54 protein-coding genes and 2 tRNA genes are annotated in these 55277 nt (G+C 68.2%); 28 read left to right on the top strand and 28 right to left on the bottom strand.

The window, feature by feature from the left end:
- Positions 1–415 precede the first annotated feature (415 nt).
- The 6 genes from NHG85_RS01625 (at position 416) to NHG85_RS01600 (ending at position 7412) form a co-directional block, all read left to right on the top strand.
- Positions 416–1300, top strand: a complete 885-nt coding sequence (locus tag NHG85_RS01625) for a LysR family transcriptional regulator (RefSeq protein WP_253329172.1) — start codon at positions 416–418, stop codon at positions 1298–1300.
- A 93-nt stretch (positions 1301–1393) separates the two neighbouring features.
- A complete protein-coding gene (locus NHG85_RS01620) occupies positions 1394–1873 on the top strand; it encodes a formate dehydrogenase subunit gamma (protein WP_253329171.1) in 480 nt (159 codons plus the stop codon).
- Complete coding sequence (locus NHG85_RS01615) at positions 1870–3411, top strand: formate dehydrogenase beta subunit (RefSeq protein ID WP_253329169.1); 1542 nt, start codon at positions 1870–1872, stop codon at positions 3409–3411. The genes NHG85_RS01620 and NHG85_RS01615 overlap by 4 nt, the downstream gene beginning before the upstream one ends.
- The gene (gene fdhF / locus NHG85_RS01610; RefSeq protein WP_253329167.1) at positions 3408–6359 is read left to right on the top strand and encodes a formate dehydrogenase subunit alpha; all 2952 of its coding nucleotides are present in this window, start codon (positions 3408–3410) and stop codon (positions 6357–6359) included. The genes NHG85_RS01615 and fdhF overlap by 4 nt, the downstream gene beginning before the upstream one ends.
- Positions 6356–7162 (top strand): formate dehydrogenase accessory sulfurtransferase FdhD, encoded by an 807-nt coding sequence (fdhD, locus tag NHG85_RS01605; protein ID WP_253329164.1) that lies wholly within the window; start codon positions 6356–6358, stop codon positions 7160–7162. Before fdhF ends, fdhD begins: the two co-directional genes overlap by 4 nt.
- Positions 7152–7412 carry a formate dehydrogenase subunit delta gene (locus NHG85_RS01600; RefSeq protein WP_253329162.1) on the top strand — a complete coding sequence of 87 codons (261 nt, stop codon included), beginning with the start codon at positions 7152–7154 and terminating at the stop codon, positions 7410–7412. The genes fdhD and NHG85_RS01600 overlap by 11 nt, the downstream gene beginning before the upstream one ends.
- 138 nt (positions 7413–7550) lie before the next feature.
- Here NHG85_RS01600 and NHG85_RS01595 read toward each other — a convergent pair whose 3' ends face one another.
- Entirely contained in the window at positions 7551–7784 is a 234-nt protein-coding gene (locus NHG85_RS01595) for a DUF8831 family protein (RefSeq protein WP_253329160.1), read from the bottom strand.
- A 153-nt stretch (positions 7785–7937) separates the two neighbouring features.
- On the opposite strand from NHG85_RS01595, the gene NHG85_RS01590 reads away from it, so the two are divergent.
- Positions 7938–8714, top strand: coding sequence for a M48 family metallopeptidase (locus tag NHG85_RS01590; RefSeq protein WP_253329158.1), 777 nt, complete (start codon positions 7938–7940; stop codon positions 8712–8714).
- Positions 8715–8744: 30 nt separating this feature from the next.
- On the opposite strand, the gene trhA is transcribed toward NHG85_RS01590, so the two are convergent.
- A complete protein-coding gene (trhA, locus tag NHG85_RS01585; RefSeq protein ID WP_253329156.1) occupies positions 8745–9401 on the bottom strand; it encodes a PAQR family membrane homeostasis protein TrhA in 657 nt (218 codons plus the stop codon).
- Positions 9402–9539: 138 nt separating this feature from the next.
- Here trhA and NHG85_RS01580 point away from each other — a divergent pair, with 138 nt between their 5' ends.
- Positions 9540–9899 (top strand): diacylglycerol kinase, encoded by a 360-nt coding sequence (locus tag NHG85_RS01580; RefSeq protein WP_253329154.1) that lies wholly within the window; start codon positions 9540–9542, stop codon positions 9897–9899.
- Between the two features lie 80 nt (positions 9900–9979).
- On the opposite strand, the gene aspS is transcribed toward NHG85_RS01580, so the two are convergent.
- From aspS to NHG85_RS01565, 3 genes are all read right to left on the bottom strand, one after another.
- Positions 9980–11755 (bottom strand): aspartate--tRNA ligase, encoded by a 1776-nt coding sequence (gene aspS, locus NHG85_RS01575; protein ID WP_253329152.1) that lies wholly within the window; start codon positions 11753–11755, stop codon positions 9980–9982.
- A gap of 74 nt (positions 11756–11829) precedes the next feature.
- Positions 11830–12435, bottom strand: a complete 606-nt coding sequence (locus NHG85_RS01570; protein WP_253329150.1) for an aminotransferase class IV family protein — start codon at positions 12433–12435, stop codon at positions 11830–11832.
- 38 nt (positions 12436–12473) lie between these two features.
- Positions 12474–13586: an aminodeoxychorismate synthase component I gene (locus NHG85_RS01565; protein WP_253329178.1), complete on the bottom strand. Its 1113-nt coding sequence runs from the start codon at positions 13584–13586 to the stop codon at positions 12474–12476.
- A 180-nt stretch (positions 13587–13766) separates the two neighbouring features.
- On the opposite strand from NHG85_RS01565, the gene carB reads away from it, so the two are divergent.
- The 3 genes from carB to NHG85_RS01550 all read left to right on the top strand — a co-directional run bounded on the left by carB (position 13767) and on the right by NHG85_RS01550 (position 18910).
- The gene (gene carB / locus NHG85_RS01560; protein ID WP_253329148.1) at positions 13767–17096 is read left to right on the top strand and encodes a carbamoyl-phosphate synthase large subunit; all 3330 of its coding nucleotides are present in this window, start codon (positions 13767–13769) and stop codon (positions 17094–17096) included.
- 565 nt (positions 17097–17661) lie between these two features.
- Positions 17662–18246 carry an HPF/RaiA family ribosome-associated protein gene (locus tag NHG85_RS01555; RefSeq protein ID WP_253329146.1) on the top strand — a complete coding sequence of 195 codons (585 nt, stop codon included), beginning with the start codon at positions 17662–17664 and terminating at the stop codon, positions 18244–18246.
- Positions 18247–18325: 79 nt separating this feature from the next.
- Positions 18326–18910, top strand: a complete 585-nt coding sequence (locus NHG85_RS01550) for a thymidine kinase (RefSeq protein ID WP_253329144.1) — start codon at positions 18326–18328, stop codon at positions 18908–18910.
- A 3-nt stretch (positions 18911–18913) separates the two neighbouring features.
- Here NHG85_RS01550 and NHG85_RS01545 read toward each other — a convergent pair whose 3' ends face one another.
- From NHG85_RS01545 to irr, 4 genes are all read right to left on the bottom strand, one after another.
- On the bottom strand, positions 18914–19876 hold the full coding sequence (locus tag NHG85_RS01545) for a 2-hydroxyacid dehydrogenase (RefSeq protein ID WP_253329142.1): 963 nt from the start codon (positions 19874–19876) through the stop codon (positions 18914–18916).
- Positions 19873–20226, bottom strand: coding sequence for a tRNA-binding protein (locus NHG85_RS01540; protein WP_253329140.1), 354 nt, complete (start codon positions 20224–20226; stop codon positions 19873–19875). Before NHG85_RS01540 ends, NHG85_RS01545 begins: the two co-directional genes overlap by 4 nt.
- Positions 20219–21034 (bottom strand): pyrroline-5-carboxylate reductase, encoded by an 816-nt coding sequence (gene proC / locus NHG85_RS01535; RefSeq protein ID WP_253329138.1) that lies wholly within the window; start codon positions 21032–21034, stop codon positions 20219–20221. The genes NHG85_RS01540 and proC overlap by 8 nt, the downstream gene beginning before the upstream one ends.
- 154 nt (positions 21035–21188) lie before the next feature.
- Complete coding sequence (gene irr / locus NHG85_RS01530) at positions 21189–21614, bottom strand: Fur family transcriptional regulator Irr (RefSeq protein ID WP_253329136.1); 426 nt, start codon at positions 21612–21614, stop codon at positions 21189–21191.
- 139 nt (positions 21615–21753) lie between these two features.
- Here irr and fabA point away from each other — a divergent pair, with 139 nt between their 5' ends.
- Genes fabA through NHG85_RS01515 form a run of 3 tightly spaced genes read left to right on the top strand, consistent with a single transcriptional unit; the run spans position 21754 to position 24323 of the window.
- Positions 21754–22263: a bifunctional 3-hydroxydecanoyl-ACP dehydratase/trans-2-decenoyl-ACP isomerase gene (gene fabA / locus NHG85_RS01525; RefSeq protein WP_253329134.1), complete on the top strand. Its 510-nt coding sequence runs from the start codon at positions 21754–21756 to the stop codon at positions 22261–22263.
- Positions 22264–22285: 22 nt separating this feature from the next.
- The gene (fabB, locus tag NHG85_RS01520) at positions 22286–23515 is read left to right on the top strand and encodes a beta-ketoacyl-ACP synthase I (protein ID WP_253329132.1); all 1230 of its coding nucleotides are present in this window, start codon (positions 22286–22288) and stop codon (positions 23513–23515) included.
- 22 nt (positions 23516–23537) lie between these two features.
- Positions 23538–24323 (top strand): enoyl-ACP reductase FabI, encoded by a 786-nt coding sequence (locus tag NHG85_RS01515; protein ID WP_253329130.1) that lies wholly within the window; start codon positions 23538–23540, stop codon positions 24321–24323.
- Between the two features lie 12 nt (positions 24324–24335).
- Here the strand turns inward: NHG85_RS01515 and NHG85_RS01510 are convergent, their stop codons facing one another.
- Positions 24336–24659, bottom strand: a complete 324-nt coding sequence (locus NHG85_RS01510) for a YnfA family protein (protein WP_253329128.1) — start codon at positions 24657–24659, stop codon at positions 24336–24338.
- A gap of 95 nt (positions 24660–24754) precedes the next feature.
- Positions 24755–25189 (bottom strand): FKBP-type peptidyl-prolyl cis-trans isomerase, encoded by a 435-nt coding sequence (locus tag NHG85_RS01505; RefSeq protein WP_253329126.1) that lies wholly within the window; start codon positions 25187–25189, stop codon positions 24755–24757.
- Between the two features lie 177 nt (positions 25190–25366).
- Between NHG85_RS01505 and NHG85_RS01500 the strand changes: the two genes are divergently transcribed.
- The 4 genes from NHG85_RS01500 to pcaD are packed head-to-tail and all read left to right on the top strand — an operon-like array spanning position 25367 to position 28651.
- Positions 25367–26044 (top strand): haloacid dehalogenase type II, encoded by a 678-nt coding sequence (locus NHG85_RS01500; protein WP_253329124.1) that lies wholly within the window; start codon positions 25367–25369, stop codon positions 26042–26044.
- The gene (locus NHG85_RS01495) at positions 26044–26886 is read left to right on the top strand and encodes an alpha/beta fold hydrolase (RefSeq protein WP_253329122.1); all 843 of its coding nucleotides are present in this window, start codon (positions 26044–26046) and stop codon (positions 26884–26886) included. Before NHG85_RS01500 ends, NHG85_RS01495 begins: the two co-directional genes overlap by 1 nt.
- The gene (locus NHG85_RS01490) at positions 26883–27857 is read left to right on the top strand and encodes a threonine ammonia-lyase (RefSeq protein ID WP_253329120.1); all 975 of its coding nucleotides are present in this window, start codon (positions 26883–26885) and stop codon (positions 27855–27857) included. The genes NHG85_RS01495 and NHG85_RS01490 overlap by 4 nt, the downstream gene beginning before the upstream one ends.
- Entirely contained in the window at positions 27854–28651 is a 798-nt protein-coding gene (gene pcaD / locus NHG85_RS01485) for a 3-oxoadipate enol-lactonase (RefSeq protein WP_253329118.1), read from the top strand. The genes NHG85_RS01490 and pcaD overlap by 4 nt, the downstream gene beginning before the upstream one ends.
- Here pcaD and NHG85_RS01480 read toward each other — a convergent pair.
- Complete coding sequence (locus NHG85_RS01480) at positions 28648–29385, bottom strand: hypothetical protein (RefSeq protein WP_253329116.1); 738 nt, start codon at positions 29383–29385, stop codon at positions 28648–28650. The genes pcaD and NHG85_RS01480 overlap by 4 nt on opposite strands.
- 232 nt (positions 29386–29617) lie before the next feature.
- On the opposite strand from NHG85_RS01480, the gene NHG85_RS01475 reads away from it, so the two are divergent.
- On the top strand, positions 29618–29833 hold the full coding sequence (locus tag NHG85_RS01475; protein ID WP_253329114.1) for a hypothetical protein: 216 nt from the start codon (positions 29618–29620) through the stop codon (positions 29831–29833).
- Between the two features lie 98 nt (positions 29834–29931).
- Here the strand turns inward: NHG85_RS01475 and NHG85_RS01470 are convergent.
- Positions 29932–30008: transfer RNA gene (locus NHG85_RS01470), tRNA-Arg, on the bottom strand.
- Between the two features lie 210 nt (positions 30009–30218).
- Between NHG85_RS01470 and NHG85_RS01465 the strand changes: the two genes are divergently transcribed.
- Positions 30219–30497 (top strand): hypothetical protein, encoded by a 279-nt coding sequence (locus tag NHG85_RS01465; RefSeq protein ID WP_253329113.1) that lies wholly within the window; start codon positions 30219–30221, stop codon positions 30495–30497.
- A 103-nt stretch (positions 30498–30600) separates the two neighbouring features.
- On the opposite strand, the gene xylA is transcribed toward NHG85_RS01465, so the two are convergent.
- The 3 genes from xylA to NHG85_RS01450 form a co-directional block, all read right to left on the bottom strand.
- Positions 30601–31902 (bottom strand): xylose isomerase, encoded by a 1302-nt coding sequence (xylA, locus tag NHG85_RS01460; RefSeq protein ID WP_253329111.1) that lies wholly within the window; start codon positions 31900–31902, stop codon positions 30601–30603.
- Between the two features lie 162 nt (positions 31903–32064).
- Entirely contained in the window at positions 32065–33093 is a 1029-nt protein-coding gene (locus tag NHG85_RS01455; RefSeq protein WP_253329109.1) for a LacI family DNA-binding transcriptional regulator, read from the bottom strand.
- A 193-nt stretch (positions 33094–33286) separates the two neighbouring features.
- Complete coding sequence (locus NHG85_RS01450; protein WP_253329107.1) at positions 33287–35044, bottom strand: purine-cytosine permease family protein; 1758 nt, start codon at positions 35042–35044, stop codon at positions 33287–33289.
- A gap of 267 nt (positions 35045–35311) precedes the next feature.
- On the opposite strand from NHG85_RS01450, the gene NHG85_RS19645 reads away from it, so the two are divergent.
- The 3 genes from NHG85_RS19645 (at position 35312) to NHG85_RS01440 (ending at position 37370) form a co-directional block, all read left to right on the top strand.
- Positions 35312–35440, top strand: a complete 129-nt coding sequence (locus NHG85_RS19645; RefSeq protein ID WP_256500047.1) for a hypothetical protein — start codon at positions 35312–35314, stop codon at positions 35438–35440.
- The gene (locus NHG85_RS01445; protein WP_253329105.1) at positions 35437–36711 is read left to right on the top strand and encodes an amidase family protein; all 1275 of its coding nucleotides are present in this window, start codon (positions 35437–35439) and stop codon (positions 36709–36711) included. Before NHG85_RS19645 ends, NHG85_RS01445 begins: the two co-directional genes overlap by 4 nt.
- 269 nt (positions 36712–36980) lie before the next feature.
- Positions 36981–37370: a septal ring lytic transglycosylase RlpA family protein gene (locus NHG85_RS01440; RefSeq protein ID WP_253329102.1), complete on the top strand. Its 390-nt coding sequence runs from the start codon at positions 36981–36983 to the stop codon at positions 37368–37370.
- A 63-nt stretch (positions 37371–37433) separates the two neighbouring features.
- Here the strand turns inward: NHG85_RS01440 and NHG85_RS01435 are convergent, their stop codons facing one another.
- The 8 genes from NHG85_RS01435 to NHG85_RS01400 all read right to left on the bottom strand — a co-directional run bounded on the left by NHG85_RS01435 (position 37434) and on the right by NHG85_RS01400 (position 47093).
- Positions 37434–38483, bottom strand: a complete 1050-nt coding sequence (locus NHG85_RS01435; RefSeq protein WP_253329100.1) for a YihY/virulence factor BrkB family protein — start codon at positions 38481–38483, stop codon at positions 37434–37436.
- Between the two features lie 160 nt (positions 38484–38643).
- Positions 38644–41286: a TRAP transporter permease gene (locus NHG85_RS01430; protein WP_253329098.1), complete on the bottom strand. Its 2643-nt coding sequence runs from the start codon at positions 41284–41286 to the stop codon at positions 38644–38646.
- Between the two features lie 111 nt (positions 41287–41397).
- The gene (locus NHG85_RS01425; RefSeq protein WP_253329096.1) at positions 41398–42366 is read right to left on the bottom strand and encodes a TAXI family TRAP transporter solute-binding subunit; all 969 of its coding nucleotides are present in this window, start codon (positions 42364–42366) and stop codon (positions 41398–41400) included.
- A gap of 110 nt (positions 42367–42476) precedes the next feature.
- The gene (locus tag NHG85_RS01420) at positions 42477–43019 is read right to left on the bottom strand and encodes a carboxymuconolactone decarboxylase family protein (protein WP_253329094.1); all 543 of its coding nucleotides are present in this window, start codon (positions 43017–43019) and stop codon (positions 42477–42479) included.
- Positions 43016–44347, bottom strand: a complete 1332-nt coding sequence (locus NHG85_RS01415; RefSeq protein WP_253329092.1) for an aspartate aminotransferase family protein — start codon at positions 44345–44347, stop codon at positions 43016–43018. The genes NHG85_RS01420 and NHG85_RS01415 overlap by 4 nt, the downstream gene beginning before the upstream one ends.
- A gap of 153 nt (positions 44348–44500) precedes the next feature.
- Positions 44501–45265 (bottom strand): DUF2243 domain-containing protein, encoded by a 765-nt coding sequence (locus tag NHG85_RS01410; RefSeq protein ID WP_253329090.1) that lies wholly within the window; start codon positions 45263–45265, stop codon positions 44501–44503.
- Positions 45266–45697: 432 nt separating this feature from the next.
- Complete coding sequence (locus NHG85_RS01405) at positions 45698–46630, bottom strand: MYG1 family protein (protein ID WP_253329088.1); 933 nt, start codon at positions 46628–46630, stop codon at positions 45698–45700.
- Between the two features lie 151 nt (positions 46631–46781).
- Positions 46782–47093, bottom strand: coding sequence for an ETC complex I subunit (locus tag NHG85_RS01400; RefSeq protein ID WP_253329086.1), 312 nt, complete (start codon positions 47091–47093; stop codon positions 46782–46784).
- A 131-nt stretch (positions 47094–47224) separates the two neighbouring features.
- Here NHG85_RS01400 and uvrB point away from each other — a divergent pair, with 131 nt between their 5' ends.
- Positions 47225–49432, top strand: coding sequence for an excinuclease ABC subunit UvrB (gene uvrB / locus NHG85_RS01395; RefSeq protein ID WP_305884590.1), 2208 nt, complete (start codon positions 47225–47227; stop codon positions 49430–49432).
- A 13-nt stretch (positions 49433–49445) separates the two neighbouring features.
- Here uvrB and NHG85_RS01390 read toward each other — a convergent pair whose 3' ends face one another.
- Positions 49446–49718, bottom strand: a complete 273-nt coding sequence (locus tag NHG85_RS01390) for a GlsB/YeaQ/YmgE family stress response membrane protein (RefSeq protein ID WP_253329084.1) — start codon at positions 49716–49718, stop codon at positions 49446–49448.
- 120 nt (positions 49719–49838) lie between these two features.
- Between NHG85_RS01390 and NHG85_RS01385 the strand changes: the two genes are divergently transcribed.
- The 4 genes from NHG85_RS01385 to NHG85_RS01370 all read left to right on the top strand — a co-directional run bounded on the left by NHG85_RS01385 (position 49839) and on the right by NHG85_RS01370 (position 52121).
- Positions 49839–50321, top strand: coding sequence for a YdcF family protein (locus tag NHG85_RS01385; RefSeq protein WP_253329082.1), 483 nt, complete (start codon positions 49839–49841; stop codon positions 50319–50321).
- Between the two features lie 59 nt (positions 50322–50380).
- A complete protein-coding gene (locus NHG85_RS01380) occupies positions 50381–51061 on the top strand; it encodes a hypothetical protein (protein ID WP_253329080.1) in 681 nt (226 codons plus the stop codon).
- 127 nt (positions 51062–51188) lie between these two features.
- Positions 51189–51264, top strand: a tRNA-Ala gene (locus NHG85_RS01375).
- Between the two features lie 155 nt (positions 51265–51419).
- Positions 51420–52121, top strand: coding sequence for a hypothetical protein (locus NHG85_RS01370; RefSeq protein ID WP_253329078.1), 702 nt, complete (start codon positions 51420–51422; stop codon positions 52119–52121).
- Positions 52122–52172: 51 nt separating this feature from the next.
- Here the strand turns inward: NHG85_RS01370 and NHG85_RS01365 are convergent, their stop codons facing one another.
- The 3 genes from NHG85_RS01365 to NHG85_RS01355 form a co-directional block, all read right to left on the bottom strand.
- On the bottom strand, positions 52173–52424 hold the full coding sequence (locus NHG85_RS01365; protein WP_253329076.1) for a hypothetical protein: 252 nt from the start codon (positions 52422–52424) through the stop codon (positions 52173–52175).
- A gap of 94 nt (positions 52425–52518) precedes the next feature.
- Positions 52519–52845, bottom strand: coding sequence for an antifreeze protein (locus NHG85_RS01360; protein WP_253329074.1), 327 nt, complete (start codon positions 52843–52845; stop codon positions 52519–52521).
- 81 nt (positions 52846–52926) lie between these two features.
- Positions 52927–55203 (bottom strand): glycosyl hydrolase family 28-related protein, encoded by a 2277-nt coding sequence (locus NHG85_RS01355; protein ID WP_253329072.1) that lies wholly within the window; start codon positions 55201–55203, stop codon positions 52927–52929.
- Positions 55204–55277: the final 74 nt, after the last annotated feature.

Below are 55277 nucleotides of genomic sequence, written 5' to 3'. Positions count from 1 at the left end.
CGTCCGCCCTTTGCGGGCGTGGTTGTGGCCCGATCCTTTTGCGAGCGGCCGTTATTTGCAAGACTTATCCGCGCATGACCACGCGACAGCGCCGCGGCAGGGCTTCCCTCGGGTCACCCGGCTTTCGCAAGCTTGTGGCGAAACGCGACCGCCCCGCGCAGCAAAGATGCCGGAAGATCGCCTTTCGGCGACACCAAGATGCATCACGCGGGCCCTGCCTCGTGCAAAATCGTGATCGGCAATTCCCCGCCAAGCCGCGCCTCCCCTCGCCAGTCCGGCCCCGAGAAGCTAGTTTCCGGCCAAGGAGACCGAGGATGCCCGACGACCCATACCGCCCCGCGAGGGGATTCACCCCGCCGTGGCAGGACCTCCCCGCCGCCCCCCCCTTCGGCATCGTTCGGTCGGGGCAGAGGCGATGATCGACCGGCTGGAGATGTTCCTCGCGCTCGCCAAGGCGCAGCATTTCGGCCGCGCGGCCGAAGCGGTCGGGGTGACGCAGCCGACGCTTTCGGCGGCGATCCGGCAGCTCGAGGATCAGCTCGGCGTCATGCTGGTGCGGCGCGGCTCGCGGTTCCAGGGGCTGACGCCCGAGGGCGAGCGGGTGCGCGACTGGGCCCGGCGGATCACCGGCGACATGCGCGCCATGAAGGAGGAGCTGCGTGCCGGGCGCGAGGGGCTGACCGGCGTGCTGCGGCTTGCGGTGATCCCCACAGCGCTCGGCGCGGTGACGCAGCTCACCACCCGCTTTGCCAAGGCGCATCCGAAGATGCGCTTTTCGCTGCGCTCGGCGACGACGACGCAGCTGCTGGCGGCACTGGAGGACCACGAGGCGGATGCCGGGATCGGCTATCTCGACAACGAGCCGCTGGGCCGTGTCGTCACCGTGCCGCTCTATTCCGAGCGCTACGTCGCGGTGCTGCGCGCCGATGCGGCGCTGGCCGCGAAGGCGCGGCTGCGCTGGGCCGACTTCGCCGAGGCGGACCTGTGCCTGCTCACCCCGGACATGCAGAACCGCCGGATCATCGCCGGGCATCTGGCGGGCGCGGGCGTCGAGGTGGCACCCAAGGTCGAGACCAACTCGACCATCGTGCTGATCAGCCATGTGCTGAGCTCGGGCTGGGTCACCATCCTGCCCGAGCGCGCGGCGGCGATCTTTCTCGAAGGCCTGCCGCTCGTGGCGCGCCCGATCACCGCGCCCGACGCCGCGCATGAGATCGGGCTGATCGCGCCGTGGCGCGAGCCGCATACGCCGCTTCTCTCCGCGCTCTTGGCGGAGGCCCGGCGCTTCGATCGCGATTGATAGAATTTCTCTATCGCGGCACGGAATTGCGATATTGATTTGCAATGCGGTTCTCGCGTTGTCTGCGCCCGAGAGCCGAGGAGGAGCCAGCCGATGCCGATACCGCCAGCCCCCGCCGATCTGGAGGGCCGCCTGGATGCGATCCTTGCCGATCATGCCGACCTTGAGGGGCCGCTGCTGCCGATCCTGCACGCGGTGCAGGCCGAATGGGGCTACGTGCCGCCGGAGGCGCTGCCGCTGATCGCAAGGGGGCTGAACATCAGCCGCGCTGAGGTGCATGGCGTGGTCAGCTTCTACCATGATTTCCGCGAGGAACCGGCGGGGCGCCACATGCTCAAGATCTGCCGCGCCGAGGCCTGCCAGGCCCGCGGCGGGCTCGGCATCGAAGCCGCCGCCAAGACGCGGCTCGGCGTCGACTGGCACGGCACCAGCAAGGATGGCGGCGTGACGCTGGAGCCGGTCTATTGCCTCGGGCTGTGCGCCACCGGCCCGGCGATGATGCTCGACGGGCGCGTCGTGGCGCGGGTGGACAAGGCCCGGCTCGACGCGCTGCTGGCGGAGGTCGAGGCATGAGCGGGCTCAGGATCTACGTCCCCCGCGACGCCGCCGCCCTTGCGGTCGATGCCGAAAAGGTGGCCGAGGCCGTTCTGGCCGAGGCGAAGATCCGCGGGATCGAGGTCGAGCTCGTGCGCAACGGCTCGCGCGGGATGCTCTGGCTTGAGCCATTGGTCGAGATCGAGAAGGACGGCACCCGCCACGCCTTCGGCCCGGTGACTCCGCATGACGTCGAGGCGCTGTTCGACGCCGATTGGGGCGATCACGCGCTGGCCCTCGGCCCGACCGAGGAGATCGACTGGTTCAAGCGCCAGACCCGCCTGACCTTTGCCCGGGTGGGCGTGATCGATCCGCTGTCGCTCGAGGCTTACGAGGCGCATGGCGGGCTCAAAGGCCTGCGCCGGGCGCTCGGGATGACCGGTGCCGCAATGATCGACGAGATGAAGGAAAGCGGTCTGCGCGGCCGCGGCGGCGCGGGCTTTCCGACGGGGATCAAGTGGGACACGGTGCGGCTCGCCGAGGCGGACCAGAAATACATCGTCGCCAATGCCGACGAGGGCGATTCGGGCACCTTCGCCGACCGGATGCTGATGGAGGGCGATCCTTTCAGCCTGATCGAGGGCATGGCCATCGCGGGCATCTGCGTCGGTGCGACGCGCGGCTACATCTACCTGCGCTCGGAATATCCCGAGGCGATCCACACCATGCGCGAGGCGATCCGCATCGCCCGCGCGCGTGGCGTGCTCGGTGCTTCGGTGCTTGGCTCGGATTTCGCCTACGACATGGAGGTGCGCGTCGGCGCGGGCGCCTATGTCTGCGGCGAGGAGACCTCGCTTCTCAACAGCCTCGAGGGCAAGCGCGGCGTGGTGCGCGCCAAGCCGCCGCTCCCGGCGATCGAGGGTTTCCTCGGCAAGCCCACGGTGGTCAACAACATCATCTCGCTTGGCACCGTGCCGGTGATCTTCGAGCGTGGCGCCGTCCATTACCGCGACTTCGGCCTTGGCCGCTCGCGCGGCACCATCCCGATCCAGATCGCGGGCAACGTGAAGTTCGGCGGGTTGTTCGAGACCGCCTTCGGCACGAGCCTCGGCGCGCTCGTGGACGAGATCGGCGGCGGCACGGCGACGGGCCGCCCGGTCAAGGCGGTGCAGGTCGGCGGGCCGCTGGGGGCCTACTTCCCGCGTTCGAAGTTCGACACGCCCTTCGGCTACGAGGAGTTCGACGGCGAAGGCGGGCTGATCGGTCATGCGGGCGTGGTGGTGTTCGACGACAGTGCCGACATGCTCGGCATGGCGCGCTTTGCCATGGAGTTCTGCGCGGTCGAGAGCTGCGGCAAATGCACGCCCTGCCGGATCGGCGCGGTGCGCGGCGTTGAGACGGTGGACCGGATCGCGCGCGGTGACGTGGACGCCATCCCGCTGCTGACCGATCTTTGTGATACGATGACGGATGGCTCGCTTTGCGCGCTGGGCGGCTTCACCCCCTACCCCGTCATGTCGGCGCTCAGGCATTTCCCGGACGATTTCCATGCCAATGCCAAGGAGGCAGCGGAATGAAGGACTTTCTCATCCCCTTCGACGGTCCCGGCGGCACCGGCCTGCACGACGACACCGACATGGGCACGCCCACCTCGACCTCAACCAGAACCGTCACGCTGAACATCGACGGCTTCGAGGTGACGGTGCCCGAGGGCACGAGCGTCATGCGCGCCTCCGCCGAGCTGGGCATCCAGGTTCCCAAGCTCTGCGCTTCGGACAACATGGAGGCCTTTGGCTCCTGCCGTCTTTGCGTGGTCGAGATCGAGGGGCGGCGCGGCACGCCCGCCTCCTGCACCACGCCCGTGGCCGAGGGCATGGTGGTCCACACCCAGACCTCCAAGATCAAGAAGCTCCGCAAGGGCGTGATGGAGCTCTACATCTCCGACCACCCGCTCGACTGCCTCACTTGCGGCGCCAATGGCGATTGCGAGCTGCAGGACATGGCAGGCGCCGTGGGCCTGCGCGACGTGCGCTACACGCCGGGCGACAACCACTACGACCCGTCCGGCACCGGCGCGCGCTCTCAGGCCGAGGCGCGGCTGCGCGATCCCGTGGGCATCAACAATCCGCAGTTCCTGCCCAAGGACGACAGCAATCCCTATTTCACCTATGACCCCTCCAAATGCATCGTCTGCTCGCGCTGCGTGCGGGCCTGCGACGAGGTGCAGGGCACCTTCGCGCTGACCATCGAAGGGCGCGGCTTCGACAGCCGGGTCTCGGCGGGCATGAAGCTCGACGATTTCATGACCTCGGACTGCGTGTCCTGTGGCGCCTGCGTGCAGGCCTGCCCGACTGCGACGCTGCAGGAGAAATCGGTGATCGAGATCGGCACGCCGGATCGCTCGGTCGTCACCACCTGCGCCTATTGCGGCGTCGGCTGCTCGTTCAAGGCCGAGATGCGCGGCGACGAGCTGGTGCGCATGACCCCCTACAAGCACGGCAAGGCCAACCGCGGGCACTCCTGCGTCAAGGGCCGCTTCGCTTACGGCTATGCCGCGCACAAGGACCGCATCCTCAACCCGATGATCCGCGATTCGATCGAGGAGCCGTGGCGCGAGGTGTCGTGGGAGGAAGCCATCGGCTTCGCCGCCACCAGGATGCGCGGCATTCAGGAGCAGTACGGCAAGAAGTCGATCGGCGTGATCACCTCCTCGCGCTGCACCAACGAGGAGACCTACCTCGTGCAGAAGATGGCCCGCGCCGTCTTTGGCAACAACAACACCGACACCTGCGCCCGCGTCTGCCATTCGCCCACCGGCTATGGATTGGGTCAGACCTACGGCACCTCCGCCGGGACGCAGGATTTCGATTCGGTCGAGGACACGGATGTCGTCGTCGTCATCGGCGCCAACCCGACCGACGGGCACCCGGTCTTCGCCTCGCGTCTCAAGAAGCGTCTGCGCGCGGGCGCAAAACTCATTGTCGTCGATCCTCGCCGGATCGACCTCGTGAAATCGCCGCATATCGAGTCGGCGCATCATCTCGCGCTGCGGCCCGGCACCAATGTCGCCGTGGTCACCGCCATGGCGCATGTGATCGTGACCGAGGGGCTCTACGACGAAGAGTTCATCCGCACGCGCTGCGACTGGGAAGAGTTCCAGGACTACGTCGAGTTCGTGGCCGAAGAGCGCCACGCGCCCGAGGCGGTCGAGATGCTCACCGGCGTTCCGGCGCAGGAGTTGCGCGAAGCCGCGCGGCTTTATGCAACAGGGGGCAATGGCGCGATCTACTACGGTCTCGGCGTGACCGAGCATTCCCAGGGCTCGACCACCGTCATCGGCATCGCCAACCTCGCCATGCTGACCGGTAACATTGGCCGTCGCGGCGTCGGCGTGAACCCGCTGCGCGGGCAGAACAACGTGCAGGGCTCCTGCGACATGGGCTCCTTCCCGCACGAGCTGCCGGGTTACCGCCACGTCTCGGGCTCGGAGGTGCGCGAGGTGTTCGAGAGCCTGTGGAACGTCAAGCTCGATCATGAGCCGGGCCTGCGCATCCCCAACATGCTCGACGCGGCGGTCGATGGCACTTTCAAAGGCCTCTACTGCCAGGGCGAGGACATCCTGCAATCCGATCCCGACACAAAGCATGTCGCGGCGGGTCTGGCGGCGATGGAGTGCGTGATCGTGCAGGACCTGTTCCTCAACGAGACCGCGAACTACGCGCATGTCTTCCTGCCCGGCTCGACCTTCCTCGAAAAAGACGGCACCTTCACCAATGCCGAGCGCCGCATCAACCGCGTGCGCCGCGTCATGGCGCCGAAGAACGGCTATGCCGACTGGGAGGTGACGCAATTGCTGGCGAACGCGATGGGCGGCGGTTGGACCTATACCCACCCGGCGCAGATCATGGCCGAGGTCGCGGCGACGACGCCGAGCTTTGCCAATGTCAGCTATGAGCTTCTGGAGGAGAAGGGTTCGGTGCAGTGGCCCTGCAACGACGCTTCGCCAGAGGGCACGCCGCTGATGCATATCGACGGCTTCGTGCGCGGTCGCGGGCGGTTCATCCGCACCGAATACGTGGCGACGGATGAGAAGACCGGCCCGCGCTTTCCGCTGCTGCTCACCACGGGCCGCATCCTGTCGCAGTACAACGTCGGCGCGCAGACGCGCCGCACGGAGAACTCCCGCTGGCACGAGGAGGACGTGCTGGAGATCCACCCGCATGATGCCGAAGTGCGCGGCGTGCGCGATGGCGACTATGTCCGTCTCGCCTCGCGTTCGGGCGACACCAGCCTGCGCGCGCTGATCACCGACCGGGTCAGCCCCGGCGTGGTCTACACCACCTTCCACCACCCGACGACGCAGGCCAACGTCATCACCACCGACTTCTCGGACTGGGCGACCAACTGCCCCGAGTACAAGGTGACGGCGGTGCAGGTCAGCCCGTCGAACGGGCCGTCGGAGTGGCAGCAGGACTACGAGGCGCAGGCCGAGCAATCGCGCCGCATCCTGCCGGCGGCGGAATGAGCGAGGGGCTGCATCCCTTTCGCCGGGTTGCGGCCCATGACACGGGCGCGGGCTCCGCGCCCGTGTCGCTGCCCGAGGAGACCCCGGTGGCGGTGGTCTACAACGGTTCGACCCAGGCGGTGATGATGGCGACGCCCGCCGACATCGAGGATTTCGCGCGCGGCTTCAGCCTCACCGAGGGCTTCGCCGAGGCGCATGAGATCGGCGAGGTCGAGATCGTCGAGCAGCCGAACGGCATCGAGGCGCGGATCTGGCTGCCCGAGAAGAAGCAGGCCGCGCTCGACGCGCGCCGCCGCGCGCAGGTCGGCCCGGTGGGCTGCGGGCTGTGCGGCATCGACAGCCTCGCGCAGGCGGCGCGCGAGGTGCGCGCCGTGCCCGCCTCGACCCTCGTGCTCGCCCCATCGGAGATCGGGCAGGCGCTCGACGCCCTGCGCGCGCTGCAACCGCTTCATGACGAGACCCGGGCGGTTCACGCGGCGGGATTCTACGTGCCGGGCCGGGGCATCGTGCTCGCCCGCGAGGATGTGGGCCGGCACAACGCGCTCGACAAGCTCGCGGGCGCCATGGCCGCGGCGGGGAGCGATCCCGCCTCTGGCGCGGTGGTGCTGACCTCGCGGCTGAGCCTCGAGATGGTGCAGAAGACGGCGATGATCGGCGCGCCGCTCATGCTTTCGGTCTCGCAACCCACCGCCCATGCCGTGCGCCTCGCCGAGGAGGCCGGGATCGCGCTGGTAACCCACAACCGCCACGGCACCCGCATCTTCACCCATCACGCCCGCATAGGGAGCGCCCATGTCCTCTAGAACCATCGACGAAAAGCTCGTCTACATGGCCAACCAGATCGCCACGTTTTTCGAAAGCCAGGCCGAGGGCACCCGCGCCGAGCGCGTGGCCGAGCACCTGCGCAGTTTTTGGGAGCCGCGCATGCGCGACCGTCTCTTCGCGATGATGGATACGGGCGAGGCAGACGACCTCAAGCCGCTGGCGCGCAAGGGCGCCGAGATCTGGCGCAAGCGCGGCCAGGCCGTCCCGGCGCATTCCGAGGAAGAGTGACGGGCCGAACAAGGCCCCTCCCCTTTCATCTTTCTTAAAATACGCATGACGCGCCGCCGCGGCCCACGCCCGACCTCGCGGCTTTAGGCGTCCCCCTTTAGACGCGTCTTGCCGTAAAGATGAAAGAGGCAGGCCCGCCTAGCCGTCCTTGGCGCGGTAGATCCCCTCGGGCAGGTGCAGCGCCGCGCCCAGCTCGCGCGCCTGATGCAGCGACAGGGTGATGCGCACCACAGCGTCGCGGCGCGGATCGTATTGCTCGACCGTCACGCAATCCTCGAAGGCGCAGACCGTGACGTCCTCCTGCAAATTGGCCCCGCCCTCGTCGACGAGGGTGACCACGGTGGCGTCGAAATCGTGCTCGATGGTGAACATGGTCTCAGCCTAGGGGGCCGCTCGCGGCTTCGCAAGCCATGGGCGGCAGGGCGATGCCGATCGCGTGACAGGCGCCGGGCCGGGGCTGGCCGCGCGCAAAAGCGGCGTCTAGGATCGGGGCAACCCACACCGACGCAGCGGATCCCCTTGCCGATGATTTCCCGCCTTTCCTGCCTTGCCCTTGTCGCCGGTCTCGGACTTTCGGCCTGCGCGCCGCCCGTCGTGGTGACGAGCACCGGGCCGCAGCGCACCACCACCGTGACGCGCCCCGGCACGCCCGCCCCGACCAACGTCACGATATCAAAAGGCCCCGGCCCCGTGGCCGACCCCGCCGCCGCGCGCGCGGCGGCGCGCAACTTCGTCGCCGTGGTCGAGCGGCTGGAGCCGGTGGCCGAGCGGGTCTGCCGCGTCAACGCCCCGCAGCTCGATTGCGATTTCCGCATCGTCGTGGACGACCGCCCCGGCCAGCCCGCCAATGCCTTTCAGACCCGCGACGCGCAGGGCCGCCCGCTGCTGGCCTTTACCGTGGCGCTGCTGGGCGAGGTGCAGAACGCCGACGAGCTGGCCTTCGTGCTCAGCCACGAGGCGGCGCATCATATCGCGGGCCATCTCGACCGCCAGAACCGCAACGCCGCGATCGGCGCCACGGTCTTCGGCCAGCTGGCCAGCGGGCTGGGCGGCGGCAACGAGAGCGTGGTGCGCACCGCCCAGCAGCTCGGCGCGGGCTTTGGCGCGCGCAGCTACTCCAAGGATTTCGAGCTGGAGGCGGATGCGCTGGGTGCCACCATCGCCAGTCGTGCGGGCTATAACGCCATCAAGGGCGCGCAGTTCTTCCTGCGCATTCCCGATCCCGGCGACCGGCTGCTCGGCACTCACCCGCCGAACGCGCAGCGCATGGAGATCGTGCGCCAGACCGTCGCGGGGCTGTAGAGCGCGGCCTGACGAAGGCTTCGGGGGGGCTCAGCCGAGCACCCCCATCGCGATCGCGGCAAAGAAGCAGGCCGAGGCGGCCAGCACGAAGCCATGCCAGATCGCGTTGGAAAAGCGCAGCTTTTCCCACATGAAGAAGATCACTCCGGCCGAGTAGAGCAGCCCGCCGATCACCACCAGCGCGGTCGAGGCGACGGGCAGGGTCAGCGCCAGCGACCAGACCAGCGCCACGCTGAGCCAGCCCAGCAGCAGGTAGAGCGTCGGGCCGAGCCTGCCGGGGCTTTTCCAGAAGAACAGCTTGGCCACCGCCCCGCCCAGCGCCACGATCCAGACGACGGCCAGCACCGCATAGGCGAAGGCCGAGCCGATCAGCACCACCAGCGGCGTATAGGTGCCCGCGATCTTGAGATAGATCGCGGCGTGGTCGATCCGGCGCAGCACCGGGCGCAGCCCGGTCCAGGGCGTCATATGGTAGAAGGCCGAAGCCGAGAAGGTCGCGATCAGCGCGCCGCCATAGATCGCGACGGCAATGATGCGCTCGGCCCGCACCTCCGCCGCCATCGCCGAGAACACGATGAGCAGCACCGCCCCCGACAGGGCGAAGATCACGCCGAGGGCATGGATCACGCCATCGGCGATGCGCTCGGAGCGGGCGTAGGCGGGGTAATCTTCGTGTTGCGGTGTCATGAAACCAATCTAGCGGTCCGGGTCGGGTCTCGGGAGGGAAGCATCGGCATAGGAACGCTCTCGATCGGCAAAGAGTTGCGACCTTGGCATTGCCATGCGCCGAGGTCATCCTGCGGCAGCTATACGCCGGGAGAGCACATGCGCGAACACTACGAACGACTGCGCATCCGCGCGCTGTGGTCCTGGCAGGGGCTCAAGCACATTTGGCGCACCGAAGGCAGCCTGCACCAGTGGATGTGGGCCAATATCGTCTCCGCCGTACTGGCCTTCGCGCTGCCGATCTCGGCGGGCGAGCGGGGGATGCTTCTGATGGGCGGGGTCATGGTGCTGGCCTTCGAATGTCTCAACACCGCGATCGAGCGCGTCGTCGACGACGTGAGCGAGGAGCGCCGCGCGCTGGCCAAGCAGGCCAAGGATTCCGGCTCCGCCGCCGTGGCCGTAGCGGGCGCCGCCGTGGGTCTGGCCTGGCTTTGCGTGCTGGGCGGGCTGGTGCTGTGAGGCGGATGAAACACCGCCCCGCATGAGAAAGGCCGCGCCCCTTCGGGGGGTGCGGCCTTCTTCGATCCGGGCGATGCCGATCAGCTTTCGGGCGGCAGCACCCGCAGGCGCAGCTCGCGCAGCTGCTCGTTCGAGGGCTCCGACGGCGCGTCCATCATCAGGTCTTCGGCGCGCTGGTTCATCGGGAAGAGGATGACCTCGCGGATATTGGCCTCGTCCGCCAGCAGCATCACCACCCGGTCAATGCCCGCGGCACAGCCGCCATGCGGCGGGGCGCCGTACTGGAACGCATTGACCATGCCGCCGAAGCGCTTGCGCACTTCGTCCTCGCCGTAACCGGCCAGCTCGAAGGCCTTGAACATGATCTCCGGCTTGTGGTTCCGGATCGCGCCCGAGATGAGCTCATAGCCGTTGCAGGCGAGGTCGTACTGGTAGCCCAGCACCTCCAAGGGATCGCCCGAGAGCGCCTCCATCCCGCCCTGCGGCATCGAGAAGGGGTTGTGGGAGAAGTCGATCCGGCCCTCGTCGTCCTTTTCGTACATCGGGAAATCGACGATCCAGGCAAAGGCGAAGCGGTCGGTCTCGGTCAGGCCGAGCTCCTCGCCGATCACCACGCGAGCCTTGCCTGCGACGCGCTCGAAGGCCTCGGGCTTGCCGCCGAGGAAGAATGCCGCGTCACCGACGCCCAAGCCCAGCTGCTGGCGGATCGCTTCGGTGCGCTCGGCCCCGATGTTCTTGGCGAGCGGACCCGCGGCCTCCATGCCGTTGCCCTGATCGCGCCAGAAGATATAGCCCATGCCCGGAAGACCTTCCTTCTGGGCGAAGGCGTTCATCCGGTCGCAGAACTTGCGGCTGCCGCCCGTCGGCGCGGGGATGGCGCGGATCTGGGTGCCCTCCTGCTCCAGAAGCTTGGCAAAGATCGCGAAGCCCGAGCCTTTGAAATGCTCGGAGACGTCCTGCATCTTGATCGGGTTGCGCAGGTCGGGCTTGTCGGTGCCATACCACAGCGCTGCGTCCTTGTAGGAGATCAGCGGCCATTCGCTGTCGACCTTGCGGCCGCCGCCGAACTCCTCGAACACGCCCTGCATCACCGGCTGGATCGTGTCGAAGACATCCTGCTGCTCGACGAAGCTCATCTCCATGTCGAGCTGATAGAAGTCCGTGGGCGAGCGGTCGGCGCGCGGATCCTCGTCGCGGAAACACGGCGCGATCTGGAAATACTTGTCGAAGCCCGAGACCATCAGGAGCTGCTTGAACTGCTGCGGCGCCTGCGGCAGCGCGTAGAACTTGCCCGGGTGCAGGCGCGAGGGCACGAGGAAGTCGCGCGCGCCCTCCGGGGAAGAGGCGGTGATGATCGGCGTCTGGTATTCGCGGAACTTCTGGTCCCACATGCGCTGGCGGATCGAGCGCACCACGTCCGAGCGCAGCGTCATGTTGGCCTGCATCGCCTCGCGGCGCAGGTCGAGATAGCGATACTTGAGCCGCGTCTCCTCGGGATATTCCTGATCGCCGAAGACCTGCAGCGGCAGCTCCTTGGAGGCGCCCAGCACCTCGACCGAGCGCACGAAGACCTCGATCTCGCCGGTGGGGAGCTTGGGGTTCACAAGCTCGGGCGCGCGGGCCTTCACCTCGCCATCGATGCGGATGCACCACTCCGAGCGCAGCTTCTCGACATCGGCGAAGGCGGCGCTGTCGGGATCGCACAGCACCTGCGTCATGCCGTAATGATCGCGCAGGTCGATGAACAGGATGCCGCCATGGTCGCGGATCCGATGCACCCAGCCCGACAGCCGGACGGTATCGCCGACATTGTCAGAGGTCAGGGCGGCGCAGGTGTGGGTGCGGTAGGCGTGCATGAAAGGATATCCCTTGTGGCGGGTGTCGCGCCGATACACCGGGTTGGGGCCTTGATGTCAAGCGAACCGAGGGGTCAGGCGGCGACGAGCCGCGCCGAGATGAGCCCGCGCAGCGAATTGCCCATGAAGAAGCGCGCCCTCTCCAGATCGCCGGGCCGCAGCACCGCCTCGCGCATCCCCTGCCCCAGAAGCTCGGCCCGAAGCACGCCGGGCAGCAGTCCGCAAGAGAGCGCGGGCGTCAGCTCTGCGGTAAAGAGATTGGTGATCGTGCCCTCGCAGAGCTCGCCGCGCGTGTTGAGGAAGAGCCATTCGTCCACGCCCCCGGGCAACGCGGCGCGGGCTTGGTCGTAAAGCGCGCGCCGCGTCGTCTTGTATCTCAGCCACGGATCATCAGCGTCGAGCAGCACGGGGTGGATCGCCACGCGCCACTCCGGCGGGTTCGCAGAAAGCGGCCCGGTGGTCAGATCGAACGCGCCCGTAGTATCGAGCGTCAGGCGGCAGCGCAGCGGCGCGGCGGGCCTGAGGTCCAGAAGCGTCTCGGCCTGGCCCCGGTCGAACGGATAGCCCAGCGCCGCCGCCGTCCCGGCCATGCGGTCGAGGTGTGCGCGCAGACGGTGTGGCCCTTCGCCGGGATGTGCCCCCAGCGTCTCTATGATCTTCGGCGGGGTCTCGGGCGGCATGGTCGATCTTTGCGTATTTGGGAAAGATGAACGGGGGCTCAGCCCAGAATGCGGGCGAAGCGCGTCTTCCACAATGCCTCGTCCCATTCCGAGCCGGCCTCGCTGTCCCACACGATGCCGCCGCCGACGTTGAGCGTCGCGTGCCCCGCCTCGACCATGAGCGTGCGGATCGCCACGTTGAACGAGGACCGGCCATCGGGGGCGGCCCAGCCGATCGCACCGCAATAGGCCTCGCGCGGCCATGGCTCCAGTTCGCGGATGATCTCCATCGCGCGCAGCTTCGGCGCGCCGGTGATCGAGCCGCAGGGAAACAGCGCCGTCATGATCGCGCCCAGCCCCGCGCCGGGAGCGAGCCGCGCTGTGACATGGCTCACCATCTGGTGCACCGAGGCGTAGGTTTCGACGTCGAAGAGCTTCGGCACCGCGACGGAGCCGGGGCGCGCCACGCGGCTCAGATCATTGCGCAGCAGGTCCACGATCATCAGGTTCTCGGCGCGGTTCTTCTCGTCGGAGGCGAGGAACGCGCGGTGCGCCTCGTCTTTGGCCTCGGTGGCGCCGCGCGGCCGCGTCCCCTTCATGGGGCGCGTCTCGATGCCCCCCGCACCGTCGGTGGCAAAGAACAGCTCTGGCGAGCGCGAGATCAGCGCGGGCAGACCCTCCTGCTCCACCAGAGCGCCATGCGCGACAGGCTGGCCGCGCGACAGCGCCGAAAACAGCGCCTCAGCGTGCTCCGAGCACTCCGCATCGAGCGGGAAGGTCAGGTTCGCCTGGTAGATGTCGCCCGCGCCGATATAGCCGCGCACCCGGTCCAGCGCCGCGCGGTGCTCCGCGGCGCTCCAGCGCGGTTCGAAATCGCCCAAGCGCGCCGGCCCGGTCTCGGGCGTCCAGTCCTCGGGCCCCTCCTCGAACACGCCGAAGCGCAAGAGCGGCAGGCGGCGGGTGTCGGGCATCAGCGGCAGGAGCCGCCGTTCCAGCGCATAGCCCAGCTCGTAGCTCGCATAGCCCGCGACCCAGGCGCCCTCGGTCCGCGCGGCGTCGAGCGCCGCCAGCGCCAGCGGCACGCCCGCGGGCCGCCACGCCTCGATCAGCCGCCGGGGCCGCGAAAACCGCACCGCCCCGCCACCGGGGCCCTTGTCGAAGCCGATCCGCATGTTCGCCCACACTCTTTTGCGCCTTCCCGATACATCGACCGCGGCCTCCGCGACAGGGGGCGATGCGATTGCTTTCCCTAGCGGGACCGGAGGGCCTTGCGCTGAGACGGCCCATGTCTATAACCGCGACGATTTGCGCGCCCCCCTCCCCTTGAGGCGCGCGAGAAAAACGAGGGTCCCATGCCGAAAAGAACCGATATCCGCTCGATCATGATCATCGGCGCGGGGCCGATCGTCATCGGCCAGGCCTGCGAGTTCGATTACTCGGGCGCGCAAGCCTGCAAGGCGCTGCGCGAAGAAGGCTACCGGGTCATCCTCGTGAACTCCAACCCCGCGACGATCATGACCGACCCCGGCCTCGCCGACGCCACCTACATCGAGCCGATCACCCCCGAGGTCGTCGCCAAGATCATCGAGAAGGAGCGCCCCGACGCGCTCCTGCCCACCATGGGCGGGCAGACCGGCCTCAACACCTCTCTCGCGCTGGCCGACATGGGCGTGCTCGAAAAATTCGGCGTCGAGATGATCGGCGCCAAGCGCGAGGCCATCGAGATGGCCGAGGACCGCAAGCTGTTTCGCGAGGCGATGGACCGGATCGGGCTTGAAAACCCCAAGGCCACGATCATCACCGCGCCCAAGCTGGCCAATGGCAAGCGTGACCTGAACGCGGGCGTGAGCCTCGCCATCGAGGCGCTCGAGGAGATCGGCCTTCCGGCGATCATCCGCCCCGCCTTCACGCTGGGCGGCACGGGCGGCGGCGTCGCCTACAACCGCGCCGAATACGAGCATTACTGCCGCACCGGCATGGACGCCTCGCCCGTGGGGCAGATCCTCGTGGACGAGAGCCTGCTGGGCTGGAAGGAATACGAGATGGAAGTCGTGCGCGACCGCGCCGACAACGCCATCATCGTCTGCGCCATCGAGAACGTCGATCCGATGGGCGTGCACACCGGCGATTCGATCACCGTCGCCCCGGCGCTGACCCTCACCGACCGCGAATACCAGCACATGCGCAACGGCTCGATCGCCGTGCTGCGCGAGATCGGCGTCGAGACCGGCGGGTCGAACGTGCAATGGGCGGTGAACCCCGATGACGGCCGCATGGTGGTGATCGAGATGAACCCGCGCGTCTCGCGCTCCTCGGCGCTGGCCTCCAAGGCGACCGGCTTTCCGATCGCCAAGATCGCGGCCAAGCTCGCCGTGGGCTACACGCTCGACGAGCTCGACAACGACATCACCAAGGTCACGCCCGCGAGCTTCGAGCCGACGATCGACTATGTCGTGACCAAGATCCCGCGCTTTGCCTTCGAGAAGTTCCCCGGCTCCGAGCCGCATCTGACCACCGCGATGAAATCGGTGGGCGAGGCGATGGCGATTGGCCGGACCTTCCACGAATCGATGCAAAAGGCGCTCGCCTCGATGGAGACCGGCCTCACCGGCTTCGACGAGATCGAGATCCCGGGCGCCCCGGACAAGGCCGCCATCACCAAGGCTCTGTCCAAGACCACCCCCGACCGCATCCGCGTCATCGCGCAGGCGATGCGCGAGGGGCTGTCGGATGACGAGATCCAGACGGTGACCAGGTTCGATCCATGGTTCCTCGCCCGCATCCGCGAGATCGTCGAGACCGAGAACGACATCCGCAAGACCGGCCTGCCCACCAACGAGGCCGGGCTGCGCCATCTCAAGATGATGGGCTTCACCGATGCCCGCCTCGCCACCCTCACGGGCCGCGACGAGGACAACATCCGCCGCGCGCGCCGCAACTTGGGCGTCACGGCGGTGTTCAAGCGGATCGACACCTGCGCCGCCGAGTTCGAGGCGCAGACGCCCTACATGTATTCGACCTACGAGACCCCCGTCATGGGCGAGGTCGAGGACGAGGCGCGGCCCTCGGATCGCAAGAAGGTCGTGATCCTGGGCGGCGGGCCGAACCGGATCGGCCAGGGCATCGAGTTCGACTACTGCTGCTGCCACGCCTGCTTCGCGCTGACCGACGCGGGCTACGAGACCATCATGGTCAACTGCAACCCCGAGACCGTCTCGACCGATTACGACACCTCGGACCGGCTCTACTTCGAACCGCTGACCTTCGAGCACGTGATGGAGATCCTGCGGGTCGAGCAGGAGAACGGCACGCTGCACGGCGTGATCGTGCAGTTCGGCGGTCAGACGCCCTTGAAGCTCGCCAATGCGCTCGAGGCCGAGGGCATCCCGATCCTCGGCACCAGCCCCGACGCCATCGACCTCGCCGAGGACCGCGAGCGGTTCCAGGACCTCGTCAACCGCCTCGGCCTCAAGCAGCCGCGCAACGGCATCGCCGCGACCGACGAACAGGCGCTCGAGATCGCCGAGGAGATCGGCTTCCCGCTGGTGATCCGCCCCTCCTACGTGCTGGGCGGCCGGGCGATGGAGATCGTCCGCGACATGGATCATCTCAAGCGCTACATCCGCGACGCGGTGGTGGTCTCGGGCAAGAGCCCGGTGCTGCTCGACAGCTACCTCTCGGGCGCGACCGAGGTGGACGTGGACGCGCTGTGCGATGGAGAGGACGTGCATGTCGCGGGCATCATGCAGCACATCGAGGAGGCGGGCGTGCATTCGGGCGACAGCGCCTGCTGCCTGCCGCCGCATTCGCTGAGCCCCGAGATCCAGGCCGAGATCCGCCGTCAGGCCAGGGCGCTGGCGCTCAGCCTCGGCGTGGTCGGGCTGATGAACGTGCAGTTCGCGGTCAAGGACGACGAGGTCTACCTGATCGAGGTCAACCCGCGCGCCTCGCGCACCGTGCCCTTCGTCGCCAAGGCCACCGACAGCGCCATCGCGAGCATCGCGGCGCGTCTCATGGCGGGCGAGAAGCTCTCGGCCTTCCCCTTCCGCCCGGCCTACGAGAACGTCGATTACGACAGCGACCTGCCCTATGCCGATCCGATGACGCTGGCCGACCCGAACATGCCGTGGTTCTCGGTCAAGGAGGCGGTGCTGCCCTTCGCCCGCTTCCCCGGGGTCGACACCATCCTCGGGCCTGAAATGCGCTCGACAGGCGAAGTCATGGGCTGGGATCGCAGCTTCGCGCTGGCCTTCCTCAAGGCGCAGATGGGCGCGGGCGTCGACCTGCCGCGCGAGGGCCGGGTGTTCCTGTCGATCCGCGACACCGACAAGACCGGCGACATGGCCGAGGCGGCGCGCATCGTCACCGATCTGGGGCTCACCATCCTCGCCACCCGCGGCACGCTGGCCTGGCTCAAGGAGAACGGCATCGAGGCGGAGCTGGTCAACAAGCTCTACGAGGGCGGGCTGACCATCGTCGACCGGCTCAAGGACGGGCATGTCGCTTTGGTGATGAACACCACCGAGGGCGCGCAGGCGATCGAGGACAGCCGCGACATCCGCTCCGCGGCGCTGCACGCCAAGATCCCCTACTTCACCACCGCCGCCGCCGCGCAAGCCGCGGCGCAGGCGATGAAGGCCCGCGTCGAGGGGGATGTCGGCGTGAGGTCGCTGCAGGCGTAAAAGAAAACACGAAATGTGTTGCCATAGAAAGGAGAACGTGCGATATGTTGTGGATAACGCTATATGCAGCGCCATCCACGCTTGACGCGCGTTCCCCTTCCGTACATCTTTGCATCGACAGCTAAAACGAATCGCGTCGCCAAGGCGGCCAGGCCCAAGCGACGCTTCGTTCTAGCTCCGCACGTCTAGAAGGCCGTTGCGGAATATCGGTGAACGAGCGGATTCAAAATGTTTCGCTTCGATTAGTCAAGCGGCCTTCGTTTCAAAGGAGGCCAGTATGGCTCACTATTACGTAAACAATACAGCGCAAGCCAATGGTGATCACGAGGTGCACCGGTGGGACTGCTTTTGGCTTGGATTGGCCAGTTCGAAGAACTTTCTTGGCGACTTCACCTTCTGTTTCCAAGCAGTTGATGAAGCAAAACGACGTGCTTATCGAAAGGCAAACGGCTGTGCGATCTGTTCATCCGAGTGTCACACAAGCTAGTGTCACGTCATCCTAGCACTTTAGGAACGGCGTCCTGATCCATGCGTTTCTCCCGCACCAAGCAGAAGGGAGAGACGCATGGACACCCCCCTCGAGATCGCCTTCCACAACATGGACAGCTCCGACGGGCTCGAAGCCCGGATCCGCGAACGCGCCGCCAAGCTGGAGCGGTTTCACAACCACATCACCAGCTGCCACGTGGTGGTCGAGGTTCCGAACCGCAGCCAGGCCGGCGCCAAGGGCTACCACGTGCGGGTGGAGTGCCGCGTGCCGGGCAAGGAGCTGGTCGTCAGCCACGACCCGGGCAAGGGCGACAAGCATGACCCCTACCTCGCCGTGCGCGATGCCTTCTACGCGATGGAGCGCCAGCTCGAACACGCCGCCCAGAAGGTGCAGGGCGAGGTGAAGGCGCATGAGGGGCCGCCGCAGGGCCGGGTGCGCCAGCTCTTCACCGAATACGGCTTCATCGAGACGCTCGACGGGCGCGACATCTGGTTCCACAAGGCCAGCGTCGCCGGGGACGGCTTCGAGAAGCTCGAGGAGGACACGCCGGTCGAGCTCTCCATCGTCGATGACGGGCCCAACGGCATGGGACCGCAGGCCACGAGCGTGCGCCCGATCGGCAGGATGCAGCTTCAGGGCGACGTGCCCTCGCAGGCCTGAGCCGCAGGCCGCACGAAAAACGCTTCGGCACGAGGGCGGCGCGTTGTCATGGCGCGCCGCCCTTTGTATGCCCCGCCTCATGGCCAAGCTCTATTTCAACTACTCGACCATGAACGCCGGCAAGTCGACGGTGCTCTTGCAGGCCGCGCACAACTATGCCGAGCGCGGGATGCAGACCTACCTGCTCACCGCCAAGTTCGACAACCGCGCGGGCGAAGGCTTCATCAAGAGCCGGATCGGCATCGGCAGCCGGGCCGATACCTTCGACGCGGATGACGACCTGTTCGAGAAGATCAGGGCGCGGCTGGAAAGCCCCTGCGCCTGCGTCTTCATCGACGAGGCGCAATTCCTCTCGCCCGATCAGGTCTGGCAGCTCGCCCGCGCGGTCGACGACCTGCGCGTGCCGGTGATGTGCTACGGGCTGCGGGTCGATTTCCTCGGAGAGCTGTTTCCCGGCTCGGCCACGCTGCTGGCGCTGGCGGACGAGATGCGCGAGGTGCGCACCATCTGCCATTGCGGGCGCAAGGCGACGATGGTGGTGCGCAAGGATGCCGAGGGCCGCGTCGCCACGGGCGGTGATCAGGTCGAGATCGGCGGCAACGACCGCTACGTCTCGCTCTGTCGGCGGCATTTCCGCGAGGCGATCGGCGACCGCCCCGCGTGAGGCTCAGTTGACGCGGTTGGGCAGCGTCTCGCCCTTGGCCCAGGCGCAGGCATTGTCGAACGCCATCCGCCCCATCGCCTCGCGCACCTCCAAAGCCGCGGTGCCGAGGTGCGGCAGCAGCACGGCGTTGTCGAGCTTTGCGAGGCGCTCGGGCACCTGCGGCTCGTTCTCGTAGACATCGAGCCCCGCGCCGCCGATCCGGCCGGCCTCCAGCGCCTCGATCAGTGCCGTCTCGTCGACCACGTCGCCGCGCGCGATGTTGATCAGGATGGCATCGGGCTTCATCAGCCCGATCATCTCACGGCTGATCAGGTGATGCGTCTCGGGCGTCGCGGGCACGGTGACCACGATGAAATCGGCCGAAGCCATCAGCTCCTCGAGGTCGTCCACCTGCATTGCCGGCAGCGGCACTGCCTTTGAGGAACGGCTGTGATAGAGAAGCTGCATGTCGAAGCCGAGAGCGCAGCGCTTGGCCACCGCCTGCCCGATCCGGCCCATGCCGACGATGCCCACCGTCTTGCCGGTGACGTGGCGGCCCAGCATCTGCGTCGGCGCCCAGCCCGTCCACTCGCCCGCCCGCACCAGACGCTCGCCCTCGCCCGCGCGGCGCGCGGTGGCCAGAAGCAGCGTCATGCCGATATCGGCGGTGGCATCGGTGACCGTGTCGGGGGTGTTGGACACCGCGACATCGGCCGCGCGCGCGGCGTCTGCGTCGATGTGGTTGTAGCCCACGCCGAAATTGGCCAGCACGCCGCAGCGGATCTCGCCCGCCTGCGCAAAGGCCTCGGCCGTAAAACGGTCGCCCAGCGTGCACAGGATCGCGTCATAGGCCCCGAGCGCCTCGGCCGCTTCGGCCTCGGTCAGGCCGCGGTCGGCGTCGCGGAAGGTGGCGTCGAACTGCCTTGCACAGGCATCGAGCACCGATTGCGGCAGGGGCCGCGTGACGAGCAGGGTCTTCTTGGTCATGACAGCCGCCCTCCTTGCGGCACCGGTCGGTCGGGGCCGATCAGCACGATCTCGCCCTCTGCATCCGGCAGGCCCAGCACCAGCACTTCGGAGATGAACTTGCCGATCTGGCGCGGCGGGAAGTTCACCACCGCCAGCACCTGCCGCCCTTCGAGATCCGCCGGGTCGTAATGCGCGGTGATCTGCGCCGAAGAGCGCTTTTCACCGATCTCCGGGCCGAAATCGATCCACATCTTGATCGCGGGCCTGCGCGCCTCGGGGTAGGGCTCCGCGCGGATCACCCTGCCCGCGCGGATGTCCACACGCGCGAAATCGTCGAAGACGATCTCCGGCGACGCCGCCTCACCCATTCGCAAGCTCGCGCGAGCGGTCGGCGGCGGCCTTGAGCGCCCGGCTGAGCAGCACCGGGAAGCCGTCGGTCTCGTTCATCAGCACGTCGAGCGCGGCCTGCGTCGTGCCGTTGGGCGAGGTCACGTTCTCGCGCAGCTTGCCGGGATGCTCCTCCGAGCCATCCGCCAGAGCGCCCGCCCCCGCCACCGTGGCCGAGGCCAGCTGCAGCGCCAGCTCGGGGCTGAGCCCCTGCTCCTCTCCCGCCTTGGCCATCGTCTCGATCAGGTGGAACACATAGGCCGGGCCGGAGCCGGAGACCGCCGTCACGCCGTCCATCTGCTCCTCGCGCTCGAGCCGGACCACCTGCCCCACCGCCTTCAGCAGCTCCTCGGCGAGGTCGACCTGCTCGGCCGTGGCATGCGCGTTGCCGATGATCGCGGTAATGCCGCGCCCGATCGCCGAAGGCGTGTTGGGCATGGCGCGCACGATCGGGGTCTTCTCGCCCAGCGCCTGCTCGAACTTGGCGATCGGCGTGCCGGCGGCGACCGAGACGAACAGCGTCGTGCCGTTGCCCTTGGCCTGCATCGAGGGCAGCGCGTCGCCCATCATCTGCGGCTTGACCGCGACGAGCACAATCGCCGGATCCTCGGGCAGATCCTCGTTCAGCCGCACGCCCTGCGCCTGCAGCCAGTCGGACGGCTTGGGGTCGAGCACGGTGACCGACGATTTCGGCAGCCCGCCGTCGAGCCAGCCCGCCAGCATCGCCGAGCCCATCTTGCCGCAACCAAGGAGCACGAGGCCCCGGCGCGCGACTTCATCCATCTGCATGGCGCAACCTCCTTTGAGTTTGCGCCGGAGGCTAGGCGCGCGGGCGGGAAGCTGCAAGCAGATGACCCGAAGGCAGCACCCGGGGCTGGCCGGGGGCCTTGCGTATTTGAAGAAAGATGAAGAGGACGTCGCGCCGCCCGCGCGCCCTGCCCGCTCAGCGGCGGCGCAGCCGGATCACCACGTCAACCTTGGCGATCTCCGCGCCGTCGGGGGCATCGGGCAGGCGCGAGATCTCCAGCTGCTCGGAGGGCGCGTCCGACAGCCGCGCATCGTCCTCCCAGTAGAAGTGCGGATGATCGGTCATGTCGGTGTCGAAATAGCTCTTGGAGCCGTCCACGGTGATCTCGCGCATCAGCCCGGCGGCGCAAAAGGCCGAGAGCGTGTTGTACACCGTGGCGAGCGACACCTTGTGACCCGAGCGCGACGCCGCCTCGAACAGGCTTTCGGCGGTGACGTGGCGGTTCTGCCCGTCGCCCACCAGCAGCGTGGCGAGCGCGAGCCGCTGGCGCGTCGGGCGCAGCCCGGCGGTGGCCAGCCAATCGGCGCCGCGGCGGGCGGGGGGATGGGGCGTATGCGTCATGACCTGACAGATATGCCCTTTATCGCACAGGATTTCAATGTGGCCCGACATCGCGCCGGGCCGCGCCGCCCTTGCCCTCTCGCGCGCCGCGATGCTACAGCCTTGGGTCAGACAGACAACGAGCAACCGACGGGGCCATATGTCAGAATATCCGACCCAGTTCGACAAGGACGCGCTTTTAAAATGCGCGCGCGGTGAACTGTTCGGCGAAGGCAACGCCCAGCTTCCGGCGCCGCCGATGCTGATGATGGACCGCATCACCGATGTCTCGGCCGATCGCGGCGAACATGGCAAGGGCCACATCACGGCCGAGTTCGACATTACGCCGGATCTGTGGTTCTTCGAATGCCACTTCCCCGGCAACCCGATCATGCCCGGCTGCCTCGGGCTCGACGGGCTGTGGCAGCTCACCGGGTTCAACCTCGGCTGGCGCGGCTGGAAGGGACGCGGCTACGCGCTCGGCGTCGGCGAGGTGAAGCTCACCGGCATGGTGCGTCCCGATCGCAAGAAGCTCACCTATTACGTGGATTTCACCAAGGCCGTGCAGACCCGCCGCCTGACCATGGGCGTCGCCGATGGCCGGGTCGAGGCCGACGGTGAGACCATCTATCTCGTCAAGGACATGAAGGTCGCTCTCTCCGAGAGCTGAACCTGACAAGGAAGGAGGCGCCATGCGTCGCGTCGTCGTCACCGGCCTCGGGGTCGTCTCACCCATCGGAAACTCTGCCGAAGAAGTGGACGCCGCGCTGCGCGCCGGCCGCTCGGGCATCGAGGCCTCCGAGGAAATGGCAGAATACGGCTTTCGCAGCCGTGTCGCGGGCACGCTCAAGGTCGACCTCAAGGAAGAGATCGACAAGCGCACGCTGCGTTTCATGGGGCCGGGCGCGGGCTATGCCTACCTCTCGATGCGCCAGGCCATCGCCGATGCGGGCCTCGAAGAGAGCGAGATCTCGAACGAGCGCACCGGACTGATCGCGGGCTCTGGCGGGCCTTCGACCTCGAACCTCTTTGCCGCGCACCAGACGGTGCTGAAATCCGGCTCGCCGAAGCGCATCGGCCCGCTCATGGTGCCGCGCGGCATGTCCTCGACCGTCTCGGCGAACCTGTCGACCGCCTATTCGATCAAGGGCATCAACTACTCGATCACCTCGGCCTGCTCGACCTCGCTGCACTGCATCGGCGCCGCCGCCGAGCAGATCATGATGGGCAAGCAGGACGTGATGTTCGCCGGTGGCGGCGAGGAGCTCGACTGGACCCTGTCGTGCCTGTTCGACGCGATGGGCGCAATGTCGTCGAAGTTCAACGACACCCCCGAAAAGGCCTCCCGCGCCTTCGATCGCGACCGCGACGGTTTCGTCATCGCCGGTGGCGGCGGCATGGTGGTGCTCGAGGAGCTGGAGCACGCGAAGGCGCGTGGCGCCAAGATCTATGCCGAGGTGACCGGCTTTGCCGCGACCTCGGACGGGCACGACATGGTGGCGCCGTCGGGCGAAGGCGGCGAGCGGGCGATGCGTCTGGCGCTCTCGACCCTGCCCGAGGGCCGCAAGGTGGGCTACATCAACGCCCATGGCACTTCGACGCCGGTGGGCGACGTGGGCGAAGTCGAGGCGGTGCGCCGCGTCTTCGGCGAGGGCAAAACCCCGCCCATTTCCTCGACCAAGTCGATGACCGGCCACAGCCAGGGCGCCACCGGCGCGCAGGAGGCGGTCTATTGCCTGCTGATGCTCAAGGGCGACTACATCGCGCCGTCGATCAACGTCGAGAACCTCGCCGAGGGGATCAACGAAGGCGAGATCGCGACCGAGCTGCGCGAGAACGCGGGCCTCGACACGGTAATGACCAACAGCTTCGGATTCGGCGGCACCAACGGCTCGATGCTGCTGTCCCGCTACAACGACTGACGCACAAGCGGGAGAGACGGACATGATGTCGATGGTGGGCAAGCGCGGCCTTGTCATGGGGGTCGCGAACGATCGGTCGATCGCCTGGGGCATCGCCAAGGCGCTGCACGGAGCCGGTGCCGAGCTGGCCTTTTCCTATCAGGGCGAGACCTTCGGCCGACGCGTGGCACCGCTGGTGGCGCAGGTGAACTCGGACTTCCTGCTCGACGTGGACGTCACCGACGACGCCTCGCTCGATGCGGCCTTCAAGAAGATCGAGGACCGCTGGGGCCGGCTGGACTTCGTGGTCCACGCCATCGCCTATTCCAACAAGGACGAGCTGACGGGCCGGTTCATCAACACCAGCCGCGAAAACTTCCGCAACTCGCTCGACATCTCCTGCTACTCGCTGATCGACATCGCCCGCCGCGCCCATCCGCTGATGAGCGCCGGGGGCTCGATCATCACCCTGACCTACCAGGGCTCGAACAAGGTGACGCCGTTCTACAACGTCATGGGCGTGGCCAAGGCGGCGCTGGAGGCCTCCGTGCGCTACCTCGCCAACGATCTCGGCCCCGAGGGCATCCGCGTCAACGCGGTCTCTCCCGGTCCGATGAAGACGCTGGCGGGCGCGGCGATCGGCGGCGCGCGCAAGACCTACAAGCACACCGACGCCAACGCACCGCTGCGCTCCAACGCGACGCTCGAGGCGGTGGGCGGCACAGCGCTCTATCTCTGCTCGGACGCGGCGGCCTGCACGACGGGCGAGATCGTGCATGTCGACGGCGGCTACCACGTGCTCGGCATGCCCCAGAGCGAGAACATCTGAAGACTTGCGCGCCTAGCCGCGCGGCCCCCACAGGATCAGCGCCGCGCCGGTCAGGCAGATGAGCGCCCCGGCCGCATCGAAACGGTCGGGGCGTTGTCCTTCGGCGATCCAGAGCCAGCCCAGTGAGGCGGCGATGTAGACCCCGCCATAGGCCGCGAAGGCCCTTCCCGCGAAGGCGGCGGGGCTGAAGGCCAGCAGCAGCGCGAAGCCCGCCAGCGCCGCGGCCCCGGGGATCAGCCAGAGTGCCGAGGCCCCGCCCCGCCACCAGGCCCAGACCGCGAAGCAGCCGGAGATTTCGAGCAGGGCGGCGACGAGGTAGAGCGGCAGGATCAGCATGGCCCCTTCTTGGCGCGCAGGGCCCGGGATGTCACAGGAAAAAGGCCCCGGCAGCGCGCGCTGCCGGGGCCTTTTCCAAGCCATCATGCCTGGGATCAGGCCGGATCGACGCCGACGAGCTCGACGTTAAAGGTCAGGTCCTGGCCCGCGAGCGGGTGGTTCGCGTCGAGCACGACCTGCTCCTCGGTGGCCTCGATCACGGTGACCGGCACGACCTGGCCCTGCGGGGTCTGCATCTGCAGGCGGGTGCCCGGATCGGTCGGGATGTCGGCCGGGATCGAATCGCGCGGCACGGCCTGGCGGGCGTTCGGGTCGGGCTGGCCATAGGCGTTGTCGCAGGCCACTTCGACGGTCTTCTTCTCGCCGACTTCCATGCCGGGCATGGCGCTGTCGAGACCGGGGATGATCTGGCCCGAGCCGACCTGGAATTCGAGCGGGTCGCGGCCTTCGCTCGAATCGAAGGTCTGACCATCGGTCAGAGTGCCGGTGTAATGGATGCGCACGGTGTCGCCCTGCTTGACTTGCGTCATGAGCCTCTCCTTGAACTGGGATCGTCGGGTGAATTTCCGGAGGCCGCCGCTTGCGGGTGCTCCTCGTCTGTCCCCCCCTAGGTAGGAAGACTGGGCCCAATTCGCAACCCGATCGCTCCCGGAAGGCTTTCACTGGGACACGAGGCATGCCAGCCTCGCCACCACAGGGGGAAATTCATGACCATCAGCACCATCGTATTCGACGCCTATGGCACGATCTTCGACGTCGCCGGCGCCGCCCGCATCGCCAGCGCCGAGCCGGGCGGCGAGGCGCTGGCCGACAGCTGGGAGCAGGTCTCGCGCGATTGGCGCACCAAGCAGCTCGAATACACATGGCTGCGCAGCATCGCGGGCCATCACATCGATTTCGGCCATGTCACCGCCGATGCGCTGACCTATGCGCTCGAAAAATCCGGGCTGTCGGACCCCGATCTGCGCGCCCGGCTCTTGGCGCTCTACGACACGCTGCCCGCCTTTCCCGAGGCGCGCGAGGTGCTGACCGACCTAAAGTCCAAGGGCCGCAACGTCGCGATCCTGTCGAACGGCGCGCCGCAGATGCTCGAGCGCGCGGTGGAAAGCGCCGGCATCGGCGGTAGCCTCGACGCGGTGCTCTCGGCCGAGGATGCGGGCGTCTACAAGCCCGACGCACGGGTCTACGACCTCGTGGGGCAGCATTTCGGCTGCACCAAGAACGAGGTGCTCTTCGTCAGCTCCAACTTCTGGGACATCGCAGGGGCGACGGGCTACGGCTTCATCACTGCCTGGGTGAATCGCCATGATGAGCCGCGTGACAGGCTCTGGTCGCGCCCGACCCACGTGCTGCCCGACCTGACCCATATCTCGGGCTTCGCCTGATGCCGCGCTTCGCGGCGGAGGACGGCGTCGGGCTGCATTACCTCGACGAGGGCGAGGGCCTGCCGCTTCTGTGCCTGCCCGGGCTGTCGCGCAACGCCGCCGATTTCGACCACGTGGCACCGCATCTGGGCGGCGTCCGTCTGATCCGGCCCGACTACCGCGGCCGGGGGCGGTCCGACCGGGCCGATCCGGCGAGCTACACGGTGGGACAAGAGGCGCGCGACGTGCTGGCGCTGATGGATCACCTGCGGCTGGAGCGCGCCGCCATCCTGGGCACCTCGCGCGGGGGGCTGATCGCCATGGTGCTGGCCGCCAGTGCAAAGCACCGGCTGATCGGCGTGGCGCTCAACGACATCGGCCCCGAGATCGCGCCCGCGGGGCTAGAGACGATCGAGGGCTATCTCGGGCGGCGGCCCGCGCAAAAGACATGGGAAGAGGCCGCGCGCTTTCGCGCCAAGACATGGACCGGTTTCGAGGATGTGCCGCATGCGCGCTGGCTGGCGGAGGTGCGCGCGCAGTACGAGGAGACGCCGAAGGGGCTTGAGCTACGCTACGACCCGAAGCTGCGCGAGGCGGTGCTGGACGGCGCGGTGCAGCCCGCGCCCGACCTGTGGCCGCTGTTCGAGGCGCTCTCGGGCCTGCCCTTGGCGCTGATCCGGGGCGCGAACTCCGAGCTGCTGACGGCCGAGACCGCGCAGGAGATGCGCCGCCGCAACCCCGGGATGATCTTTGCCGAAGTGCCCGGGCGCGGCCATGTGCCCTTTCTTGACGAGCCGTCGTCGCTCGCGGCATTGCAGGGCTGGCTGGCAAAGTGCCGGTCGGCCGAGGAGGACGGGCTTTGAGCGATATCGAGATGATCCGCGCGGCACGTGCGCGCATCGCGAACAACCTGCGGCGCACGCCGCTTCTGGAGGCCCCGGCACTCGACCGCATGGCGGGCCGCCGGGTGCTGGTAAAGGCCGAATGTCTGCAGGTCACCGGCTCGTTCAAGGCGCGCGGCGGCTGGTCCGCCGTCTCGGCCATCCCCGAGGCCGAGCGGGCGCGTGGGGTTATCGCCTTTTCCTCGGGCAACCATGCGCAGGGCGTGGCCCATGCCGCGCGCGCCCATGGCGTCCCGGCGGTGATCCTGATGCCGATCGACGCACCGCAGGCCAAGATCGACGGAACGAAGGCGCTGGGCGCCGAGGTCGTGCCATTCGACCGCGAGACCGACGACCGCGACGCCATGGGCGCGGCGCTGGCCGAGGAACGCGGCCTGACGCTGATCAAGCCCTTCGACGCGGCCTTGGTGATCGCCGGGCAAGGTACGACGGGGCTCGAGATCGCCGAGCAGGCCGCCGAACTGGGCGTGGAGGCGGCGGATGTGCTGGTCTGCTGCGGCGGCGGCGGGCTGAGCGCGGGCATTGCCCTCGCGCTCGAGGCGCAGGCGCCGAAGATGCGGCTGCGCACCTCCGAGCCCGAGGGGTTCGACGATGCCGCCCGCAGCCTCGCGGCGGGCGAGATTTGCCGCAACGCCCGGCTCAGCGGTTCGATCTGCGACGCCATCATCACGCCGCAGCCCGGCGACCTCACCTTTCCGATCCTGAACCGCCTCGCCGGGCCCGGCCTCGTGGTGACCGAGGACGAGGTGCTGCGCGCCATGGCGCTGGCCTTCCGGCACCTGAAGATCGTGATCGAGCCCGGCGGCGCGGTGGCCTTGGCCGCGGCGCTGTTTCACCCCGACAAGATCGAGGGCGAGGCGGTGATCGCGGTGGCGACGGGCGGCAATGTCGACGCGCCGATCTTCGCCCGCGCGCTGGAGACGCTCGGGTGATCGTCGAGGCGCGCGACGGCTGCCGCCTGGCCACCCGGATCGAGGGGCCCGAGGGCGCGCCCGCGCTGGTGCTGCTGCATGGGCTCGGCATGGACATGACGCTGTGGGACGCGGTGCTGCCGCTCCTGCCCGGCGACATTCGCGTGCTGCGCTACGACCTGCGTGGCCATGGCGGCTCGGACGTACCGCCGGCCCCCTACTCCATGGGACAGATGGTTTCGGACGCCGAGGCGGTGATCGAGGCGCACGGCCTGCGCGAGACGGTGGTAGCGGGGCTGTCGCTGGGCGGCATGGTGGCGCAGGGGCTGGCGGTCAAGCGGCTCGATCTCGTGCGCGCGCTGATCCTGTCGAACACCGCGGCCAAGATCGGCACGCCCAAGATCTGGGACGACCGCATCGCCACGATCCGGCGCGAGGGGCTCGCCGCACAGGTCGAGACGGTGCTCGACCGCTGGCTCGGGCGCGATGCCCGCCATGGCTCCGCGGCGGGCCGGGCGCGGCGGATGCTGGGCGGCACGGAGGTGGAGGGCTATATTGGCGGCTGCGCCGCGGTCTCGGGCACCGATCTGTGGACCCCTGTCTCGGGGCTGCGGCTGCCGGTGCTGGGCATCGCGGGGGCCGAGGACCGCTCGGTGCCCACCGATCTCATGCGCGAGACGGTGGAGCTGATCCCCGGCGCGCGCTTCGAGATCCTGCGCCGGGCCGGGCATCTGCCGCCGATGGAGCGGCCCGAGGACTGGGCCGCTCTCGTGTCGGGGCAATTGCGCGCCATCGGGCAATCGGGCGGGGCCTAGAGCCCCGGCACCACGTCGAACAGGCTGCGCGTGCCGAAGCTGGTGCCCGACAGGGCACCGAAGCCGATCTCGGCGCCGATGGCGAGAAAGGTCTCGTCACCGCCGAAGGCCTCGTCTTCGGCCTCGATCCGGCCCAGCTCGCCCCAGAGCCGCGGGCCGCCGTCGATCCGGTAGCCGCCGCCCAGCGCCACGCGGGTCAGGGCGCCTTCCTCATCCGCATCGGCAAAGCCAATCTCGCCCATGGCGAAGATCGCGGGCGTGATCTCGTAGCGCGCCGAAAGACCGGCCACCGCGGCCCCGCCGCGCGTGCCGTCATGGTGCGCCAGATAGCCCTCGCCGCGAAGCCCGAAGACCGAGGCGGCGGCTTCGATGCCATAAATCTCCGCATCGCCCTCCTCGTAGTCATCGCGCCCCACGAAGGCCCCGACTACCGCGCCATCGAGGCCCATCACGAAGGGACCGAAATCGTAAAGCGCGTGCAGCGTCGCATTGCTGCCGTCGGCCCCGAAGCCCGAAAAGCCGTAGGAGGCCAGGTCGACCGCCGCGCCGAAACCAAGCCCGATGTCGAACTGCAGCCCGCCCGAATAGCTGGTATGGCCGATCGCACCCTCTTCGAAGAAGGCGGAGGTTTCGAGCGCGAGCGTGCCGCCCGCCAGCCCCTGCGCCGAGGCCGCCGCCGCCACGAGGCCGATGGCCGCCGAAAGCCCCGCCGTTGAGATTGCCCGTTTCATCATCTGCTCTGTCCTCATGGGTTGGTCTTGATGCCGATCCTCCGGGCTTGGTCTACACCGCACCGCCGCACCGCCCCAGCCCCTTTCGCGACGCCCGCGCCGCTTCTTGCGCGGTGGAATGCAAAACATGGCACCTTGCCGGGCGACGATGGCGACATAGGTTGCATTGCAACGGCACATGCGGCGCGCTGACCCCGCCGCGATGTCCCGACGGTGCCCCGATAAAGGACAGATCATGAACGCCCTCGAATCGACCTTCGCCAATCTCGAAGCCCGCATGACCCAGGCGAATGGCGCCGCCCCTGCCCGGCCCGCGCCGGCACCCGTCGCCGAAACCAAGGGCGATGTCACCACCCGCGCCGCCCGTGCCATCCTCGACGCCGAGACCGAGGCGCGCAACGCCAAGATCGCCGCCCTGCGCGCGGCACGGCTTGAGAAAAAGACCGACTGACGCCGTTTGGCGCTTTGTTCCGGCGAAGAAAACGCTTCGCATCCTTCGCTGTTGAGGATGCGGGGCATTCCGGGTTTGCCCGGGCGGTTCGAAGAAAGTGGCGATCCCAGGAGGACTCGAACCCCCAACCTGCTGATTAGAAGTCAGCTGCTCTATCCAGTTGAGCTATGGGACCGCGACGACCTGTTCCGGGCGGGCACCGATGATCGGCGCCGACCCGGACGAGTCGGCGCGAAGATGCGCAAATTCGCGGGGCGACTCAACCCGGCATTTGCGCGCGGGAGGGCGCGGGACACAATGTCGGCGGTCTTCTGGAGCCGGGCGGTTACATGTTGCGGCTTGTTGCGCTAAGAGAGCGGCATCCGAAACAACACGCGACAATTCAATGACCCACTCGATCGAGATCGTTCCGCTGCAATGCACCGACACCGGGCTTCGCCTCCGGTCCGGGCCACAGGCCGCCACGGAATACGACGTCGTCGCCCGGCGGCGCGGCAAGGACGGAACGAAGTTCCTCTGGCGCAAGCCCGCGGACACGATCGAGGAGGCGGAGCGGATCGTCGCCGATGCCCGTGATGAGCTGGGCGAAAACACCACCGTCATTGCGGAAATGCCGATCCCGTCGCAGCGCCCCGTCTCCGAGCCGGCGACCGCCGCGCTCTGAGAGGACAGCGCCCTGCCCGAGACATCCGATCCCGGGCAAGCGGCGCTTCTCCGGCTACCTCTCTTGATGAACGCGCCGCCCCTCTCTGAGCGACCGCGCTCGCTCAGAGGTAGCGGTTCACGAGGTTTTCGAGCCGTTCCTGCCGCCCCGAACGGGGTTCGGGGTTGATCCCCTCGCCCTCGACCCGCGTCGCGATCTCCTCGAAGCCGCCCGCGAGCATCGTCTTGGCCTGCGCCGTCTCCCAGCCCGCGTAGCGCGCGTCGCGCGCGGCCTCGAGTTTGCCGTCCTCCAGCATCTTCGCCGCCGCCTTGAAGCCCGCGGCACAGGCGTCCATGCCGCCGACATGCGCGAGGATCAGGTCCTCCGCGTCGAGCGACTGGCGCCGCAGCTTGGCGTCGAAATTGGTGCCGCCGGTGGTGAAGCCGCCCGCGCGCAGCACCTCGTAATAGGCCAGCGTCATCTCGGGCACGTTGTTGGGGAACTGGTCGGTGTCCCAACCCGACTGGTAGTCGTTGCGGTTCATGTCGATCGAGCCGAAGATGCCCAGCTCGCGCGCCAGCGCCAGCTCGTGCTCGAAGCTGTGGCCGGCGAGGATCGCGTGGCCCTGCTCGATGTTGACCTTCACCTCCTTTTCCAGCCCGAAGTCCTTGAGGAAGCCGTAGACTGTCGCGACGTCGTAGTCGTACTGGTGCTTGGTCGGCTCCTGCGGCTTGGGCTCGATCAGGATGGTGCCGTCAAAGCCGATCTTGCGGGCGTATTCGACCGCTTGGGTCAGGAAGCGGCCCGCCTGCTGACGCTCGCGCCCCATGTCGGTGTTGAGCAGCGTCTCGTAGCCCTCGCGCCCGCCCCACAGCACGTAGTTCTCGCCGCCGAGCTGATGCGTGGCGTCGATGCAGGACTTCACCGTCGCCGCGGCAAAGGCATAGACATCCGGGTCGGGATTGGTCGCGGCACCCGACATGTAGCGCCGATGCGAGAACAGGTTCGCCGTGCCCCATAGAAGCTTCGTCCCCGTCTCCTCCATCTTGCCCTGGAAGTAGTCGGTGATCTCGCGCAGGTTGCGGGTGTTCTCTGCGAAGCTCGCGCCCTCGGGCCGCGCATCCACGTCGTGGAAACAGAAATACGGCGCGCCGAGGATCTCGAACATCTCGAAGGCGACGTCGGCCTTCAGCTTCGCCTTCTCCATCCCCTCGCCGAACCAGGGCCGGTCGAAGGTCTGCCCGCCGAAGGGATCGCCCCCCTCCCAGGCGAAGCTGTGCCAATAGGCGACCGAGAAGCGCAGATGCTCCTTCATGGTCTTGCCCATCACGACCTCCTCGGGGTCGTAATGGCGGAAGGCGAAATCGCTGTCGGCCCCGGGACCGCCGTGGCGGATCGCCGGGATCCCCTTGAAGAACTCTGTCATGGTCTCTCGCTCTCTCCCTTGCGCCCCGCGCCATGCGATCAGGCCGGTGCATGGCCCCGCCCTGGCGAAAGGCCCTGCATCAGGCCCGTTCCGCCAACGCGGCGAATTCTTGACTAACGTACATCAAAAAACCTCATGCGCAAGCCATCGCCTTTTCCCGCGCTAGGGCAGGTTGTCGCGCAGGAAGATTTCGGTCTGGATCAACCCGGCGCCCGGATCGACCGGGGCCGCGTCGATCAGCTTGCGCAGAATGTCGAGCGCGTGGCGCACCTCGCGTGCGATGTCCTGATGCAGCACCGCGTCGAAAGCGCCATCCTGCAGCGCCGCGCGCGATTGCGCGGTCAGCTCATGGGCCACGACCATGGGCCATGGCGTGGGGGCCATACGGCCCAGCGCCCGCCGCAGGCCGCCGTTGCCGCCGCCAAGGCTGTAGATGCCGACGATATCGTCATGCGCCCCGAACGCGTCGCTCATCAGCTGCTCGACCCGGTCGGCCTCGTCGCGCCCCTCGAGCGGCGGCATCAGCTGCAGATGCGCGAACTCGGCATGCATGACCTGCTCGAAGCCGAGCCTGCGCTCGACATGATCGCGCAGCAGCATGGAGCCCGCGACGATGGCGATCCGGCCCTGCCGATCCTGACAGAACCGGCCCAGGAGCCCCGCCGCCGTCCGCCCGGCCGAGACATTGTCGATCCCGACGAAATGGGCGCGCCCGGAGGTCGGAAGATCCGACACCAGCGTGATCACCTCGATCCCCGCGGCCCGCAGATCAAAGACCGCCTGCCGCACCTCGGCGTCATCGGTGGCGACCACGACCACCCCGTCCGGGGCCGTCTCGCGCACCCGGCGCAGATCGGCCGCAAGCGCGCGCCCGTCGAAGGGCGGCACCGTCGAGACGCTGATTTCGATGCGCGCGCGTGCGGCGTGGCGCGTTTGGGCGCGCACCTCCTCGGCGAGGTTGCGCATGAAGCTGTTGGGCCCTTCGGGGAGCGTGAAATGCACCTTGTAGACCCGCTTGCGCGACAGGTTGGCGGCCATGATGTCGCGCTCGTAGCCCAGCTCGCGCATCGCGGCGCGGACCCGCTCGCGTGTCGCCGCGCGCACCCCGTCGCGGCCGTTGAGCACGCGGTCGACGGTCGAGAGGCTGACATTGGCCACATGCGCCACATCATGCACGGTCGGACGTAACATAGGCGGCTCCCGCGCTGCTTCGCAAACGTGGTTAGCCCAAGCCCGTCCCTTGAGCAAACCCGCGGATCTGGCCGGTTTCGTTCAGTTCATCCGGCGATGGACGCCACATACGAAAACACGCCGCAGGATTTCTGCGGCGTGTCCGGGCCAACCGATCGCGACGGGCCCCTTCGCTGATATGGCGGCAATGCCCCTATTCGGCGGGGCATTCGGCGGGCATGGCCTGCCGCGCAGGGGCCTTCGCGCGTTTCAGATCCCACCAGGCGAAGGCGAAATAGACCGCGGTGCACCAGATGGTCAGATCGTAGAACACCTCGCGGTTCGCCAGGTAGCTGGCGTGATCGGGGCTCGCGAACATGGCGCGCCAGCCCAGCACCGCGGGCACCACGAGCCCGACGAGGATCCACGTCGCGCGGATGATCCACGTGAGCAGGCCCATGTCGCGCTGGGGCGCGCAGGCCTCGCGCTGCTCCAGCTCCCGGTGATGCTCGGCGACGGCGCGGTCGAAGGCGGCGAGCTTCCGCTCGGCCTCGGGCCACTCACCATCCGCCCCGGCCCGCTTGGCGAGGACCGTGTAGAGCAAAACCGACAGGATCCAGGTCGGCACGAAGAGGTAGTAGAAGGGAAAGATGTCGGCGAGGTTCAGCCCGAAGCCGAACACCAGCGCCACGGCCCATGTGACGATGGCCGGGACGTTCTGCCGCGCGCCGCTCAGCTTGCGCCAATATGTCTTCATCCCCAGCCGCTCGAACAGGTGCTGCTCGGCGAAGACGATGCCGCCCACCGGCACCAGCAGCAGGCCCGCATAGGTCAAAAGCGGCAGGAAGCTGCGGTAGATGATCGGAAAGCAGCTGCCCACCACCACCACGGCGCCCACGATCAGCGTCACCTTGGTGCGCGAGGTGTTGGGAAACACCGCCTGCGCGGCGAGGCCCGCGCGGTAGAGGTTGGAGTTCGCGGTGGTCCAGCCTGCAACGATGACGATGACGAAGCCGCTGGCACCCAGCGCCAGATAGGCGACGTCGCCGGGCGAGACGACGGCGATGGAGGTCTGCAGGGCGGCCGCCGTGGCCGCGCCCATCAGCGCCGCCGAGATCCAGGCGACGTAATGGCCGAACATCATGCCCGTCGCCGTGGCGAGGCCGTAGCGCGTCTTGCGCGCATAGCGCAGCAGCGCCATGTCGATCAGCCCGAAATGCGCGAAGGTATTGGCCGCCCAGGCAAAGCCGATGACCTCCCAGATGCCGATGCCCGGATCGCCCTGCGCGTTGGTGCCGGTGAACACGGTCGCCCCCGCCAGATCGACGAAGTCCTGAAAGCCGGTGAGCATGGTCCGGCCGGTCAGCGCCTCGTTGAGCGAGGGGATCAGCACCATGCCGCCCACCGTGAACATCACCATCAGCCACGGCGCGCAGATCGAGGCGAACTCGCTGAGCACGTTGAAGCCGTAATAGGCCACGAGCACCGCGATCACGCTGGCGGAGGCGGCGATCAGCACGAAGGCCGGGCTGGTCGGATAAGCCATGACCTGCGGCGATATGCCGAACAACACCCGCAGCGCGGTGGCCGAGACGGTGATCATCGCGGCGGAGATGACCACAAAGATCAGCACGTTGGCCCCGTTGTAGAGCCGGGAAAACACCTCTCCCATGTTCTGTTCGAGATAGGTGTAGAGGCTGAGCCGGGTCTTGACCGCGATCGGCGCGGTGATCAGCCAGAAGCTCAGCACCGCGAGGATGTTGCCGATCAGCAGGCCGATCAGGATGTCATGGATCGTGGCGCCGAGTGCCACGAAGGCCGCACCGATCACGAATTCCGTCGCCGCCACGTGTTCGGCGGCGTAAAGCCCCAGGAAATGCCCCGGCCCGTGCAGGCGGTGGCGCGGCACCGGGATCTGTTCGTCGTCCATCTTCGAGATGGTGTGGCGCATCTCGGCTGAAGTCGTGGCCATGTCGTCCGTTCTACCTGAGGTCGATCCGATATTCCGGCGCCTTCTAGCGGCATGTCGTCACATGTGCCAGCGGCCAGCAGCCCTCTCCCCCGACCGTGGCCGGGGGCCGGCCCGCCGCACCCTGCGCATGTCGTCGCCCCCCTCCCTGCCCGCCCGCCTAGGATCATGAGACGAGATCTCTTTCATGGTGGAGGCGGCCTGGAACTTCGCCCATTATCCGCGCGACACCCGACCCATCCGCCGCCGTCAACCCCGAGGACGCATCACATGCCATTCGACACGACCAAGGGCCTGCCCGATCGCCGGATCGGCACACCGGCCGCTTCGAACCTCTTCCCGTTGTACCCGCTGCCCTTCCACGCGCGCCGCAGCCCCGATCGGGGGGCGACGGCATGAGCGGGCAAAGCTGGAGCGGGCCGCAGGCCACGGCCCGGCTCGAGGCGTTGCTCGAGCGGCTCGGGCCGGACGGCGGCCCGCGCGGCATCTACACAAAGGTCTTCGACGAGGCCGCGCGCGAGGATGCCGCGCGCGCCGCGCGGCTGGACGGCCCGCTCGCCGGGGCGCTGGTCTCGGTCAAGGGGCTCTTCGACGTGGCGGGCGAGGTGACCCATGCCGGCACGCGGTTTCTCGAAACCGGTCCGGCGGCGCGGTCCGATGCCCCCGCCGTGGCACGGCTGCGCGCCAAGGGCGCGGTGATGGTCGGGCATACGGCGATGTCCGAGCTGGCCTATTCCGGCCTCGGCCTCAACGATCACCACGGCACCGCAGACAACCCGGCCTGGCCGGGGCGCATCCCCGGCGGCTCGACCTCGGGCGGCGCGGCCTCGGTCGCGGCGGGCCTCGCCGATGTGGCGATCGGCAGCGACACCGGCGGCTCGCTGCGCATCCCGGCGGCCTTCTGCGGGCTGACCGGCTTCAAGCCGAGCCAGTCCAGCGTGCCGCGCACCGGCACGGTGCCGCTTTCGGACAGTCTCGACAGCCTCGGCCCGATCGCGCGTGACGTGGCGAGCTGTGCCGCGACATGGCGCGCGATGGCCGGACGCGACGCGCCCGAGGCCCCCCCGGCGCCACTGCGCCTGCGCGTGGCGCGTGGCTTCGGTTTCGACGGGCTCGACCCGGAAGTCGCCGCCGGGTTCGAGGCGCGGCTCGCGCAGCTGCGCAAGGACATGCCGGTCGAGGAGACGCCGCTGCCGCTCCTCGAAGAGCTGGGCGATATCCCACCGTGGCACCTGACGGCGGTGGAATGCCGCGCGCATCACGAGGCCGCGTTTCACGCACAAGCCGATCAGTTCGACCCCCGCGTCCATGCGCGGATGCAGCGCGCCGACGAGGTCTCGGCCGTGGCCTATCGCCAGACACTCAACGCGCGACAGCGCTTTGCCGCGGCGTTCACCGCCGCGCTCGAGGGCGAGGCCCTGCTGCTGCCGACGGTCGCGATCCTGCCGCCGAGGCCCGAGGAGCTGTCGGATGACGCGGCCTTCAACCGGCTGAACCTCCTGGCGCTGCGCAACACGACGCTGGGCAATATCGCCGACGGCTGCAGCATCGCCCTGCCCTATCGCCACGAGGGCGTGCTCTTGAGCCTCATGCTGATCGCGGGGCACGGTGCCGACGAGGCGCTGCTCGCCACGGCGCGGCAGATCGAGGCCGGACTCGGCGAGGGCTGACGGTGCGCCTTGGCGAGCAAGGCCCCCGGCCCCTCATTCGGACCGACCGCCTGAAATCGGCAACGCCGCCTTCATTACAAGCCCCCTGCCCCGAAAAGCGCCGAAACCTGATGTCTTCGGCGGAGGAACGCCGGGATAGGCGGGCGAAATGGCGGGGCTTCGCCCGGTTTCCGCCCGTGAGGGAACCGGGCCGCCTCGGCCGTTGCATCGCGGCGGCGGGCCGCGCAGATGGGGCGCACAGACGAGGACAACAATCGAAGGACGTCCCCTTGATCAAGCCGAACGCCATGCTCCGCACCCTGCTGACCGCGACCTGCCTGCTGGCGGCGCCGATCGCCACCGCCCATTCGGACAGCGTGACCCAGACCTTCGAGGGGGCCGCGTCGTGGTACGGGCCGGGGTTCCACGGGCGGCTGACCGCCAATGGCGAGACCTACGACATGAACAGCCTCACCGCCGCCCACCCCGACCTGCCCTTCGGCACGCGGGTGCGCGTCACCAACGAGGCCACCGACAAGTCGGTCGTGGTGCGGATCAACGATCGCGGGCCCTATGCGGGAGGCCGCATCATCGACCTGTCCAAGGGGGCCGCGGGCAACATCGGCCTGATCGCCAGCGGTGTCGGGCATGTCACGGTCGAAGTGCTTGCCAACGGCTGAGCCGCGCGACCGGCCCGAACGGCGGGGGCGTCCCCCCGCCGCTGCACCACGTTCCTGCGCCGGTCACGGTTTTCGCCCGAGCGTATCGGCCATCTGGGCGTTCCGCTCGCCCATCGGCCGCACCCGTCCGCGCGTCGTGTCCCGGCGGGACTGGTGCTCCATCTCGGCGTTGAGCAAGGCGCCGAGCAGCACGACGAAGGCCGTCATCCAGATGTAGAGAAGCAGGATGACCACCCCGGCCAGCGCCCCGTAGGTCGGCTGGTAGCTTCCGAAATTGCGCACGAAGAGCGCGAACAGCACCGAGCCGCCCAGCCACAGCGCCGTGGCGACGACCGCGCCCGGCGTGACCCAGCTCCACCTCGGGGCCCGGCGCGCTGGCGCGTAGCGATAGAGCAGCCCGAGCGCCAGCATCGACAACAGCCCCAGCACCGACCAGCGGCCCATGCTGACGATGGTGTCGGCCGAGCCCGACAGCCCCAGCGCCTCCAGCGCCGCGGGCACCGCCACGGCCAGCCCCAGCGCGGCAAGCGCCATTGCCGTCAGCACCGCGGTCAGGCCCAGCGACACGAGGTTGCGCGAGATGATGTTGCGCGTCTCGCTCTCGACATGCGCCATGTTGATGCCGCTCACGAGGTTGTCGATCCCGCGCGAGGCCCAGAAGAGCGACAGGACAAAGCTGATGGAGGCCGTCGCCGTGGCCTGGCCCGGGGCCTGGCCTACGAGCTCGCCCACCTGGTCGCGGACCACCGCGAAGGGCTCCGCCGGCGCGAGCCCCTCCAGCGTCTCGAGCTCGCGCAGGACAAGCTCGGCGTCGAAGAACAGCCCCGCGAGCGACACCAGCATCGCAAGCGCGGGAAACAGCGCCAGCATCCCGAAGAAGGCGACCCCGGCCGCCACCAGCGGGACGAGATCGCGGCCGATCCTCCTGCCCACCCTGAGCGAAATGTCGCGCCAGCCTGCCGGCTGGATCTGCTGCGGTCGCCATGCCTCGCGCCCCCGGTCGCGCTCCTGCCCGGCCTGCTCGGGGTTGGCCGGCGCGGCCGGATGCGCGCCCTCGGGCCGCGATGCCGCCTCTCCGCTTGGGCCGGGCGCTTCGCCTTCCGGATCTCGCATGTCCCTTGCCCTCCCTTGTCCGCGCGCCCGGGTGTCTCGTGACATGAAACGCACAAGGGCCGGACTCTGGTCCGGCCCTTCGCAGTCCTTTGCCCGCGCCATGCTGCGCCTGCCCCCGGTCAGGCCCCTGCTGAGGCCCGCGCAACGGCCGCGTCCGCCCTCAGAAGGCGGGGACGGTCTGGCGGCGGCGCTGCAGGAGCACCACCGCGCCCAGAAGCAGCAGCGCCGGGATGTAGAATACGTATTTCGTGATCCGCTCGCGCGGTGCCTGCACCTGCGAGATCTGCACCGGCGTGTCCGAGTAGAAGTCGAAATCGCCGAGCTTCTCCGCCGCGGGCGTGCCGAACATCGGCTCGTCGAGCCGCACCACCTCGCCCTCGGGGAACAGCAGCAGGCCGGAGGCGTCGATCCGCTCCGCGGCGCCGCCATCGCCCTCGATCTCCATCACGAGCGTCGTCTCGGTGATCTGGCCCGAGTTGAAGTCGGGCCCCTCGATCTTGAGGCGGAGCGTGTCGCCCGGCTCGGCCTCGGCCACCGCCGTCTCGAACTGCGCGGGGGCGTAGTTCTGGAACGGGCTCTGCAGCTGGTTGAGCCAGAAGCCCGGCACGAAGAGCGTGAAGGCCACGAGCAGGAGGGCGGCGGATTCGTGGATCTTCGAGGGCGCGAGGAAATAGCCCTGCGTCGCGGCGGCGAACAGGAGCATCGCAAAGGTCGCCACCACGAAGATGAACACCGCCTGACCGATGCCGAACCATGTCCCCAGATCGATGCCGTAGAGGATCAGCGCCGGGTTGTAGATGAACAGGAAGGGCAGCGCCACGGTGCGCAGGGAGTAGAAGAAGGCGGTGAAGCCGGTCTTGATCGGATCGCCGCCGGAGACGGCGGCGGCGGCGAAGGAGGCCAGACCCACGGGTGGCGTCACATCGGCCATGATGCCGAAGTAGAACACGAAGAGATGCGCCGCGATCAGCGGCACGATCAGCCCCTCCTGCGCGCCCAGGTTCACCACGACCGAGGCCATCAGCGACGAGACCACGATGTAGTTCGCGGTGGTCGGCAGGCCCATGCCGAGGATCAGCGAGAACAGCCCCACGAAGACCAGCATCAGGATCAGGATCCCGCCCGAAAGCTGCTCCACGAGGCCCGCAAGCTCGGTGCCGATCGGGGTCTTGGTGACGGTGGCGACGATGATGCCGGCGGCGGCGGTGGCGACGCCGATGCCGATCATGTTGCGCGCGCCTGCCACGAGACCGTCACGCAGGTCATGAAAGCCCGCGGCGAACTCATGGGCGATCTGGCCGCCCTGCCCGCGGAACAGCGCCTTGATCGGGCGCTGGGTGACGATGATGAGCAGCATCAGGCAGGTGGCGTAGAAGGCCGATTTGGCCGGGCTCTGCCGCTCGACCATCAGGAACCAGACCAGCACGAGGATCGGCAGCACGTAATGCAGGCCGGTGGCATAGACCTCGCCCACGGTGGGCAGCCTGATCTCCTCGTCCGAGGGATCGTCCATGTGCAGGTCCGGGCGCTGCGCCGCGACCCAGACCAGCCCGAGATAGATCAGCCCCAGCACCGCCATCATCAGCGGCGCGGCGAGCGAGGGCAGCGCGCCTTCGAGCGCCTCGACGCCGTAGATCAGCGCGGTGAAGGCCGCGCCCGCCACGGCGAAGCCGAGCAGGAACTTCACGATCATGCCCGCGAAGCTCTTGCTTTCGCCCAGCGCCGGCATCTCGCGCTTCAGCGCCTCGAGATGCACGATGTAGACCAGCGCGATGTAGGAGATCACTGCCGGGATGAAGGCGTGCTTGATCACCTCCAGATAGGAGATGCCGATGAACTCGACCATCAGGAAGGCGGCGGCCCCCATGACGGGGGGCATGATCTGGCCGTTGACCGAGGAAGCCACCTCGACCGCGCCGGCCTGCTCGCGCGAGAAGCCCACGCGCTTCATCAGCGGAATGGTGAAGGTGCCGGTGGTGACCACGTTGGCGATCGAGGAGCCGGAGATGAGACCGGTCATGGCCGAGCCGACGACGGCGGCCTTGGCCGGGCCGCCGCGCAGATGCCCCAGCCCGGCGAAGGCGAGCTGGATGAAGTAGTTGCCGGCCCCTGCCTTGTCCAAGAGCGAGCCGAACAGCACGAAGAGGAAGACGAAGGCGGTCGAGACGCCCAAGGGGATGCCGAAGACGCCCGCCGTGTCGAGCCACTGCGCATTGATCAGCGAGGTGAACGACAGGCCCTCGTGCTCGATCAGGTTGGGGATCAGCCAGCCGGTGCCGAAATAGGCATAGGCGAGGAACAGCGATCCGACGACGGTCAGCGCCGGCCCCAGCGCGCGGCGCGAGGCTTCGAGCAGCACCACGAGGCCGACCGAGCCGATGATCACCTGGGTCTGCGTCGGCAGGCCCGAGCGGGCGGTCATGGCGAGATGATCCGAGAACCAGAAGACGTAGAAGGCGCAGAAGGCGCCGATCAGGGCGAGGCCCCAGTCGATCAGGGGCACGCGCTCGCGCGGGCTCGACTTGAACGCCGGATAGGCGAGAAAGGCGAGGAAGATCGCGAACATCAGGTGGATGGGCCGGGTCTGCGAGGAATTGAGCACCGGCAGGTAGGCGCCGAACCACAGCTGCGGCTGCGCGATCCAGAGCTGGAACAGCGACCATGCCATCGCCGTGCCGGCGATCAGCATCGCCGTGGCGCGGCTTGCCGGGGCGCGGGCGCCCGAATCCGAACTGGTGACAAGGTCCTGCAGATCATCGTCCGAATATTGCCGGTCGTCCCGGTCCTCGCGCTGGTCGGCCATCGGACGCGCTCCCTCATGCTGTGATCGGTGTCAGATCCGTCTCGTGCGACGGGCAATGGCCGGGGCGCGCCCGCTGCGCGCCCCGGCCGATGGTTCAACGCGGAGGGGCGATCACTCGATCAGCCCGGCCTCGCGGTAGTATTTCTCGGCGCCCGCGTGCAGCGGCGCGGAGAGACCGTCGGCGACCATTTCCTCCTTGGTCAGCACGCTGAAGGCCGGGTGCAGGCTCTTGAACTGGTCGAAGTTCTCGAACACCGCCTTCACGGTCTCGTAGACGACCTCCTCGGGCACGCTGGCCGAGGAGACGAAGGTCGCGCCGACGCCGAAGGTCGAGGTGTCCTCGTCATTGCCGCGATACATGCCGCCCGGGATGGTGGCGGTGCGGTAGTAGGGGTTTTCCTCGACCAGCTTGTCGACGGCCTCGCCCGAGACCTCCACCAGCACCGCGTCGCAGGCGGTGGTCGCCTCCTGGATCGAGCCCGAGGGGTGGCCGACGGTGTAGACCATGGCGTCGATGTTGTTGTCGCACAGCGCCTGGCTCTGCTCGGCGGCCTGCAGCTCGGAGGTGAGCTGGAAGTCGTCCATGGTCCAGCCCATGGCCTCCATCAGCACTTCCATGGTGCCGCGTTGGCCCGAGCCGGGGTTGCCGACGTTGACGCGCTTGCCCTTGAGATCCTCGAAGGTCTCGATGCCGGCATCGGCACGCGCCACGACGGTGAAGGGCTCGGGATGGACCGAGAACACCGCGCGCAGATCCTCGAACGGGCCCTGCTCCTCGAACTGCGAGGTGCCCTCGATGGCGTGGTACTGCCAGTCGGACTGGGCGACACCGAACTCGAGCTCGCCCGAGCGCACGGCGTTGATGTTGTAGACCGAACCACCGGTCGACTCGACGCCGCAGCGGATGCCGTGGTCGGCGCGGCCGCGGTTCACGAGGCGGCAGATCGCGCCGCCGGTCGGGTAGTAGACGCCAGTCACGCCACCGGTGCCGATCGAGATGAACTGCTGGCCGTCCTGCGCGGCGGCACCGCCCGCGGCGAGGGTCAGCGCGGTCGCGGCTCCGACGAGATAATGTTTCATGGGCTCTCTCCCTTGAGGTCTCTTGATATTCATTGGTCGCCTTGGCGATCAGGCTCCCGTGAGCCTGCTGCACCACCGATGAAAGTCAACAGCCCGTCGCTGTCAACAGGTTACGGCGCGGGCGTTTTCTCCAATTCCGCCCGAATGTTGGCGTCGAGCGCCAATTCCGCGCTGTTGGCGATGAAAGCCAGAACCGTGTAGAACCCCACCGTCGCCATCAGGTCGAACATGCCCTCGCGCCCGACCAGCGCCTCGACCTCGGCCTGCTGCGCGGGCGACAGCCGCGAGGCCTGCAAGAGCGCGTCCACCGCCCCTGCGAGCGTGGCATCCTCGGGCGTCATCGCCTCGAGCGGCCCCCTGATCGAGGCGATGCGCGCCTCGGCCATGCCGAGCTTGCGCGCGCGGCTGACGTGATGGCCCCATTCGTAATCCGAGCCGTGCCGGTGCCCGGTGCGCAGGATCACCACCTCGCTGCGCTCCGGCCCGAGCGTGGTGTCGACCACCACGTGCTGGCGCAGGTCGGACCACGCGCGCAAAAGCCGCGGGTGATGCGCCATGACGCGGTAGATGTCGAGCCGTCCGGCAAAGCCGGGCAGCATGTCGGCGATGCCGCCGGGCCAGTCGGCGTCGCTCAGGGGGGCCAGACCGCTCATGCGATCTCGCCCAGCGCCCGGTCCACGGCGCGGGCCAGCCGTTCGACGATCCGGTCGATATCGGCGCGCTCGACGATGAAGGGCGGAGCCAGAAGCACGTGATCGCCGCGCGCCCCGTCGATGGTGCCGCCCATGGGATAGACCATCAGCCCCTCCTCCATCGCCACGGCCTTGATCCGGGCGTGCAGCTTCTGCGCGGGGTCGAACGGCGCCTTGCTCTCGCGGTCCGCGACCATCTCGATCGCCTGGAACAGCCCCCGCCCCCGGATGTCGCCGACATGCGGGTGGCTGCCGAAAGCGCCGGTCAGCCGCTCGCGCAGATGCGCGCCCATCTCGCGTACATTGGCAAGCAGGTCGTCGCGCGCGATCACCTCCTGCACCGCCAGCGCCGCGGCGGCGGCCATCGGGTGGCCCATGTAGGTATGGCCGTGCTGGAAGAAGCCCGAGCCGGTCGAGATCGCGTCATAGATCTTCTCGCTCAGCAGCACCGCGCCGATCGGCTGGTAGCCGCCGCCGAGCCCCTTGGCCACGGTCATCAGGTCGGGCGATATGCCCTCCTGCTCGCAGGCATGCAGCGTCCCCGTCCGGCCCATGCCGCACATCACCTCGTCGAGGATCAGAAGCACGCCGTGCCGGTCGCAGATCTCGCGGATGCGCTTGAAGTAATCGCCCACCGGCGGCACCGCCCCTGCCGTGGCCCCCACCACCGGCTCGGCCACGAAGGCCAGAACGCTTTCGGGGCCGAGCTCCCGGATCTTGGTCTCCAGCTCGCCCGCCGCGCGGGCGGCGTAATCGGCGTCGCTCTCGGCCTCGCGCTGTTCGCGGTAGGCGAAGCAGGGCGCGATGTGATGCGTCTCCATCAAGAGCGGCCTGAACTGCGCGCGGCGCCATTCGTTGCCGCCCGCAGCCAGAGCGCCGAGCGTGTTGCCGTGATAGCTCTGGCGCCGGGCGATCACGTGGCGGCGCCCCTCCTCTCCGCGCTCGGTCGCGTATTGCCGCGCGAGCTTCAACGCCGCCTCGACCGCCTCGGAGCCGCCCGAGACGAGATAGGCATGCCCGATCCCCTCCGGCGCGTCGGCCACCAGCCGATCGCCGAGCCGCTCGGCGGCCTCGGTGGTGAAGAAGCCGGTATGGGCATAGGCGATGCTGTCGGCCTGCGCGTGCAGGGCGGCGATCACGTCGGGGTGCCCGTGGCCGAGGCAGGAGACGGCAGCGCCGCCGCAGGCGTCGATGTAGTCGCGCCCCTCGCTGTCGGTGATGGTCAGCCCGCTCGCCGCGACGGCCCGGCGAGGCTGAAGGCGCGTGGAGCGGTGAAGGAGATGGGTCATGAGGGCTTCCGGCGGTTTCGAATCTGATCGATTCATGCGCCTCGGCGGCACGCCGCGCAACCATCGAAGCAGCGCGCGGGGCCGCGACGAGGGCCAAGTCTGCTGCCCCTCCGGGCCGCTGAACCCGCCGCGCAGCCCCGCCTCGCGCTCCCGCTAGGCCGTGCTCCAGTTGAAGCACCCCGAGGGCATGCCCGTGCCGCTGACGAGCAGCGCGCCGTGCCTGTAGAAGCTCCAGCGTCGGTCCGCCGGAACATCCACCACCACGACGGACATGCCGGGATCGGCCCAGACGAGGCGCGCCGACAGCTTCGACAGGGCGGCCTCGATCTGCGCCGCCTCATGACCGGGCCGGAACACCACGGTGGTGAACGGCTGGTCCGGCGGCGGGCGCAGCGACCAGCCGCCCGCCCCGAGGCTGACAAGGGTGATCATAAGCAGCGCAGCGCTCGAACGCTGCAGCCCCATGCCGCCACCCCCGCCGCCCCGGCGCCACAGCGCCCAGCCGATGGCCAGAGGCAGCAGGCCGAAGACCGCGAACCACAGCAGATCCCAAAGGAGGGGATATGCGCTGTCGATCCGGATCCGGTGGATGCCGAGCAGCCAGTGCGACAGCACGCTGTCCAGGATGTGCCAGGTTCCGAACCCCGCGATCAGCACCCCCAGCAGCGCCCGCCCCCCGATCCGCGCGCCTGCGACATGGGACCGCCACAGCCCCCAAAGCCCGATGGCGGCCAGGACATACATCAGGAGGTGGAAATACCCGTCCCAGAGCACCTGCGCGCGCAGGTCATCGACACCCGGGACAAGGCTGAGAAGATGATGCCATTGCAGGATCTGGTGCAGCAGGATGCCATCGAAGAATCCGCCCAGGCCGATGCCCAGCGTGAGCCCATGCCAGCTCCAAGACAGTCCGCGCATCGGTCTCCTCCCTCTCCTCGCAACCCGGCCCGGCATCCCGGGTTCCCTTCTTGCTCGTCGAGACAAGGCCATCGGTCGCCGCGGGCGGAGCGCTGGGGTGGCCGCGGTACAGGACGCTGCGGATCAAGGTTCACGCGACGGGCGACCGGCAGGCCGGGATAGCGTTCAGCTTTCCGGAGGACATGAACCGGCTACCACGCCCGAAGCTGCGTCGAGGTCCGTATGAACGGCCCGAAGCTCTTCGGCGCGAAGCTCATGTCATGAGCCCCGCCAAACCGCCGGGAAAGGCGGCAGGGATGCGCGCGGGGGCGTTGTGCAATATCGCTCCAAGAGGACGAAGTTCGCACCTCGCGCGCAGTCTAGCCCCGGTGCGGAAAAGGTCGGTTCTTCAATCCTTTCGGCCGAACCCCGATTTCCGGCCGGTCCCTCCCGCTATTGCGCGGCTTTCGAAACCTCGGCCACCGCCAGCTCCGCCATCTCCATGATCGCGTCGCGGCTGGAGGCCACGGCGATGAAGCGGCCGTTGTGGCAGAACTTCGCGCCCTTCACGCCAGACGCCGCTTCCAGCGCCTCGTCCGTCAGCCCCGCCCAGGCTGCGGGAAGGTCGGCACGTGTCTCGAAGGTGTCGTCGCCGGTGCGGATGGTGGTCAGCGCCCAGTCCGCGCCGCGCGGGTGGACGACGAACAGCAGGTGATCGGCCCCCGCCGCCTCGACACCGGCGCGGAAGGGCATGCCCATGGGCAGTTCGAGGATGCGCCCCTCGCCTGCCGCCGCGATGGCCTCGGCGACCATTCCCTCGGCGCGCCGTTTCGCGGCCGAGCGGCGGATGCGGGCTTCGACGAAGGCGCGCGCGACCGGTACGGCGGCGGCGAAGGCGTGATCATCCGCGCCCTCTTCGCGATCGTCGAAGGCGGGCTTCAGGCTTTCGAGCAGGACCGGCAGCGTCAGCCCCGAGAACAGCGGCCCCGCCGCGGAGGCGTCCACCGCGCCGTTGTCGATCAGATCGACGGGCAGCACGAAGCCACGGTCGAAGGAGGCGTGGATATTCTCGACATCATGCTCGGGGACATCCAGCGCACGCAGGTAATCGCGCCCGTACTGTGCCCAGATCAGGCCGAAGGAGCTGTAGGGTTGGCCATCCTCGCGCAGCGGGTTGGGCTTCTGATGGTGATCGAAGATCCGCGCCTCGGCGTCGAACTGACCGCCCACATCGTAGATGATCCGTCCCTCGCCGGGGGTGATCCAGGCCTTGTCACGACTGCGGACGATCTCGGCTTCGGGGTACAGCCGGGTAAGGATGACCGAGGAGAGAAGTTCATCGGCGTGAAAGCCGCCCGAATGGGTGACGAGATGGGTGATGGTCATGGCTGATCCCTGAAACGAAACGGGCGGCCATCAGGCCGCCCTCGCTAGAAGTCTATGACGTCCGATCCGGTCGAACACTCGATGTTGTGGTGTCCGGTCTCTTCGCCGGATCTTCACCGCGAAACCGCCTCAACTTAAGTCGGATTTACACTCAATGCGTCCAGGCCCCGCGGCGCGAGTTCGAGAAGTTCTCGGCGTAGCCACCGGGGCGGATGTTGTGTTTGCGCACATGCGGCTCCTGCACGATCGCGTCGAGCCCGTTCTTCTCGGCATAGGCCACCGCCGCCTCGCGGCTGTCAAAATACATCCGCACCTGGCTTTGGGTGTCGGTCGAGCTGGTCCAGCCCATCAACGGATCGATCTCGCGCTTGGAGGCGGGCGCGTGTTCGAGGATCCAGGCCTCGGTCTTGGCGGTGCCCGACTGGGTGGCGGTCCGGGCGGGTCTGTAGATCCGTGCGCGCATCGTTGGTCCCTTCTGATCTGATCGGCGTTATCGGCAAAACGGCCCCGCCATGCAAGCGGGCAAAGACGCCGCACCCCTCTTGCACAGGAACGATATGTGACCAGATTGGTTCGGTCCCAAGGAGTCGCCCGATGCACAACAACTCGCCCGAACAGATGCCGATGCTGCACGCGCCCGCCCCGCAGGTGCGCGAGCGCGAAAAGCTCGAAGGCGGCAAGCGGTTCCGGATGCAGACCGAGTTCAACGCCGCGGGCGACCAGCCCACGGCGATCGTCGAGCTGGCGGGCGGCATCAAGTCGGGCGAGCGCGATCAGGTCCTGCTCGGCGCCACCGGCACCGGCAAGACCTTCACCATGGCCAAGGTGATCGAGGAGACCCAGCGCCCGGCGATCATCCTCGCCCCCAACAAGACCCTTGCCGCTCAGCTCTACGGCGAGTTCAAGGGCTTCTTTCCCGACAACGCGGTCGAATATTTCGTCAGCTACTACGACTACTACCAACCCGAGGCCTATGTGCCGCGCTCGGACACCTTCATCGAGAAGGAAAGCCAGATCAACGAGCAGATCGACCGGATGCGCCACTCGGCCACCCGCGCGCTTCTGGAGCGCGACGACGTGATCATCGTGGCCTCGGTGTCGTGCATCTACGGCATCGGTTCTGTCGAGACCTATGGCGCGATGACGGTGGACCTGCACAAGGGCAAGAATTACGAGCAGCGCGCCGTCATGGCCGATCTCGTGGCCCAGCAATACAAGCGCAACGACGCGGCCTTCGGGCGCGGCTCCTTCCGCGTGCGCGGCGACAGCCTCGAGGTCTGGCCCGCCCACCTCGAGGATCGGGCATGGAGGCTGTCCTTCTTCGGAGACGAGCTCGAAAGCATCACGGAGTTCGATCCGCTGACCGGGTCGAAGACCGACGAGTTCGACCGCATCCGCATCTATGCCAACAGCCACTACGTCACGCCGCGCCCGACGATGAACCAGGCGGTGAAGGGCATCAAGGAAGAGCTGCGCATCCGGCTCGAACAGCTTCAGGGCGAGGGCAAGCTGCTGGAGGCGCAGCGGCTCGAACAGCGCACGCATTTCGACCTCGAAATGCTTGAGGCCACCGGCGTGTGCAACGGCATCGAGAACTACTCGCGCTATCTGACAGGTCGCGCGCCGGGGGAGCCGCCGCCCACCCTGTTCGAGTTCATCCCCGACAATGCCATCGTCTTTGCCGATGAGAGTCACGTCTCGGTCCCGCAGATCGGCGGCATGTACAAGGGCGACTTCCGGCGCAAGATGACGCTGGCCGAGCATGGCTTCCGCCTGCCGTCGTGCATGGACAACCGCCCCCTCAAGTTCGAGGAATGGGACGCGATGCGCCCGCAGTCGATCTTCGTCTCGGCGACGCCCGCGGCGTGGGAGCTCGACCAGGCCGGCGGCGTCTTTACCGAGCAGGTGATCCGCCCCACCGGCCTGCTCGACCCGATGATCGAGATCCGCCCCGTCAAGACCCAGGTGGACGACCTGCTCGACGAGATCCGCCGGGTGACGGCCAATGGCTACCGGACGCTGTGCACCACGCTCACCAAGCGCATGGCCGAGGACCTGACCGAATACCTGCACGAGCAGGGCATCAAGGTGCGCTACATGCATTCCGACATCGACACGATCGAGCGGATCGAGATCCTGCGCGACCTGCGCTTGGGCGCCTTCGACGTGCTGATCGGCATCAACCTGCTGCGCGAGGGGCTCGACATCCCCGAGTGCGGGCTGGTGGCGATCCTCGATGCCGACAAGGAGGGTTTCCTGCGCTCCGAGACCTCGCTGGTGCAGACCATCGGCCGCGCCGCGCGCAACGCCGAAGGCCGGGTCATCATGTATGCCGACCGGATCACCGGCTCCATGGAGCGCGCCATGGCCGAGACCGAGCGGCGGCGCGAGAAGCAGATCGCCTACAACATCGAACACGGCATCACGCCCGCGACGGTGAAGAAGAACGTCGAGGACATCCTCGCCGGTCTCTACAAGGGCGATGTCGACATGAACCGGGTCACCGCCAAGGTCGACAAGCCGATGGCCGGCGCGAACCTGCAGGCGGTGCTCGATGGGCTCAAGACCGACATGCGCAAGGCCGCCGAGAACCTCGAATTCGAGGAGGCGGCAAGGCTGCGCGACGAGGTGAAGCGCCTGGAGGCGGTGGATCTTATGGTCTCCGACGACCCCATGGCGCGCCAGCAGGCGGTCGAGCGGGCGTCCGAGGCGGCGGTGAAGGCCTCGGGCCGCTCCACCGCCGGCAAGCCCGGCCAGCGCGGCGGCAATGTCGACCGGCGCAAGAACCGCAAGCCGCGCTAGGCGCGGCTTGCCGTCACTTCGCGATCGCGCGCACCAGCGCCAGGACCAACGCCGCGCCGATCAGCGCCACGAGGATGACGAGCAACAGCCCGCCCGCCGCGAGCACGGTCACGCCCAGCGCCGCCAGCACGAAGGGCGTGGCCATCGCCGCCAGCGCGCCGACGATCATGTAGAGCGCCCGCCTGCGCCCGCCCGAAAGCGCGCTTGCCAGCCAGCCCACGGCAAGCCCGACCAGAGCCAGAATGACGAGAGCGGCAATGCCGATCCCCTGCAACAGTTCTTCCATCACGTTTCCCCTTGTGTCGCCTGCAAGCCTAGCGCGCCGGAGCGCGCGGGAAAGGTGCCGCGTGCCGGGGCCGCCAGCGGCGTGGGAGCGCAACCCGGATCGCCCGTGGAGACCTATGCCATGACGGAGCCCGCCACCGCCGCGCTCATCCTCGGCGCCGCCGTCTGGGAGGGTGGCCCCTCCCCCACGCTGCGCCGCCGTGCCATGCACGGGGCCGCGCTGTGGCACGCGGGCGAAGTGGCGCATCTCGTGCCCTGCGGCGGGCTGGGGCGCCATCCGCCAAGCGAGGGCGAGGCGATGCGCGACCTGCTGATCGAGGCGGGTGTGCCCGGCCACGCGATCCACCCCGAGACCGCCTCGCGCGACACGCTCGACAACATCCGCCTCGCCCTGCCGATCCTTGCGCGGATCGGCGCGCGGCGCGTGGTCGTGGTCAGCGATGCCGCGCATCTGCCGCGTGCGCTTCTCGTGGCGCGCCACTTCGGCCTCGACGCGCGCGGCCATGCGCCGCCGCATGGCGCGCGGCTCGTCCCGCAGCTCAGGCTCGCCCTGCGCGAGATCCCCGCTTACGGCGCCTATCTGTGGCGGCTGCGGCGGTATTAACGCCCTCTTAACCGCTCCTGCGCAGCCTTGGGGACGGGGCGTTACGGGGGGATGGGCGAATGCGACGCAGGCTGGTGCCACCGCTCTGTCTTTCCCTGATCCTCTGCATCTGTTCGGGCGCGGCCTTCGCCGGAGCCTGGCCGCGCGAGGAAGGCACGACCTTCCTCTCGCTCGGCGGCAACGTGGCGCTGTTCGACGGAGCCACCCGGCCGGTGCATTACGACCCGACGATCTATCTCGAATACGGCGTCACGCCCCGGCTGACCTTCGGGATCGACGGCTATGCCGCCGATGCGGGCACCGCCGGGAGCCTCTTCGCCTGGATCCGCCTGCCTTGGCGGCCCGAGCGCGGGGGCGACGTCTGGGCGGTCTCGACCGGGCTGGGGATGACCCTGCTGCAGGATGGCTACCGCGAGGCGACCACCCGGCTCGGCCTGCACTGGGGCCGCGGGCTCGAGACCGGCTGGCTCGCGGTGGACGCGCAGGGCCAGCTCGGCGTCACGCGGCTGTCGCACCAGGCCAAGGTCGAGGGTACATGGGGCCGGGATCTCGCGCCGCGCTGGACCGGGCTGATCCAGGCGCAGACGGGCTACGGGCTTTCGGGCGACATCTACGCCAAGATCGGCGGCTCGTTCGCCTGGCAAGCGCATGAGACGTTTGAGTTGAGGCTCGGTCTCACCCGCGCGCTGACCGGCGACCGGGGCGGCGGACTCACCTTGGAAAGCTGGTGGCGCTTCTAGCGTCGGGCGCCCCATCCGGACAGGCCGCGCAGAGGATCCCGCCCGGCCCCTGCCCGATCGCGGATCGCGAAAAATCCGGCCGCGCAGCTTGACACTCCCCCCCGGACAGGCCAGATACGCGCGCAGTGGGGTCGTAGCTCAGTTGGGAGAGCGCGTCGTTCGCAATGACGAGGTCAGGGGTTCGATCCCCCTCGACTCCACCAAGTCCTCCCTTTCCGGTGGTACCGTCGCTCCCGCCCCCCCGCCTGTGCGCGGGCTTGCGACGTGATGTTTCCCCTATGCGGCTCCGCAGTGCCTATTTTTTGCCATGTCTCGCCGTCATGGTTCCCGGCACTCGCCAATAACCGGAGCCACTTAAATGCATCGCCAAAAAGCCATTCTCCTGTCATCGATCGCCCTCGGTCTTGGTCTCTCGGCAGGCGCTGCCCTGTCCCAACCCCTCTCCTTCGAGGCCATCGACCGCAACGATGATGCCGCGCTGACCCGCAACGAGCTCGCCCGTGCCCTCGGTCGGGAGGGGCGCCTGCTGTTCCGTGAAGGCGAGAACGGCGATCGCAGGTTGAGCGAGGACGAGTTCGAGGAGGTCCTCGAGCGGCTTGAACTGGCCTTCGAGCGCAAGGAGGAGGACGAAGACGAAGACGAAGACGAAGACGAAGACGAAGACGAAGACGAAGACGAAGACGAAGACGAAGACGAAGACGAAGACGAAGACGAAGACGAAGACGAAGACGAAGACGAAGACGAAGACGAAGACGAAGACGAAGACGAAGACGAAGACGAAGACGAATCTGATTCGGCCTCCGTGGAAAGCCCCGTCGACACGAAAGTTGCGGAAACCGGCCGTCAGGCCAAGCGCGAGGCCCGGGCGGCGCGCAAGGAAAAGCGTGAGGCTCTCAAGGCTGAACGTCGCGCGGAGCGCGCGGCCCTTCGAGCGGAACGTCGGGCAGAACGTCGTGCAGAACGCCGCGCCGAGCGCCGTGCGGAACGTCAGGCCGAGCGCCGGGCCGAACGCCGCGCCGAGCGCAAGAGGCGGCGCGCGGACCGCGCTGCCGAGGATTGAGGAATGGCCGAGACGGGCGTCCTTGCGCGCCCGTCTCGCAAGGCAGCCGCGTCAGACGGGCAAATCGTCGGTCTGCGCAGGACGGGCGACGGCGTTGAGGCCGTCTACCGCGCGCTTGGCGAAATCGACGCGCGCCGTCTCCGCCTCCGGCCGGCTCGCATCTTCGGCCTCGTCCCCGCCACTCCGGCCCATGCCATAGAAGCCGCGGATCATCGACATCTGCATGTCGATGCCCGCCTGCCACAGGGACAGCCCGGTGCGCCAGGCCTGCAATTGCAACGCATAGGGATTGTTCGAGGTCATCGTCGGTGTCCTTGATGCGAAGGGGTCCTGTTCAACCGCCAAACGCGCCGGGCGTTCCGGCCCTTGGCCTCCACTTGGCACGAAGCCGCCGGTCTCAGCCGTGCGGCTTGAGGAAATTGGGACCGCGCCGCGCGAGACGGCGGTTGTTGTGCCCCGTGCGCCGCTGCAGCGGCGCCATCGTCGCAAGCGCGATCTGGTCGGGGCGCTGGCCCGACATCATCGCCCGGCTGCCCGCCATCATCGCCTCGGCAAAGGCCGGGGCCTTTTCATCGACCATGCGCCGGTTCTCGGAGCCGGTGACGGCCCAAAGACCGGCCATGCCCATGATCCGGTAGGCCATGACCGCCTGTGTCTCGGTCATCAGGGTCCAGAAGGTCACGGAGGTTCGCACCAGTTCGGCGGGGGTCGCGATCGTGTTCATCATCGTCTCCATGGGAGGGAAGCCCGATCCGCAGGGGCCACATCCCAGACGCGCCAGCCCCCCGCCCGGTTCCCTCGCGACCTAGCTGGGCTGGTCCATCCGCACCCGGCAGCGCATCCGCCCGGCGACGGGGCGGCTCCACAGAATGCGGAACTTCCGCCCGCCGGCGCCATGTTCGGGGTCGATCCACGGGCTTTCATGGACGGTATCTCCCGAAGCGTCCTCCAGCCGCCCCTCCGGCAGCGCCGCCTCCACCACCCGCGCCCGCCCGCCGAAGGGCAGAAGCGGCGCGCTGTCGATTACCCAGGCCCGCGTGGCCGAAGCCTCCCGATAGCTCAGGCTCGCAGGGTTGCGCGCGGGTTCGTTGATGCCGTGAAAGGCGTTGCTCTCGAAGGTGATGTCGCGCATCCGCCCGTAATCGAGATCGGCAAAACTGGTATCGACGCGCTCAACCCGGTCGATGTTGCCGTTGAAGGTGCGGAACACGTTGCCGGTCACATGCAGCCCGTGGATGTAATGCCCCGGCCCGCGCGGCTTGATCACGATCCAGTTGAACCAGCGCGCGGCATCGGTGCAGATGAAGATATTGCCTGTCACCGTCAGCCCGCCGAAGCTGAACTGCGTGCCGCGCGCGGGGCTTTCGTCGTGCTCGTTGCTCCATTCGATGAAGTTGTTGTCGATGTAGTTGCCGACGATCAGCGTCGCCGGGTTGGGCCGGGTCAGGATGATGCCGCCCTTGCGCACGCCGTCGGATTCGGAATCACCGTGGAACCAATGGTTGTTCGAAATCAGGTTGCCGGTCCCCGCCAGCACGCAGAAATGCTCGAACAGCACGATCCGGCAATCGCGGATCTTCACGTCGTTGGCGTTGGCGTTGAAGCACAGGGTCTTTCGTTGCTCGACCGGCAGCCCCTGCTCGTTCGACAGGAACTGGCAGCGGTCGATCATCATCCCCTGACAGCCGCCGCCATGCGAGGTGAGCCCGCGATCGCGCGGCTTGGTGACGAAGCAGTCGCGCAGATGAAAGGTCAGCCCGGCAGGCGGCAGGATGAGGCCCGAGGCCACGCCGTTGCACTGGAATTCCACGTCATCGAAGATGAACTGGCTCAGATCCTTGAAGCCGGAAAAGTCGATCAGGTAGCGAAACCGGGTGAAGGTGAAGGGCTGCACCCCTTCGGCGTCGTAAAGCGGCTGGCTCAGCACCACCCGGTTGTTGGCCACATCGACCGATTTGACATAGACCTCGCGCCCCACGCCGTTGCCGGTCACGAGGCTGCCCGGCGCGATCGAGCCCGCCTTGGCCACGTTGTCGAGCCTGTAGGGGTGGGCCGCGGCATAGCTGGCTTGCGACGTCACCGTGGCCGGGGTCCAGGCCGCGCCGTCGATCGGCTGGAACTGCCCGTTGCGCACCACGCGGCGGGTGGCAAAGGTCTCGCGGTCGGGGACGGCGGCGGCCATGTCGAAGGGTTTCGTGAGGCCGATGCGCCGCCCTTCGAGATCGAGCGACTCGTGGTCCGAAAAGCTCAACAGCGCCTGGAACGCCTTGGTGAAGGCCAGCTCCTCGTTGCCCAGCGCGTCGAGATAGGCGCCGAAGCGGAAATCGCGCTGCAGGATCAGCTTGGTCGCCCCCACCGGCTCCACCGTGCCGACAAAGCGCACATGACTGCGAAAGGTGACGTTCGAGGTGATGCGATAGCGCCCCTCGGGCACCAGCACCGTGCGCCCCGCCGCTGCCGCATCGGCCGCGGCGAAGGCGGCCGCCTCGTTGCCGGTGCCGTCGCCGCGCGCACCGTAATCGCGCACGTCGACCACGCCCGCCAGATCCGCGGCGAAGAGATGCGTCACATCCTCGATCTCGATGTCGTCGATCCGCACCACCCCACCCGAGGCCCCGGTCAGGTCCAGCCCCAGATGGCCGTAGGCCGCCTGCGGCCAGATCAGATCGACCCCCTCCTGCAGCCCCGGCCCGATGATGGCCGAGACCTCGACCACCTCGCCGTAGGCGGCAAGCTCGGTCACCGGGCCCGCCTCGTCCACGCCCCCCAGATGCGCGCCGCTCTCGCGCCCGGCCCAGCCCGCGATCCGCACCCCCGGCAGCGGCCCCGACAGCGCCTTCACCCGCGCGGTGACGCGGATGTAGAGGCCGGGGCGCACCGGCGTCTCGCCCATGTAGCGCAGCTTTTGCACCGAATTCGTCTTCAGGATCTCAAGCGCGCCGCCGAAATCCTGATCGGCGGGCACGAAGACCCCCGCCCCCGATTGCGCATAGCTGTCCGAGCCCGGCGTGCCGTCTCCGCTCGACCAGACCTCCAGCCCGGCGGCGAAGGGTGTCGGCTTGAGTGCTTCGGTGATCGGCATGGCGTGGGCCCCTGTCGCTGTGGGGCGGGCCGGGGGCGTCAGGGCCCCCCTGCCCTGCGCCGCCCCGGCCCGCC

This window comes from Limimaricola litoreus, from assembly GCF_024159025.1.
GTDB classification, from domain to species: Bacteria; Pseudomonadota; Alphaproteobacteria; order Rhodobacterales; family Rhodobacteraceae; genus Limimaricola; species Limimaricola litoreus.
This window is presented reverse-complemented; position numbering and strand designations above follow the sequence as displayed.

Coding starts and splice junctions, on each gene's coding strand:
- NHG85_RS01430 (WP_253329098.1), bottom strand. CDS start 41,286: ATGGCCGACCAGCGCGAGGACCGGGACGACCGGCAATATTCGGACGAT.
- NHG85_RS01355 (WP_253329072.1), bottom strand. CDS start 55,203: ATGCCGATCACCGAAGCACTCAAGCCGACACCCTTCGCCGCCGGGCTG.
- NHG85_RS01515 (WP_253329130.1), top strand. CDS start 23,538: ATGATGTCGATGGTGGGCAAGCGCGGCCTTGTCATGGGGGTCGCGAAC.
- NHG85_RS01580 (WP_253329154.1), top strand. CDS start 9,540: ATGCGCGAACACTACGAACGACTGCGCATCCGCGCGCTGTGGTCCTGG.
- NHG85_RS01505 (WP_253329126.1), bottom strand. CDS start 25,189: ATGACGCAAGTCAAGCAGGGCGACACCGTGCGCATCCATTACACCGGC.
- NHG85_RS01455 (WP_253329109.1), bottom strand. CDS start 33,093: ATGTTACGTCCGACCGTGCATGATGTGGCGCATGTGGCCAATGTCAGC.
- NHG85_RS01625 (WP_253329172.1), top strand. CDS start 416: ATGATCGACCGGCTGGAGATGTTCCTCGCGCTCGCCAAGGCGCAGCAT.
- NHG85_RS01425 (WP_253329096.1), bottom strand. CDS start 42,366: ATGAAACATTATCTCGTCGGAGCCGCGACCGCGCTGACCCTCGCCGCG.
- NHG85_RS01360 (WP_253329074.1), bottom strand. CDS start 52,845: ATGAACACGATCGCGACCCCCGCCGAACTGGTGCGAACCTCCGTGACC.
- uvrB (WP_305884590.1), top strand. CDS start 47,225: ATGCACAACAACTCGCCCGAACAGATGCCGATGCTGCACGCGCCCGCC.
- NHG85_RS01595 (WP_253329160.1), bottom strand. CDS start 7,784: ATGTTCACCATCGAGCACGATTTCGACGCCACCGTGGTCACCCTCGTC.
- NHG85_RS01370 (WP_253329078.1), top strand. CDS start 51,420: ATGCATCGCCAAAAAGCCATTCTCCTGTCATCGATCGCCCTCGGTCTT.
- proC (WP_253329138.1), bottom strand. CDS start 21,034: ATGCAGATGGATGAAGTCGCGCGCCGGGGCCTCGTGCTCCTTGGTTGC.
- NHG85_RS01590 (WP_253329158.1), top strand. CDS start 7,938: ATGATTTCCCGCCTTTCCTGCCTTGCCCTTGTCGCCGGTCTCGGACTT.
- NHG85_RS01365 (WP_253329076.1), bottom strand. CDS start 52,424: ATGACCTCGAACAATCCCTATGCGTTGCAATTGCAGGCCTGGCGCACC.
- aspS (WP_253329152.1), bottom strand. CDS start 11,755: ATGCACGCCTACCGCACCCACACCTGCGCCGCCCTGACCTCTGACAAT.
- NHG85_RS01620 (WP_253329171.1), top strand. CDS start 1,394: ATGCCGATACCGCCAGCCCCCGCCGATCTGGAGGGCCGCCTGGATGCG.
- carB (WP_253329148.1), top strand. CDS start 13,767: ATGCCGAAAAGAACCGATATCCGCTCGATCATGATCATCGGCGCGGGG.
- NHG85_RS19645 (WP_256500047.1), top strand. CDS start 35,312: ATGCCATTCGACACGACCAAGGGCCTGCCCGATCGCCGGATCGGCACA.
- NHG85_RS01555 (WP_253329146.1), top strand. CDS start 17,662: ATGGACACCCCCCTCGAGATCGCCTTCCACAACATGGACAGCTCCGAC.
- irr (WP_253329136.1), bottom strand. CDS start 21,614: ATGACGCATACGCCCCATCCCCCCGCCCGCCGCGGCGCCGATTGGCTG.
- fabA (WP_253329134.1), top strand. CDS start 21,754: ATGTCAGAATATCCGACCCAGTTCGACAAGGACGCGCTTTTAAAATGC.
- NHG85_RS01390 (WP_253329084.1), bottom strand. CDS start 49,718: ATGGAAGAACTGTTGCAGGGGATCGGCATTGCCGCTCTCGTCATTCTG.
- NHG85_RS01550 (WP_253329144.1), top strand. CDS start 18,326: ATGGCCAAGCTCTATTTCAACTACTCGACCATGAACGCCGGCAAGTCG.
- NHG85_RS01565 (WP_253329178.1), bottom strand. CDS start 13,586: ATGCGGATCGGCTTCGACAAGGGCCCCGGTGGCGGGGCGGTGCGGTTT.
- NHG85_RS01415 (WP_253329092.1), bottom strand. CDS start 44,347: ATGACCCATCTCCTTCACCGCTCCACGCGCCTTCAGCCTCGCCGGGCC.
- NHG85_RS01480 (WP_253329116.1), bottom strand. CDS start 29,385: ATGATGAAACGGGCAATCTCAACGGCGGGGCTTTCGGCGGCCATCGGC.
- NHG85_RS01540 (WP_253329140.1), bottom strand. CDS start 20,226: ATGGGTGAGGCGGCGTCGCCGGAGATCGTCTTCGACGATTTCGCGCGT.
- fdhD (WP_253329164.1), top strand. CDS start 6,356: ATGAGCGAGGGGCTGCATCCCTTTCGCCGGGTTGCGGCCCATGACACG.
- xylA (WP_253329111.1), bottom strand. CDS start 31,902: ATGACAGAGTTCTTCAAGGGGATCCCGGCGATCCGCCACGGCGGTCCC.
- NHG85_RS01405 (WP_253329088.1), bottom strand. CDS start 46,630: ATGACCATCACCCATCTCGTCACCCATTCGGGCGGCTTTCACGCCGAT.
- trhA (WP_253329156.1), bottom strand. CDS start 9,401: ATGACACCGCAACACGAAGATTACCCCGCCTACGCCCGCTCCGAGCGC.
- NHG85_RS01500 (WP_253329124.1), top strand. CDS start 25,367: ATGACCATCAGCACCATCGTATTCGACGCCTATGGCACGATCTTCGAC.
- NHG85_RS01445 (WP_253329105.1), top strand. CDS start 35,437: ATGAGCGGGCAAAGCTGGAGCGGGCCGCAGGCCACGGCCCGGCTCGAG.
- NHG85_RS01600 (WP_253329162.1), top strand. CDS start 7,152: ATGTCCTCTAGAACCATCGACGAAAAGCTCGTCTACATGGCCAACCAG.
- NHG85_RS01465 (WP_253329113.1), top strand. CDS start 30,219: ATGACCCACTCGATCGAGATCGTTCCGCTGCAATGCACCGACACCGGG.
- NHG85_RS01615 (WP_253329169.1), top strand. CDS start 1,870: ATGAGCGGGCTCAGGATCTACGTCCCCCGCGACGCCGCCGCCCTTGCG.
- NHG85_RS01410 (WP_253329090.1), bottom strand. CDS start 45,265: ATGCGCGGACTGTCTTGGAGCTGGCATGGGCTCACGCTGGGCATCGGC.
- fabB (WP_253329132.1), top strand. CDS start 22,286: ATGCGTCGCGTCGTCGTCACCGGCCTCGGGGTCGTCTCACCCATCGGA.
- NHG85_RS01385 (WP_253329082.1), top strand. CDS start 49,839: ATGACGGAGCCCGCCACCGCCGCGCTCATCCTCGGCGCCGCCGTCTGG.
- NHG85_RS01545 (WP_253329142.1), bottom strand. CDS start 19,876: ATGACCAAGAAGACCCTGCTCGTCACGCGGCCCCTGCCGCAATCGGTG.
- fdhF (WP_253329167.1), top strand. CDS start 3,408: ATGAAGGACTTTCTCATCCCCTTCGACGGTCCCGGCGGCACCGGCCTG.
- NHG85_RS01510 (WP_253329128.1), bottom strand. CDS start 24,659: ATGCTGATCCTGCCGCTCTACCTCGTCGCCGCCCTGCTCGAAATCTCC.
- NHG85_RS01570 (WP_253329150.1), bottom strand. CDS start 12,435: ATGCCGCCCGAGACCCCGCCGAAGATCATAGAGACGCTGGGGGCACAT.
- NHG85_RS01380 (WP_253329080.1), top strand. CDS start 50,381: ATGCGACGCAGGCTGGTGCCACCGCTCTGTCTTTCCCTGATCCTCTGC.
- NHG85_RS01450 (WP_253329107.1), bottom strand. CDS start 35,044: ATGGCCACGACTTCAGCCGAGATGCGCCACACCATCTCGAAGATGGAC.
- NHG85_RS01420 (WP_253329094.1), bottom strand. CDS start 43,019: ATGAGCGGTCTGGCCCCCCTGAGCGACGCCGACTGGCCCGGCGGCATC.
- NHG85_RS01400 (WP_253329086.1), bottom strand. CDS start 47,093: ATGCGCGCACGGATCTACAGACCCGCCCGGACCGCCACCCAGTCGGGC.
- NHG85_RS01475 (WP_253329114.1), top strand. CDS start 29,618: ATGAACGCCCTCGAATCGACCTTCGCCAATCTCGAAGCCCGCATGACC.
- NHG85_RS01435 (WP_253329100.1), bottom strand. CDS start 38,483: ATGCGAGATCCGGAAGGCGAAGCGCCCGGCCCAAGCGGAGAGGCGGCA.
- NHG85_RS01495 (WP_253329122.1), top strand. CDS start 26,044: ATGCCGCGCTTCGCGGCGGAGGACGGCGTCGGGCTGCATTACCTCGAC.